The sequence below is a fragment of the Streptomyces sp. NPDC059816 genome, assembly GCF_042732055.1.
Classification (GTDB): domain Bacteria; phylum Actinomycetota; class Actinomycetes; order Streptomycetales; family Streptomycetaceae; genus Streptomyces.
In genome coordinates, this window is sequence record NZ_JBHWIQ010000001.1 from 498,848 (window position 1) to 546,644 (window position 47,797).

The 47,797-nt window shown below is 70.5% G+C and carries 42 protein-coding genes, 2 pseudogenes and 1 riboswitch (1 of these 45 only partly in view); of the genes and pseudogenes, 21 read left to right on the forward strand and 23 right to left on the reverse strand.

Features of this window, described 5'->3' with window-relative positions:
* Positions 1 to 83: the 5' portion of an ABC transporter permease gene (locus ACFV88_RS02390; protein WP_385485063.1), read on the reverse strand. 817 nt of this gene lie to the left of the window's left edge; the window shows 83 of its 900 coding nt (coding positions 1–83); it begins with the start codon at positions 81 to 83; its stop codon lies off the left edge, out of view.
* Positions 73 to 1,077, reverse strand: coding sequence for an ABC transporter ATP-binding protein (locus tag ACFV88_RS02395; protein WP_385485065.1), 1,005 nt, complete (start codon positions 1,075 to 1,077; stop codon positions 73 to 75). Before ACFV88_RS02395 ends, ACFV88_RS02390 begins: the two co-directional genes overlap by 11 nt.
* Positions 1,078 to 1,400: 323 nt before the next feature.
* Between ACFV88_RS02395 and ACFV88_RS02400 the strand changes: the two genes are divergently transcribed.
* Positions 1,401 to 3,212 carry an SDR family oxidoreductase gene (locus ACFV88_RS02400; RefSeq protein ID WP_385485067.1) on the forward strand — a complete coding sequence of 604 codons (1,812 nt, stop codon included), beginning with the start codon at positions 1,401 to 1,403 and terminating at the stop codon, positions 3,210 to 3,212.
* 566 nt (positions 3,213 to 3,778) lie between these two features.
* On the forward strand, positions 3,779 to 4,327 hold the full coding sequence (locus ACFV88_RS02405) for an RNA 2'-phosphotransferase (RefSeq protein ID WP_385485069.1): 549 nt from the start codon (positions 3,779 to 3,781) through the stop codon (positions 4,325 to 4,327).
* 104 nt (positions 4,328 to 4,431) lie between these two features.
* Here ACFV88_RS02405 and ACFV88_RS02410 read toward each other — a convergent pair whose 3' ends face one another.
* From ACFV88_RS02410 to ACFV88_RS02425, 4 genes and pseudogenes are all read right to left on the reverse strand, one after another.
* Complete coding sequence (locus ACFV88_RS02410) at positions 4,432 to 5,760, reverse strand: serine hydrolase domain-containing protein (protein WP_385485071.1); 1,329 nt, start codon at positions 5,758 to 5,760, stop codon at positions 4,432 to 4,434.
* A 439-nt stretch (positions 5,761 to 6,199) separates the two neighbouring features.
* Positions 6,200 to 6,892 (reverse strand): annotated as a pseudogene (locus ACFV88_RS02415) (LLM class flavin-dependent oxidoreductase); the annotation flags it as partial.
* A 172-nt stretch (positions 6,893 to 7,064) separates the two neighbouring features.
* Positions 7,065 to 7,634: a peptide deformylase gene (locus ACFV88_RS02420; protein ID WP_385485073.1), complete on the reverse strand. Its 570-nt coding sequence runs from the start codon at positions 7,632 to 7,634 to the stop codon at positions 7,065 to 7,067.
* A complete protein-coding gene (locus ACFV88_RS02425; RefSeq protein WP_385485075.1) occupies positions 7,631 to 8,602 on the reverse strand; it encodes a multiprotein-bridging factor 1 family protein in 972 nt (323 codons plus the stop codon). Before ACFV88_RS02425 ends, ACFV88_RS02420 begins: the two co-directional genes overlap by 4 nt.
* A gap of 143 nt (positions 8,603 to 8,745) precedes the next feature.
* Here ACFV88_RS02425 and ACFV88_RS02430 point away from each other — a divergent pair, with 143 nt between their 5' ends.
* From ACFV88_RS02430 to ACFV88_RS02445, 4 genes are read left to right on the forward strand one after another with little or no spacing between them, the layout of a single operon-like run.
* The gene (locus ACFV88_RS02430; RefSeq protein ID WP_385485077.1) at positions 8,746 to 9,900 is read left to right on the forward strand and encodes a glycosyltransferase family 1 protein; all 1,155 of its coding nucleotides are present in this window, start codon (positions 8,746 to 8,748) and stop codon (positions 9,898 to 9,900) included.
* Positions 9,897 to 10,601, forward strand: a complete 705-nt coding sequence (locus ACFV88_RS02435) for a hypothetical protein (protein ID WP_385485079.1) — start codon at positions 9,897 to 9,899, stop codon at positions 10,599 to 10,601. Before ACFV88_RS02430 ends, ACFV88_RS02435 begins: the two co-directional genes overlap by 4 nt.
* Complete coding sequence (locus tag ACFV88_RS02440; RefSeq protein WP_385485081.1) at positions 10,598 to 11,833, forward strand: hypothetical protein; 1,236 nt, start codon at positions 10,598 to 10,600, stop codon at positions 11,831 to 11,833. Before ACFV88_RS02435 ends, ACFV88_RS02440 begins: the two co-directional genes overlap by 4 nt.
* Positions 11,830 to 12,726: a hypothetical protein gene (locus ACFV88_RS02445; protein ID WP_385485083.1), complete on the forward strand. Its 897-nt coding sequence runs from the start codon at positions 11,830 to 11,832 to the stop codon at positions 12,724 to 12,726. Before ACFV88_RS02440 ends, ACFV88_RS02445 begins: the two co-directional genes overlap by 4 nt.
* Here ACFV88_RS02445 and ACFV88_RS02450 read toward each other — a convergent pair.
* Positions 12,684 to 13,184 (reverse strand): AAA family ATPase, encoded by a 501-nt coding sequence (locus tag ACFV88_RS02450; protein ID WP_385485084.1) that lies wholly within the window; start codon positions 13,182 to 13,184, stop codon positions 12,684 to 12,686. The two genes, ACFV88_RS02445 and ACFV88_RS02450, sit on opposite strands and share 43 nt — an antisense overlap.
* A 100-nt stretch (positions 13,185 to 13,284) precedes the next feature.
* Here ACFV88_RS02450 and ACFV88_RS02455 point away from each other — a divergent pair, with 100 nt between their 5' ends.
* The 3 genes from ACFV88_RS02455 to ACFV88_RS02465 all read left to right on the forward strand — a co-directional run bounded on the left by ACFV88_RS02455 (position 13,285) and on the right by ACFV88_RS02465 (position 15,782).
* Positions 13,285 to 14,202 (forward strand): FkbM family methyltransferase, encoded by a 918-nt coding sequence (locus tag ACFV88_RS02455; protein WP_385485086.1) that lies wholly within the window; start codon positions 13,285 to 13,287, stop codon positions 14,200 to 14,202.
* 90 nt (positions 14,203 to 14,292) lie between these two features.
* On the forward strand, positions 14,293 to 14,772 hold the full coding sequence (locus tag ACFV88_RS02460) for an NUDIX domain-containing protein (RefSeq protein WP_385485088.1): 480 nt from the start codon (positions 14,293 to 14,295) through the stop codon (positions 14,770 to 14,772).
* A gap of 107 nt (positions 14,773 to 14,879) precedes the next feature.
* Complete coding sequence (locus ACFV88_RS02465; RefSeq protein ID WP_385485090.1) at positions 14,880 to 15,782, forward strand: LLM class flavin-dependent oxidoreductase; 903 nt, start codon at positions 14,880 to 14,882, stop codon at positions 15,780 to 15,782.
* 63 nt (positions 15,783 to 15,845) lie between these two features.
* Here ACFV88_RS02465 and ACFV88_RS02470 read toward each other — a convergent pair whose 3' ends face one another.
* Entirely contained in the window at positions 15,846 to 16,259 is a 414-nt protein-coding gene (locus tag ACFV88_RS02470; protein ID WP_385485092.1) for a hypothetical protein, read from the reverse strand.
* 165 nt (positions 16,260 to 16,424) lie between these two features.
* On the opposite strand from ACFV88_RS02470, the gene ACFV88_RS02475 reads away from it, so the two are divergent.
* Positions 16,425 to 17,450: a hypothetical protein gene (locus tag ACFV88_RS02475; RefSeq protein ID WP_385485094.1), complete on the forward strand. Its 1,026-nt coding sequence runs from the start codon at positions 16,425 to 16,427 to the stop codon at positions 17,448 to 17,450.
* Between the two features lie 45 nt (positions 17,451 to 17,495).
* On the opposite strand, the gene ACFV88_RS02480 is transcribed toward ACFV88_RS02475, so the two are convergent.
* Positions 17,496 to 17,741 carry an LLM class flavin-dependent oxidoreductase gene (locus ACFV88_RS02480; protein WP_385485096.1) on the reverse strand — a complete coding sequence of 82 codons (246 nt, stop codon included), beginning with the start codon at positions 17,739 to 17,741 and terminating at the stop codon, positions 17,496 to 17,498.
* 255 nt (positions 17,742 to 17,996) lie between these two features.
* On the opposite strand from ACFV88_RS02480, the gene ACFV88_RS02485 reads away from it, so the two are divergent.
* A complete protein-coding gene (locus ACFV88_RS02485) occupies positions 17,997 to 18,893 on the forward strand; it encodes a Cof-type HAD-IIB family hydrolase (RefSeq protein WP_385485098.1) in 897 nt (298 codons plus the stop codon).
* A gap of 29 nt (positions 18,894 to 18,922) precedes the next feature.
* Here ACFV88_RS02485 and ACFV88_RS02490 read toward each other — a convergent pair whose 3' ends face one another.
* The 6 genes from ACFV88_RS02490 to hisC form a co-directional block, all read right to left on the reverse strand.
* A complete protein-coding gene (locus ACFV88_RS02490) occupies positions 18,923 to 20,002 on the reverse strand; it encodes a peptidoglycan DD-metalloendopeptidase family protein (protein ID WP_385485100.1) in 1,080 nt (359 codons plus the stop codon).
* A 139-nt stretch (positions 20,003 to 20,141) separates the two neighbouring features.
* Positions 20,142 to 21,818, reverse strand: coding sequence for a GAF domain-containing sensor histidine kinase (locus ACFV88_RS02495; protein WP_385485102.1), 1,677 nt, complete (start codon positions 21,816 to 21,818; stop codon positions 20,142 to 20,144).
* Positions 21,819 to 21,935: 117 nt separating this feature from the next.
* Positions 21,936 to 25,637, reverse strand: a complete 3,702-nt coding sequence (gene cydD / locus ACFV88_RS02500; RefSeq protein WP_385485104.1) for a thiol reductant ABC exporter subunit CydD — start codon at positions 25,635 to 25,637, stop codon at positions 21,936 to 21,938.
* Positions 25,638 to 25,730: 93 nt separating this feature from the next.
* Entirely contained in the window at positions 25,731 to 26,735 is a 1,005-nt protein-coding gene (gene cydB, locus ACFV88_RS02505) for a cytochrome d ubiquinol oxidase subunit II (protein ID WP_385485106.1), read from the reverse strand.
* Between the two features lie 28 nt (positions 26,736 to 26,763).
* Positions 26,764 to 28,272, reverse strand: coding sequence for a cytochrome ubiquinol oxidase subunit I (locus tag ACFV88_RS02510; protein WP_385485108.1), 1,509 nt, complete (start codon positions 28,270 to 28,272; stop codon positions 26,764 to 26,766).
* 281 nt (positions 28,273 to 28,553) lie between these two features.
* On the reverse strand, positions 28,554 to 29,633 hold the full coding sequence (hisC, locus tag ACFV88_RS02515; protein ID WP_385485110.1) for a histidinol-phosphate transaminase: 1,080 nt from the start codon (positions 29,631 to 29,633) through the stop codon (positions 28,554 to 28,556).
* A gap of 411 nt (positions 29,634 to 30,044) precedes the next feature.
* Here hisC and ACFV88_RS02520 point away from each other — a divergent pair, with 411 nt between their 5' ends.
* The 3 genes from ACFV88_RS02520 (at position 30,045) to ACFV88_RS02530 (ending at position 33,679) form a co-directional block, all read left to right on the forward strand.
* Positions 30,045 to 31,166 carry a LacI family DNA-binding transcriptional regulator gene (locus ACFV88_RS02520; RefSeq protein WP_385485112.1) on the forward strand — a complete coding sequence of 374 codons (1,122 nt, stop codon included), beginning with the start codon at positions 30,045 to 30,047 and terminating at the stop codon, positions 31,164 to 31,166.
* A 182-nt stretch (positions 31,167 to 31,348) separates the two neighbouring features.
* Entirely contained in the window at positions 31,349 to 32,662 is a 1,314-nt protein-coding gene (locus ACFV88_RS02525; RefSeq protein WP_385485197.1) for a metallophosphoesterase, read from the forward strand.
* Between the two features lie 180 nt (positions 32,663 to 32,842).
* Entirely contained in the window at positions 32,843 to 33,679 is an 837-nt protein-coding gene (locus tag ACFV88_RS02530) for a hypothetical protein (protein WP_385485114.1), read from the forward strand.
* A gap of 82 nt (positions 33,680 to 33,761) precedes the next feature.
* Here the strand turns inward: ACFV88_RS02530 and thiC are convergent, their stop codons facing one another.
* Entirely contained in the window at positions 33,762 to 35,618 is a 1,857-nt protein-coding gene (gene thiC / locus ACFV88_RS02535) for a phosphomethylpyrimidine synthase ThiC (RefSeq protein ID WP_385485116.1), read from the reverse strand.
* A riboswitch (TPP riboswitch) is annotated at positions 35,611 to 35,777 on the reverse strand. It overlaps the preceding gene by 8 nt.
* 71 nt (positions 35,778 to 35,848) lie before the next feature.
* On the opposite strand from thiC, the gene ACFV88_RS02540 reads away from it, so the two are divergent.
* Positions 35,849 to 37,327, forward strand: coding sequence for a YibE/F family protein (locus tag ACFV88_RS02540; RefSeq protein WP_385485118.1), 1,479 nt, complete (start codon positions 35,849 to 35,851; stop codon positions 37,325 to 37,327).
* 75 nt (positions 37,328 to 37,402) lie between these two features.
* On the opposite strand, the gene ACFV88_RS02545 is transcribed toward ACFV88_RS02540, so the two are convergent.
* The 4 genes from ACFV88_RS02545 to ACFV88_RS02560 form a co-directional block, all read right to left on the reverse strand.
* Positions 37,403 to 37,840 (reverse strand): SsgA family sporulation/cell division regulator, encoded by a 438-nt coding sequence (locus ACFV88_RS02545; protein WP_385485120.1) that lies wholly within the window; start codon positions 37,838 to 37,840, stop codon positions 37,403 to 37,405.
* Between the two features lie 99 nt (positions 37,841 to 37,939).
* Complete coding sequence (locus tag ACFV88_RS02550) at positions 37,940 to 38,704, reverse strand: IclR family transcriptional regulator (RefSeq protein WP_385485122.1); 765 nt, start codon at positions 38,702 to 38,704, stop codon at positions 37,940 to 37,942.
* Between the two features lie 126 nt (positions 38,705 to 38,830).
* Positions 38,831 to 39,043: a DUF5326 family protein gene (locus ACFV88_RS02555; RefSeq protein ID WP_385485124.1), complete on the reverse strand. Its 213-nt coding sequence runs from the start codon at positions 39,041 to 39,043 to the stop codon at positions 38,831 to 38,833.
* A 262-nt stretch (positions 39,044 to 39,305) separates the two neighbouring features.
* A complete protein-coding gene (locus ACFV88_RS02560) occupies positions 39,306 to 39,623 on the reverse strand; it encodes a cupin domain-containing protein (RefSeq protein ID WP_385485126.1) in 318 nt (105 codons plus the stop codon).
* A 132-nt stretch (positions 39,624 to 39,755) separates the two neighbouring features.
* Here ACFV88_RS02560 and ACFV88_RS02565 point away from each other — a divergent pair, with 132 nt between their 5' ends.
* The 3 genes from ACFV88_RS02565 to ACFV88_RS02575 all read left to right on the forward strand — a co-directional run bounded on the left by ACFV88_RS02565 (position 39,756) and on the right by ACFV88_RS02575 (position 42,118).
* Positions 39,756 to 40,133: a phage holin family protein gene (locus tag ACFV88_RS02565; protein ID WP_385485127.1), complete on the forward strand. Its 378-nt coding sequence runs from the start codon at positions 39,756 to 39,758 to the stop codon at positions 40,131 to 40,133.
* A 211-nt stretch (positions 40,134 to 40,344) separates the two neighbouring features.
* Positions 40,345 to 41,517: a cystathionine gamma-lyase gene (locus ACFV88_RS02570; protein ID WP_385485129.1), complete on the forward strand. Its 1,173-nt coding sequence runs from the start codon at positions 40,345 to 40,347 to the stop codon at positions 41,515 to 41,517.
* Positions 41,518 to 41,635: 118 nt separating this feature from the next.
* A complete protein-coding gene (locus ACFV88_RS02575) occupies positions 41,636 to 42,118 on the forward strand; it encodes an NUDIX domain-containing protein (RefSeq protein ID WP_385485131.1) in 483 nt (160 codons plus the stop codon).
* A 31-nt stretch (positions 42,119 to 42,149) separates the two neighbouring features.
* Here ACFV88_RS02575 and ACFV88_RS02580 read toward each other — a convergent pair whose 3' ends face one another.
* A complete protein-coding gene (locus ACFV88_RS02580) occupies positions 42,150 to 43,652 on the reverse strand; it encodes a globin domain-containing protein (protein ID WP_385485132.1) in 1,503 nt (500 codons plus the stop codon).
* Between the two features lie 485 nt (positions 43,653 to 44,137).
* Between ACFV88_RS02580 and ACFV88_RS02585 the strand changes: the two genes are divergently transcribed.
* From ACFV88_RS02585 to ACFV88_RS02595, 3 genes are read left to right on the forward strand one after another with little or no spacing between them, the layout of a single operon-like run.
* Positions 44,138 to 44,674, forward strand: a complete 537-nt coding sequence (locus ACFV88_RS02585; RefSeq protein WP_385485134.1) for a DUF2269 domain-containing protein — start codon at positions 44,138 to 44,140, stop codon at positions 44,672 to 44,674.
* Positions 44,675 to 44,679: 5 nt separating this feature from the next.
* On the forward strand, positions 44,680 to 45,555 hold the full coding sequence (locus ACFV88_RS02590) for a GNAT family N-acetyltransferase (RefSeq protein WP_385485136.1): 876 nt from the start codon (positions 44,680 to 44,682) through the stop codon (positions 45,553 to 45,555).
* A 28-nt stretch (positions 45,556 to 45,583) separates the two neighbouring features.
* Positions 45,584 to 46,036 carry a GNAT family N-acetyltransferase gene (locus ACFV88_RS02595; RefSeq protein WP_385485138.1) on the forward strand — a complete coding sequence of 151 codons (453 nt, stop codon included), beginning with the start codon at positions 45,584 to 45,586 and terminating at the stop codon, positions 46,034 to 46,036.
* 104 nt (positions 46,037 to 46,140) lie between these two features.
* On the opposite strand, the gene ACFV88_RS02600 is transcribed toward ACFV88_RS02595, so the two are convergent.
* Entirely contained in the window at positions 46,141 to 47,529 is a 1,389-nt protein-coding gene (locus tag ACFV88_RS02600; RefSeq protein ID WP_385485140.1) for a serine hydrolase domain-containing protein, read from the reverse strand.
* 121 nt (positions 47,530 to 47,650) lie between these two features.
* Positions 47,651 to 47,797: pseudogene (locus ACFV88_RS02605) on the reverse strand (ABC transporter permease); the annotation flags it as partial.

The following is a 47,797-nucleotide window of genomic DNA, read 5'->3' on the forward strand; positions in this document are numbered from 1 at the left end:
CCGAGCCGGGGCCCGTCGTAGTTGCGGTACCCGATGTTGTGGATCTGGGTCTGGGCACCGGCTGTGGACTGTTCAGTCGCCATGGCGGACCGTCTCCTTCCGCTCCTGGCCGGTGGGGGTGACCGGATCTGCGCTGTCGGTGCCGGGCTCGTCCTGGAAGACCTCGGCGATGTGGTGCCGGCGCTGCTCCATGCGGATCAGGCCGATGCCGAGGTCGGCGACCACGTCACGGACGAGGTCGTAGGTGCCCTCGCCCTCGGCGGTGAGGAGCACGATGCGTCCGGCGCCCGGAAGTCCGCCGCCCGTGTCAGTGGTGACGCCCCGGGCGGACAGTGCCCCGCGCAGTGCCCCGGTGCCGTCCGGGTGCTCGTCGGTGTCGGTGACCTCGATGGCGAGGGTCGCGGTGTGCTGGGTGAAGTCGGTGGTGGAACTGGACCGGAGCAGCTTGCCGCCGTCCACCACGACGACGTGGTCGCAGGTGCGTTCCAACTCGCCGAGGAGGTGGGAGGTGACGAGCACCGAGATGCCGAAGTCGGTGTGGACGCGGCGGATGAGGCCGAGCATCTCGTCCCGACCCACCGGGTCGAGGCCGTTCGTCGGCTCGTCGAGGAACACCAGCTGCGGGTCGTGCACCAGGGCCTGGGCCAGCTTGACCCGCTGTTTCATGCCCGTGGAGTACCCGCCGATGGGGCGGTAGCGCTCCTCGTACAGACCGACGTGGCGCAGGGTGTCCGCGGTGCGCTCGCGCGCGGCAGTGGGCGGCAGGCCGGACATCCGCGCCATGTGGACGACGAACTCGGTGGCCGAGACGTCGGGCGGCAGGCAGTCGTGTTCCGGCATGTAGCCCACGCGCTCGCGGATGGCGGGGCCCTCGGTGGCGACGTCGAGCCCGAGCACGGCGGCCCGTCCCTCGGTGGCGGGGGACAGGCCCAGCAGGATTTTGATGAGCGTGGACTTGCCGGCCCCGTTGGCACCGACGAGCCCGGTCACCCCGGGGCCGATGTCCATGGAGAGCCGGTCGAGAGCGGTCACCCGCGGGAACCGCTTGCTCAGGCTTTCGGTCGCGATCACAGTCACGATTCGAAGGTAGTGGCGCGGACCACAGTGGTCGTCAGACCACGGTGCCGACCTCATCTCAGACTCCAGTATTACGGCCCCGTAAGGGTCCCCCTCAAGTGCCAGACCTCCCCGCCGTCCGGGGGGCTACGCCGGAGTACGGGACGAACGGGTTATCCACAGGCGGACGGAAGGGCCCTTGACGTGATCGCCGGGCGGGGGTCACATTCGGAAGCGTCACGTTCCGAACACGAAGTGCGCCTTTGGGTGACGGACGGTGACGCGACGACGGCGGTCCCGTCCGTGCGACGGCGAACCGAGGGCGAAGGGCGAGGGGACGAGCGATGGGTCTGCGGGGAGCGCGCGAGCGTCGGGTGACGACCGGGGGCGTGGAGTTGTGCGTGGCGGAGCTGGGCGATCCCGCCCGGCCCACGGTCGTGTTGGTGCACGGGTACCCCGACTCCAAGGAGGTGTGGTCCGAGGTGGCCGCACGGCTCGCGGACCGCCACGGTTGCCACGTGGTCCTCTACGACGTGCGGGGGCACGGCGGTTCGACGGCGCCACGGCCGCTGCGCGGCGGATTCACGCTGGAGAAGCTGACCGACGACTTCCTCGCCGTCGTGGACGCCGTCAGCCCGGGCAGCCCAGTGCACCTGGTGGGGCACGACTGGGGCTCGGTGCAGTCCTGGGAGTTCGTCACGGCCGTCCGCGCCGAAGGACGGATCGCGTCCTTCACCTCGGTGTCCGGCCCGTCCCTCGACCACCTCGGTCACTGGCTGAAGCGCCGGGCCGCCCGCCCCACCCCCCGGCGGCTCGCCCAGCTGCTCGGGCAGGCCGCCAAGTCCTGGTACGTGACCGCGCTGCGCGTCCCGGGGCTTCCGGAACGGGTGTGGCACGGCCCCGTCGGCAGACGGTGGCCGGCGTTCCTCGCACGCGCCGAGAAGGTGCCGCCCGGCGACTACCCGACCCCTTCCGCCCCCTCGGACGGAGCCCACGGCGCCTGGCTCTACCGGGACAACGTCCGCTCCCGGACCCGGTCCCCACGGGCCGACGCCCACGCGCACGCGCCCGTGCAACTCGTCGTTCCCCTGCGGGACGCGTACCTGTCGCCCAGTCTCTACGACGACCTGGAACAGTGGGTGCCCGACCTGACCCGCCGCACGGTCGACACCGGCCACTGGGCGCCGCGGACCCGCCCTGACCTGCTGGCGACCTGGATCGCGGACTTCGTGACCCTGCACGAGAAGGGTCCTGCCACCAGCGGGGTCGCCACCACCGAGAACCCCCGACCCGTGCCACGCACGGGTGCCAACCGCTACCACGACCGGTTCGCCGGGCACCTGGTCCTCGTCACGGGGGCGGGCAGCGGCATCGGACGGGCCACCGCCCTGGCGTTCGCCGGGGCGGGGGCACGGGTCATCGCCGTCGACCGCGACGCCGAAGCGGCGGTCCGCACCGCGCGGACGGCCCGCGAGGTCGGTGCGCAGGACGCCTGGAGCGAAACCGTCGACGTCGCCGACCGATCGGCCATGGAGGGGCTCGCCGTGAAGGTGGCCGCCGAGCACGGTGTGCTGGACGTGCTGGTCAACAACGCGGGGGTCGGCCTGTCGGGCCGCTTCCTCGACACCACCCCCGAGGAGTGGCGGCGCGTCCTCGACGTGAACCTGTGGGGCGTCATCCACGGCTGTCGACTCTTCGGGGCACAGATGGCCGACCGCGGGCAGGGCGGCCACATCGTCAACATCGCCTCGGCCGCGGCGTACCTGCCGTCCCGGTCCCTGCCCGCGTACAGCACGACCAAGGCCGCGGTGCTGATGCTCAGCGAATGCCTGCGGGCGGAGCTGGCAGGCGGGGGCATCGGGGTCTCGGCCGTCTGCCCCGGCGTCATCCGCACCAACATCACCGGCACGACCCGGTTCGCCGGTGCGGGACCGGAGGAGCAGCGGCAACGCCAGGCGCAGGCCACCCGGATGTACCGGCTGCGCAACTACCCACCGGAGAAGGTCGCCGACGCGGTGCTGCGCGCGGTGGTCCACAACCGTGCCGTGGTCCCGGTGACACCCGAGGCCCGAGCGGCCCGACTGCTGTCCCGCCTCGCCCCGGGCGTCCTGCGCACCGCCGCCCGCATCGGTTCCAGACCCTCACCCCACCGCTGACAACACTCCCTACATAGGCCCTGATTGCACCACGGCCTACCCAAATGCCGCCATACACACTCTGATTGTCACCCTCACCGTTCAGAGCGCCACGACACAAGCGCAGTTCACACCCGCACAGCAGCCACCCACCACCCTCTCCGGCAACACACCGGAACGCCTCCCCATGGCCAACTCCACGCGGCCGAACCCTCGGCCCCGAACCGCGAACTCAGCAACCCGACCTACAGGTTGCCATCCCAGCCATGCCGCACGCCCGGCACGCCACAGACCATCAGTCGTCTGCAAAGGAAACTCCATCACCCCTACCAGCAGGGCGCCATGCAATGCACTCGCAAGCAGAGCACCCCACACCGCCATCTGAACCACACTTCCACAAGCGATATTTAGAGCACTCCTCGCCAAGCACGCTAAAAACATGGAGACTTACCCAAATGACCATGAAACTCAAGGAAGTTATCCACAGAATCACCAAATCACCTGTGGATAACCACACTTGACTGTGGATCAAACCTCCGGACCCAAATTCATGTGCGGAAATCCGCGGCCCCGGGCACGCTGTGGCGATGGATGACAGACGCACCGTGAAGGTGTCGAAGTACCTCTCGAAGCATCTGCGGCACCGCCCCGAACGCCTCGGGCTGACCCTCGATCCCGGTGGGTGGGTCGAGGTAGACACCCTTCTCGCCGCCACCGCGGCACACGGCTTCCCGATCGACCGCGCCGAACTCGACCACGTCGTCGCCGTCAACGACAAGCGCCGGTTCTCCGTGGAGGGCGACCGCATCCGGGCGAACCAGGGCCACACCGTGACCGTGGACCTCGGGCTCGTCCCCGAAACCCCGCCCGCGTACCTCTACCACGGCACGGTCGCCGCGCACCTGCCGGCGATCCGCGTCGAGGGGCTCCGCCCGATGGCCCGGCACGACGTACACCTCTCCCCCGACCGGGAGACCGCGACCCGGGTCGGCGCCCGACGCGGACGCCCCGTAGTGCTCACCGTCCGAGCGGGCGACCTCCACCGCACCGGCCACGAGTTCCGCGTCAGCGCCAACGGGGTGTGGCTGACGCGCTCCGTCCCCCCGGCGTACCTGAACTTCCCCGAACCCCGGTGACCACCACCGTCCGCCACCCGGTGGGCCCCACCACCTGCTCCGTTCCAGCGCCACGGGCGGCCCGGTGCGTACCGGACCACCCGCCCCCTTGCCCCGGGGAGTGATCAGCGCCGGGCGATCCCGGGCGCCACGTCCTCGTACACGGGACCCGCATCGGCACCGACCTCAGCGCCGGCGCGCTCGGACGCCGCACCCGGTGCACCGGCGGCCCCCGCGCCCGTCCCCGCCGGACAGAACGTCGCCTCCAGCGTGCCCGCCATCGTCGTCAGCACGGTCCCGTTGTTGGACGTGTTGGCGAGCGCGCTGACGCTCCGCTTCCCGTCCCGCGACGTGAACGCGTAGGTGTAGTAGCCCTGCACGGTGCCGGTGTGCCCGTAGACGGAGACCCCGCACGACAGGTCACGGCGGCGCAGCCCGAGCCCGTAGAACTGGGTGCCCGCCGCATTGGTGGGTGCCCACCGCTGCATCTCGGCCAGTTCGTCGGCCGGGACCAGCCGTCCGCCCAACAGCGCCGAGAAGAAGCGGTTGAGGTCACCCGGGTTGGAGATCACCGCGCCCGCGGCCTGCGCCCAGGAGGCGGTCTGGCGGGTCGAGTCCACCAGCGGGGCACCGGCCTGGTCCTGCGTCAGGTACCCGCGCGCGTGTCGCCTGGGGATCGCCGTCTCGGGGTGCACGTACGTGGTGTTCTTCAGCCCGAGCGGCGCGATGATCCGGGTCCGGTACGCCTGCCCGATCGAGGTCCCGGTGGCCTTCTCCGCCAGCATCCCGGCAACGACGAAGTTGGTGTTCGAGTACGAGTACGCGGCGCCCGGCACGGCGGACGGGGGTCGGGTGAGCGACAGGTCGATGAGTTCCTGGTTCGTGTAGACGCGGTTGCGCACCGCCTCGAACCCGGGGACGGTCTGCTGGAACATGTCGTTGGTGTAGTCCCACAGCCCGGTGCGGTGGCTGAGGACGTGGCGCACGGTGATGCCGTCGTTCGGCAGCAGACCGGGGAGGTAGTGGTTGACGGAGGTGTCGAGGTCCAGCTTCCCCTCGGCGACCAACTGCATGACGACCACGGTCGTGAAGGTCTTCGACACGCTGCCGACGCGGAAACGGTCGGCGGTGCTCAGGTTGCGCGGGGCCTCCCGGTCCGCGAGCCCTTCGGTGACGCGGTACGTGGTGCCGTCGTCGTCGATCCGCGCCATCGCCCCCGGCGCACCCTGGGACAACGCCTTCTGGAGCACCGCGCGCAGCGCCGCGGTGTCCGGGGCGACGGCGGCCGTCGCCCCGGCGGCCCGCCCGTCGGGGTGCTGTGCGGCCGGGCTGCTCACGGCGACGTCCTGCCCGCCCGCGCCGTCCGGCGTCGCGTGCGCGGGCACTCCCGCGCCCAGCGTCAACAGTGCCGATCCCAGCGCGACGGCGCCCGCGGTCCTGCGTCGATGCGTCATGTTTCCCCGCTTCCTGTCCCGTTCCTGCTCCTGCGTGTACCTGCGGAGAGCCGGTGCGCAGCGTGATCATCGGCGCCCCGGTCCCCGGGGGCCATGCTGCTGTACGGGCCACGGTGCGAGGCCGGAACACAAGCCGGCGCGTGGCGTGATGTACACCGCTGAAGGAACGTCACCTCACCGCGAGGACCCCGCCGGTCGGCCGTAGCCGCATGGCCCGTACCCGCCCGGAGCCCCTCCCAGTGCGCCCCCACGAGCGGCGCGAATGCTGCGGAAGACGGCCGGAACACGCCCCTGACGACACGCCGCAGCACCTCCTACGGCGGGATGATCACCCCGCCGTTCGGAGGGTTCGACTTCAAGACTCGGCTTCAGGCTCCGGCTTCAGGGCCGAGGGCCAGGGGCCAAGGGCCGGCCGGGGACGGACTCCGATCGCGCCCGGTCAGCGGGAGCGGAGCTGGTCCGGGGCCTCGACGGCGATCCGCTCGAACACGGCGGGGTCAGCGGCGAACTCGGTGTCCGGAATCGGCCAGTGGATCACGATCTCGGTGATCCCGAGGTCCAGGTGACGTCCCGCGAAGTCCACGAACGCGTCCACCGAGTCCAACGGGGTCGACCGGTCGGGGGTGAACCCGGTGAGCAGCACCTTGTCCATCTCGCGGCTGTCCCGGCCGAGGTCCGTGCACGCCTTCCCCAGCCGTTCGATCTGCTCCGCGATGGCAGCACGGGAGTCGGCGGGCGTGCCCGTCTCGAAGATCTTCGGGTCTCCCGTGGTCACCCACGCCTGACCGTGCCGGGCCGCGAGCTCCATGCCCCGCGGGCCGGTGGCGGCCACGGCGAACGGCAGCCGGGGTCGTTGGACGCACCCGGGGATGTTGCGGGCCTCCTGAGCCGAGTAGTGCGTGCCCTCATGGCTGACGGAGGGGGTGGTGAGCAGCCGGTCGAGGAGCGGCACGAACTCGGCGAACCGGTCGGCCCGCTCCCTGGGCGTCCACGGCTCCTGACCCAACACGACGGCGTCGAAGCCGTTGCCGCCGGCTCCGACGCCCAGCGTGATCCGTCCCCCGGAGATGTCGTCCAGGGACATGAGGTCCTTGGCCAGGGGGACCGGGTGCCGGAAGTTCGGCGAGGTCAAGCCTTGCTCATACCCTCGCTCCCATGCCCCGCTGCGGACCTTCCGGCGACCTCCTCGGCTACGCCGTTGGCCGCTCCGGCGATCTCCACATGGGCGGCGAACAGATCTTCCACCCCGGCGGCAAGATCGCCCCGCCCTCACCCTCCCCAAGCTCAGGGCCCCGGCTCAGTTGCTACTGCTCGTATGCCCATGCTCGGCCGGTCTGGCGGTACTCCTCGACGGGGATGGGGGCGATACCCGTCCGCATCCGTGCGGTGTAGAGCAGGCCGTCGAGGTGGTCGATCTCGTGATGGACCAGCCTGGCGAGCCCGCGTTCGTAGGTGGTGGTCACCAGCTGGCCCTCCAGCGTCGTGGTCTCCACGGTGATCCACAGGGGCCGGGGGACCAGGCCGCGGACGTCGAAGAACGACAGGCAGCCCTCATACTGCTCGTCCCCGTCGCTGGAGCGGCCGGTGATGCAGGGGTTCAGTAGGACGATCGCGGGACTGCCGGGGTCGGGAGGCTGGACCACGGCGGCGGCCCGGGCGACCCCGATCTGCGGAGCAGCGATGCCCATGCCCTTGGCAAACGAGTGGACCTGCCCGATCCGCTCCATCGCGGAGAACAACTGCTCGATAACGCGCTCGGCTGCCTCACACTCGGCCGACAGGTCGAAGGCGCGGGCAGGCTCGGCGAGGACGGGCGCGCCGTCCTGAACGACACCGAGGCCGCGCATCTGCTCGCTGGGCCGCACCTGGATCACCTGAACTCCCCTCGGTCCGCTTGACGTTCGGGTCGCGCCCGGAACCGCCATTCCAGACGGTACCGGGTGTGGAGTGCGGGTTTGGACGTGCTCCAGGAGAAGACGCGCGTCCCACCCTCGTCGTGCTGGACCGGGGCCGTCCGCAGCGGCGCCGCCTCGGCGGTCATGGAGGTCTCGGTGCCCCACACGACGGGGTCGAGGTCGGCAGGAAAGGCGAGTTCGACCGTCAGGTGCTCGGTGGGCAGGCGGACGGCACGCTGGAACCAGCGGCCCCACTTCTCGTCGCCCACCGAGTAGGCGTACTCGATCCACACCGACTCGCCCGGGTAGAGGGGGAAGCGGCCCTGTTCGTTGTCGAACAGCAGCCACACCTCCTTGAAGGCGTCGCGGTCGTGCTTGGCCTGCCAGCGCATCGCCTCACCGCGACAGGTCGCGGTCAGGGCGAGTTCGTCCCAGGTCAGCGGGTGCTCGCGGTAGTGGGCGTTGGACCGTTCCGGCTCGCCCGGGTAGCGGTCGACGCTGATGCGGATCAGGTAGCGGGTGATCGGCTCACTGCCGGTGTTCCGCAGCAGCCGGCGCATCGTGAGCCGGTAGAGGCGGCCGTCGTAGTCCAGACGGGCCGCATCGTGCTCGACGACGATCGCCGAGCCGGTCGCGTACGGCTGCTCGGCCCTGCGGGAGGCCGACACGGCCGCCGCTGGTGCCGAAGGGGCCTTGGCCGTCTCGTAGTCCAGCCAGCGCTTCCAGATGGCCTTGCCCGCGTTCAGGGCCTCCTCCGCACGGCGGGCGAAATCCTCCGTCGGTTTGTGACGGCCCGACTCGACATGGCTCACGTACGACGGGTCGAAGCCCATTCTTCTGGCTAACTCCCGCTTGGCCAGACCCCGCACCTCACGCCAGTAGGCGACCTCCGCCGCGAACGCTTCGGCGGCCTGCTCGACCGTCAGGGCGTCATCCCGCGCGTCCATCAAAGCCCCCGCCCCGGCCGTCGGATGAGATGAATGAACCGTGAGTGATCTCGATTCACCATTCTGTCACGGTCTCGTTCGCCAGTTTCCTGCCTTCACCGGCCCAGGTCGACCACGGGCCCAAACGAGGAGGGTCCCCAGCAATGCGCGTGCTGTATCTGCTCAACGTCTCCAACTCCAGCCAACTGTCCGCCGACTCCGGCTTCGTTTTCGCCGACATGCTCGCCCCGGCCCTGACCGATGCCGGAACCGAGGTGACCATGGCCTCCCCGGTCCCGACCGGTGACGCCCGCGTGCACTTCGCGCCCACCATCTCGCCGTCCACCAAGTACCGGGCCCGCTTCGACCCGGGCATGGACGCCCTGGTCACCCTGATCCGCGACCGGCGGCCCGAGGTGGTGGTGGCCAACCAGGTCGAGGCCACCCCCGCGATCCGGGCCGCGCTCCTGGAAACCGGAGTGGACGCGCTGATCGCCGGCTACTGCCACTACCTGCCGTTCTCCTTCACCGACACCGGTGCCCTGGAGCTGGACCCCGCGATGAACGACCGGGGTCTGGGTCGCAGCGTGCTGCTGACCTTCGCCGCCGGCCTCGCGGCCTGCGACCGCGTCCTGGTCCATTCCTCCACCGCCGCCTCCTGGACCGCCGCGGCAGCCGCCCGCACCGGCGTCGATCTCGGCAACAAGCTGCACATCGTCCCCGCCCCCAGGGACACCCGGCTGGTGCGCGACCCGGTCGACATCACCCCGCCCGAAGGCAGGGCCACGGGCCTCTACAACCACCGCCTGTACAGGCACTACGGCACCGCCCGCTTCGCCAGGCTCGCCCGCCGCCTCGTCGCCGACGCCCCGGTGCGGCTCACGGTGATGGACCTGCTCGGCACCCGCAGCCCCGAGCGCGTCCGCCTCGACCCCAGCCCCGAACGACACTTGGAGGAGTTGGCGACCACGGACGGCGTCACCATCGCCTCCGACCGCGGTGACCGCATCCGCTACCGCAACCTGCTGGCCGACGTCCACTTCGGCATCGCCCCTTTCCGTCCCGGCTGCCCCTGGTCCATGTCGGTGATCGACTGCCAGGCGATGGGCCTGCCCGTGATCGGCCCCCGCATCGGCTGGCTGGCCGAGCACATCGACCACGAGCTGCTGTTCGACACCGATGAGCAGGCCGTCCAGATCGCCGAGCGCCTCGCCACGGACGCCGAGTTCTCCCTGGTGCACGCCAAGCGCGCGTACGCCTCCACCGCGGACCTCACGCCCGCCGTGGTGGCCGCCCGTTACCTGAAGGCGATCAAGTGACCGGCTTCGACGCCGTCCAGCTCTCCTACGACGAACCGCTGGCCGGTTCCCTGCACAACCGCCTCGCCCGGGTGCTGGGCGGCACCGTCAAGCGCCTTCACGGAGTCCGTGGGATGCGACGCGCCTACCGGCTCACCGCCGAGATGGTCGACTCCGAGACGTTCTTTCTCGCTGACGGCGACTTCGCCATCGACCCCGAGTTCCCCACCGCCACGGTAGAGCCGCTTTCCGACGGGGTGGCGATGCGGGTCTGGGAGGCGGTCAATCCGGTCAACGGCCTGACCTACGGCTACGGCGGGCTCAAGCTGATCCGCCGTTCGGCGCTGAGGGAGATGGGCCAGGCCGTCGACGTGCTGGCCGCGCTACCCGGTCGGGTCGAGTTCTGCCGCCAGCCCGCCGGGATCACGCGGTTCAACCAGAGTCCGTTCCACGCTTGGAAGGCGGGCTTCCGCGAGTGCGCGATGCTCGCGCGCGGCAGCGAGTACGGCATGACCGATGCCTCCGCCCAGGAACGCATCGCCGCATGGACGACCAGCCGCGACGGCGAATTCGCCGCCTACGCGGCGGCCGGCGCCCGCGACGGACTCGGCTTCGCCAACGCCGCAGCCCGCGACCCCCAACGCTTCGAGGCGCTCAATGACCCGCCCTGGCTCCACCGGAACTTCACCACGTTGTACGGCGAGCAGGCGGTCACTGGATGAACACCGCCCGCGAGCCGCTGGTGCTGATCGAGCCGTACGCGCACCGGATCGGCGGACACCACCAGCGCACTCTGGCGGCGCTCGCCGCCGCGCGACCGGACAGCCTCGTCATCGCCCCGGGCGGCCTGAGCGAGAACCTGGGCCCGCTGGTGCGGGCCGGTACCCGGGTCGCCGTCGGTCCTGCCGGGCCCGCGGCAAAGATTCTTCTGGCCGCCGCGCGGGCGGCAGCACGGGTCTCCGCAGTCGGCCAGCGGGTCTTCGCCTCTCCGCGCTGGCCACAGGTGGTCCGCAGGGCCCCGCACCAGGTCACCATTCTCGCCCGGTGCATGACCGAGGCCGCCTGTCTTCGCACCGCACGCCGTCTCACCCGGCAGGCGTCGGCAGTGGTGATCCTCAGTGCGAGCGAGGCACTGCACGGCGTGGCCGCCCTGCTCGGTGGCACCCCGCACCTGCGGTTCATCCACGAGGTGGTCACCACCGAAGACCGTCCCATCTGGTGGCTGGGCCAACTCGCCCGCTGGGGCGAGAAGCAGGTGATCGCGCTGTACCCGACCACCGCCGTCCGCGACCAGGCCGCGGCGGCCTTCCCTCACCTTCCTGGCCAGGTGCGGGCGTTCGCGGTCGATGACGGCCGTCCGCTGACCGACGCCGAGCGGGACGGAGCCCGCACCGCCTTCACCATCCCCGCCGGCGCGAAAGCAGTGTGCGTGGTCGGCGGCTGGTGGCCGTACAAGGACATCCCCACCATCGACGCCGCCCTCGGCCGCCTCACCACCCCACTGCACGTCCTGGTGTGCGGCACCCCACTGGACGACGCCGTCCTGACACGTTGGCAGCAGCTCCCCAACGTCCGGCTCCACACCGTGGCCGGTCCGGTCGACGACCAGGTCCTGCGGCTCGTCTACGCCGCCGCCGACGCGGCCCTCGTCGCCCGCAAGCCCGGCGTGGGCAAGGAATCAGGACTGGTCATGGACGCCGCACGCCTCGCCGTTCCGTTGATCGTCTCCGCACACGACCCCGAGCTGACCGCCCGGCTCACCGGGGAGCCGTGGGCCCGGCTCTTCCCTCCGGGCGATCCGAACACCCTCGCCATGATGTTGGACCAGCTCGCGACCGACGCGCCCACCCGCCCGGAACCTTCGGCGCGCGGAGTCCTGGCCATGCACTCGGCGGCCGAGCAGGCCGCCTTCCTCACCGACACCTACACCCGTCTGGCCAAGAAGTGCCGATGAAGACGCCCGTCTCTCCGGCCCTGGTAGCGGTGGTCGGCCCGGTCGAACCGGCCCTGCTAGCCGCCTGGACCGCCCTTTACCGCCGACTCGGCGTCGAGCGGTTCCACCTTGCCTTCCACTTCCCCGACCACGTCCACGACGCCTGGCAGAACCAGCTTCTCGCGGTCAGTCGCGACCTCGGCATCGTCCCCGTCCGGATCAGCACCGGGCCGTGGCACGAGCACACCAACACCCAGCTCCGTGACTCGTTGCGCGAGCAGGCGGGGACCGGCTGGCACCTGATCGCCGACTCCGACGAGTTCCAGGCCCATCCCGCCCCGCTCGCCGAGATGATCGCCGAGGCCAAGGCTGTCAAGCAGCAGGTGATCGGCGGGCTGATGCTCGACCGAGCCACGAACGACGGCCGCTTGGCCCTGTGGCGCCCCGAAACCGGACTGGACCGCGCCTTCCCGCTCGACGGACACCTCACCCACCGGCTTCTCAAGGGCGACCCCCGCAAGATCGGCCTCGCCCACTCCTCGGTGACCGTGGCGTCCGGAAACCACCAGGCTCCGGGCCACAAGCCCGCCCCGGACAGGCTCACGTGCGTGCACCACTTCAAGTGGCGCTCGGGCGTCCTGGACGATCTGCGCCGACGGGTCGACCGGTTCACCTCCAGGGAGTGGGCTGAGCACACCCCGGCCGTCCGCAGCAAGGCGTCCCGCTTGTTGCAGCACATCGACCGTCACCACGGTCGCATCGACGTCGCCGATCCCCGTCTGGCCTTCCGCCACGTCACCCTCGATCGCCTGCCGGACGGTTGGGCCGCCGAAGCCGCCAAGATCGCCACCACCTGGCGCCCGCACACGCCTCAGAGCCAGTCCGGCTCCACGATCTCCTCGCCCTCGCCATGAGGTGCCTCGAAGCGGGCGAAGAAGTCCTCCAGGGCCTCCGGCGTCACGACGAGCGCGTTGGCGTCCTCCCGGTCGTTGCGCTCTGCCAGCCTGCGTAGCAGCTCGTCCCGTTCCACCGGGAAGTACAGCAGCCGCCACCGCGCGCCAGCTGACTCCACCAGCTCCTTCATCGCGTCACGGTCCTTGCGCGGCCACAGCCCGTGGTCCCACACCACGTCCCGGCCCTCGGCGACCAGCTCGGCAAGCCGCTCGTGCAGCTCGCCGACGACCGGGGCCTCCTTCTCGAAGTAGGTGTTCTCCGGGTAGGCCACGCCGTACCGACCGTGCCGCTCGAAGACCACTTCGTCCACCGACAGCCGCACAGCACCCTCGGGCTCCAGCTTCCGCTGGGCATAGGTGGTCTTCCCCGAACCGGTGAGCCCCACCAACAAGAACACCACCGGAGTGCGCTCGGCCACTGCCAACTCCCCTCAACACCACCAGCGTTCCTTGGCCAGTCTGCCACCGCCGACCAGCCCAAGGCCCCATTCCTCAGCACCACCACCCGAAGGAGCCGCCGTGTCCGTCTCCGCAATCGCCCGCACGCTGCGGGCCTACGTCCGCTACGCCCCCGGCACCGTGGGCAAGGCCCGGCTCGTCGGCAGCTTCCTGGACGAACACCTGCGCACCCGCCCCGTCCGCACCACCGTCAGACTGCGATCCGGCGACATGGTCACCGTCACCACCAGCGACGTCATCCAGCGCTACCAGTACCTGTTCGGCGAGTGGGAGCCGAGCCTGAGCGCCTTCCTGCGCGACCGGCTCCGCCCTGGGGACACCTTCATCGACGTCGGAGCCCACCGCGGCCCCTTCAGCCTTCTGGCCTCCCACGCCGTCGGCCCCCACGGCCGAGTCGTCGCTATCGAGCCCTCCCCGCAGTTCCACGACGACCTGACTGCCGCCGCCACCGCCAACCAACGCGCCAACATCCGGGCCGTCCGTTCCGCCGCCTCCGACACCCACGGCATTCTGACCCTGTACCTGGAGGACCCCGCCAACCTCGGTCACACCACCGTCGTCCGGCCCCGCCACGTCCACACTGCCTTCGACGTGCCGACCGCGCCCCTGGCCGATCTGGTCAGCAGAGCCGAGCTCGCCACCACCCGGATCATCAAGATCGACGTTGAAGGTGCCGAGGCAGCAGCCATCCGAGGGCTGCTGCCCGCGCTCTCGCAGCTGCGCGACGACGCGGAACTCGTCATGGAAGTCACCCCCAGGCTGCTGGCCAGGCAGGGCGAGAGCGCCACCGACATCATCGACACCCTGCGCGGGCACGGCTTCCACGCGTACACGCTCACCAACGACTACGACCCGGCCAGCTACCCGCGGGCCATGCACCGACCGCAACCGCCCATTCGATGCGTCACGGTCCCCGAGGAGATGACCGACCTGGTGTTCTCGCGCATTGATGCGGACCACCTCGCATCTGGGCGCTGAACAGCGCCCGCACGCGTCGAAGGCGGTCGTTGGCCCCAGACGCCCGCAAGTCCCCGAAGTCTTCGAGCGCATCTACGAGAAGTGGACACGGTGATCAGCAACAGCGTGATGAACAGTCGCAATGCGGTCTGCGTGATCGTCCACGACAAGGACACCGACACGGTCGCATCCCTGCTCTATGGGGCCCGCAACTGGTCCCCGCAACCGGTCTGGACCCTCCCCGGCGGCAAGGCCGAACCCGGCGAACCCCTCGACGAAGCCGCCGCCCGCGAGCTCAAGGAGGAGACCGGCCTGCTCGTCGACCCGGCCGACCTCATACTCGTCCACGTTGTCCACGTCGAGCAGGGCTGGGACCAAGCAGGGCAGTTCGTGCTCTTCGCCTTCACCACCGACACATGGACCGGCGAACTGACCAACGCCGAACCGGACAAACACCTGGCAGTCCAGTGGCTCGCGGCCGAACGCCTCCCCGAGCCCGCGTTCCCGACCGCCGCACAAGCCCTTGCTGCGTACAGGGACGGCGGCCCGTCCTTTTCCCGCTACGGATGGCCGACCGCCACCGCAAAGTGAGCGGGCTCCCAGGGCGGTCTGCCCGACACATGGCACCATGCCTGATCAGTAGGGACTCGCCTTCGTCGGGCCACGGCCAAGGCCGCGCTCGACGTAGGCTCACCGGCATGAGCCTGCGCCTGAGCACCGTGATTCTTCCTGTCGACCGCTGGCACGAGGGAGGTCGCGCGAAGTGGCAGCGCGCCGAGGAGCTCGGCTTCCACACCGCGTACACATACGACCACCTCTCCTGGCGGACCTTCCGCGACGGCCCCTGGTTTGGCGCCATCCCCACCCTCACCGCCGCCGCCACGGCCACGGATCGCCTGCGCCTCGGCACCCTCGTCACGTCGCCTAATTTCAGGCACCCAGTGACGCTCGCCAAGGAGCTGATGTCGCTCGACGACATCTCCGGCGGTCGGGTTACCCTCGGCATCGGTGCCGGCGGCAACGGTTTCGACGCCACCGCGCTCGGCCAGGAGGCGTGGACGCCGAAGGACCGGGCGGACCGGTTCGGGGAGTTCCTGCCGCTGCTGGACCGGCTACTCACCGAGCGGGAGGTGGACGCCGAGGGCACCTGGTACTCGGCATCGGAGTACCGCAACGTCCCCGGGTGCGTACAGCGGCCCCGGCTGCCGTTCGCGGTGGCGGCGACCGGTCCGCGCGGGATGCGGCTGGCCGCACAGTACGGGCAGGCGTGGGTGACGACCGGCGACCCGAAGCTGTACGACGAGGGCACCCCCGAGCAGTCGGTGAAGGCGCTGCGGGGCCAGGTGGAGAAGCTCGGCAAGGCGTGCGCGGAGTTCGGACGGGACACGACCAACCTCAACAAGGTCCTGCTCCACGGCTTCACCCCGGACCGGAACCGCCCGCTGGAGTCGGTGGATGCCTTCGTCGACTTTGCCGGCCGCCACCGCGACCTCGGCTTCACCGAGATCGTGATCCACTGGCCGATTGCGGACTCCGACTTCGCCACGAACGATGCCGTCTTTGAAAGAATCTCCACGGAGGCGGTTAGGCAGCTGGGATGACGTACTTTTTTAAGCGATTCACCAGCTCTTCTGGGTAAGTATGTGGCGGATCACACCAACATCTCAGCGATTATCCCGAAGAACGCGCGCCTTGGCTTCGGAAAATTCCTGATCGGTCAAGTGGCCGGCGACGTGAAGTGATGCCAGCTTGGCGATTTCATCAGAGATGCCACCTGCGACTTCACCGACTTTCGATTGTTCATCAACCTGAACCTGTGGCTGCGCTCTACGGAAGCGCTGAAGGAATTTATTCACCACTTCTTTGATGCGGTCATCTGCTCCGGTTGTCTGCACGAGAAACTGAACCGTAGCGACAGTTAGACCCGCAGCACCCAATGCATCGCGTGTCTCCTGTGGTGGCCGGTAGTCAACCTCACATTGCCCCTCTTCTCTGAGCATCTGCGCGAGAACTCTGGCAAGAGCCGGCGGCCCCTGATACGTGATCCGGGTGGTTCGCGATGCGTTTCTGTCGTTCATAGCTAAATCCTCCTCAGGTTGCCTTCAATTAGTCAAGAGTCCACTCGAAACCCCGTGAACCTCGATGGGCCCCGACTAAGGTTCAAGTTGACCGTCGCCAGAAGGGGCAGCGATGTCAGTGGTCCCCCGTAACGTGGCCCTAGGCAACGTCGAGAGGCTACGAACATGCAGGCGAGCTCCTACCGCAGTCAACTGGAGCGCAAGAACAAGGCCCGTGCTGACGCGGACAAGAAGGTCGGCGAGTACCGCCGCAAAGAGGCCGACAAGCGTGCCGCTGCCACGAAGTCGCGGGCCGCAGCAGCGAGAACTAGGAGCGCCAGCACGGCCAAGAGTAAGCTCCGTGAAGCCAGCAGACATGATAGCCAGGCTGACGCCGCTGCCCACCAGGTTGCTTCATGGAGCGCCAGATCGGCAAAGCTCGGCAAGGAGGTAGCTGCCCTGCAGGCGAGACTGGCGAAGGCGGAGGACGCAGAGAGAAAAGCAGCCGCGCACCGTTCAGAGGCCGCACACAGAGCAATTGACAGTCGCCTGGGTACGACAGAACAACAAGTGGAAACCGTGCTCAAGGAGCTGAGGGCACCGAAGCCGGAGAAACTGCGGGTACTGATGTTGGGTGCCGCGCCAGCGGGGGACCTCCGCGTCAACCGTGAACAGGCAGAGATCCGGAGCGGCGTGGAGAGAGCGCTGCACCGCGACCTCGTAGAGCTGGACGTGCACCCGGCCGCAACGACGGAGCATCTCCTTGATGGGCTGACCAAGTTCCGACCCCACGTGGTGCACTTCTCGGGGCACAGTGAAGCGGACCTGCTCGTGTTCGAGGAGGATCGCGACGAACTACACGGAGGGGTAGAGGTGTCCGCCGAAGCCTTCGCCATGGCCATCGCGGCTCCCGATGAACCGCCCGTGCTTGTCGTTCTGAACTCGTGTCACTCCGCTGCCCACATCAAGCGTCTGACCGAGTTGGTGCCTTTCGCAATCGGGATGGCAGATGAAATCCCCGACAAGGAGGCGCTCAAGTACGCCGCTTGCTTCTACGCCGCCGTTGCCAACGGCCAGTCGATCCAAGCCGCCCACGAATTTGGGCGAGTAGCTATCGAGGTCGCCGGCCTGCCAAGCAGCGATCTGCCGACTCTGGAAAGCGCTCCTGGGTTCGACCCAAGAGCCGCGTTCCTTGTCAAGCCACCTCAGTAGCTACAGGACGGTCCCTTGCGTGCCGAAAGACGGCATTGCCGCAGGTCACACCCCGAAAGGTGAGAAAGGCTTGACTGAGGTCACGAGGGTGCCCAGGCGCAGCCGGGTGGTCGCGGTGGCGGCGGCGGTCAGCGTCGGGACGGTGCCGAACCACGGCCCGTCCCGGAAGGTCCGCCACGACAGGTGGTCGTAGGTGTACGCGGTGTGGAAGCCGAGCTCCTCGGCCCGCCGCCAGGTCTGCTGCCCCTCGCTCCACCGGTGGACGGGAAGGATCACCGTACTCAGTCGCATGGCCTCGACCCTACGTCCCACGAGGTCCGCCGAGGCACGAAGCCCACCGGCGCCCGGCGCGGCCCGTCCAGCAGCGCACAGACCGCGCAGCGCACCGACCCCAGCACACCCGGGCGCCCGACACCGCCCGCGGTCCGCCCGCGGTCCGACCCCACGAGCCCACCACGCCCCACAGCCCCCGCGACCCCAGTACACACGGGCGCCGGCGTCGATAATCACTCACATGTGCGGACCCTCACACACACGTGCTGGCATATGCGCGAGAATGACGGGGTGACGTCAGCATCCCCGCGGCCGTGGACGACCGCCACCTCCGCCCTCCCGCCCCGGCTGATCGCGACGGACCTGGACGGAACCCTGCTGCGGGACGACAAGTCCGTCTCCCCCCGCACGGTCGCCGCCCTCGCCGCCGCCGAGGAGGCGGGCATCGAGGTCTTCTTCGTGACCGGACGCCCGGCCCGCTGGATGGACGTCGTGAGTGCCCATCTACACGGCCACGGCATCGCCATCTGCGGCAACGGCGCCGCCGTCGTGGACCTGCACGGGGGAGCGGTCAACCCCCGTTTCCTCAAGGTCCGCGAGCTGGCCGCCGACACCGCCCTCCAGGTGGTGCGCACCCTGCGGGAGGCGGCCCCCGACACGGCCTTCGCCATCGAGCGCACCGGCGGCCTGCACCACGAGCCGGCCTACCCGCCGCTCTCGTTCGACATCGGGGAGAGCGTCGCCCCGGCCGAGAAGCTGCTCACTGCGGGGTCGACCGTCGCCGCCGGGCCGGTGCTCAAGCTGCTCGCCCACCACCCGGACCTCGCGCCCGATGCGTTCCTCGGCCTCGCCCGCGCCGTCGTGGGGGAGCGGGCCAACGTCACCCGGTCGAGCCCCACCGCCCTGCTGGAGATCAGCGGCCCCGGCGTCTCCAAGGCCAGCACCCTGGAACTGTGCTGTACCGAGCGCGGCATCTCCCCCGCCGAGGTCATGGCCTTCGGCGACATGCCCAACGACGTCGAGATGCTCAACTGGGCGGGCACCTCGTACGCCATGGGCAACGCCCACCCCGACGTCCTGGCCGCCGCCTCGGGACGGACCACCGGCAACAACGAGGACGGCGTCGCCCTCGTCATCGAACGCCTCCTCACCGCGCGCCGAACGGACTGATCACAGCCGCCGCCCGCCGCCCGGTCGGCTCACAGCTCGACGCCCCGCCGGGCGAGCCAGGGCACCGGATCGACTCCGGAACCGAGCTGCGGGGTCAGCCGCACCTCGAAGTGCAGATGCGGACCCGTCGAGTTCCCCGTCGTCCCCGACAGGCCGATCCACTGGCCCGCCCGTACCTGCTCGCCCTGCTCGACCGCCGCCGAGGACAGGTGCGCGTACTGCGTGTAGTAACCGCCCGGGTGCGCCACCACGACGGCGATGCCGAACGCGCCCCCGCAGGACACGGCCGCCACCCGGCCCTCGCCGACCGCCCGCACCGGCGTCCCCTCCGGCACCGCGAAGTCCTGTCCGGTGTGCCGGCTGGCCCAACGCTGCCCCGTCCCGCCGAACCCCGCAGACAGCTCGTACCCCGTGAGCGGGGCGACCCAGGTACGGGTCGTCGGGGGCCCGTCCGGGGACAGCCGGACCGCTCCCGGGCACCGTCCCGCGGCCACTGACCGCTCGGCCTCGCTCCGCAGCCGCCACTGCGCCTCTTCGAGCTTGCGCTCGATGCCCCGCCTCAGTTCGGCGAGCCGTTCGTTGCGGCTCGCCAGCGCCCGCCACGCCCGGGACGCCGCCGCCTCGTCCCGAACGAGCCGTCGCTCCGCCGTGCGGCTCTCGCCGATCTGCTGGCGCACCGCCAGTTCCGCCTGCCGCACCGCCCGCTGCCCCTGCAACACCTCCTCCGGGCGGTCGGTGAGCAGCATCCGTGCGGTGTAGGGGACCTCGCCGCCGGTCCGGTACTGGGCCCTGGCGATCCGGCCCAGATCCCCGTGCAGCTCCTCGATGGCCCGCCGCTCCCGGGCGAGCCGCTGTTCCAGCTGCTCCGCCTTCTGCCGCTGCGCTGCGGCCTCTCGCTGTCCGGCCTCGTGGGAGCGGGCCGCCTCGGCCGCCTCCTCGTAGAGCCGCGCGACCTCGGCGCCGGCCCCCCGCCCGGACTCACCGAGGCCGTCGGGGAGTCCGGGCGGGTACGTGTCGTCGTACGCACTGACGTGGGGGACGGCGAGGCCGAGCAGCACGCACATCACGGCCGGGACGAAGAAGGGGCGGCGTCGGGAGGAGAAGGGCATGTGACGGATCGTTACGCGACTCGGCGGCGCCGGCGCGCACTGATCGTACGCACGGGGGACGAGGTGGTCCGTACGGATCAGCCGGATACCGCCGAACAGGGCGACCGCACCGAACGGGGCCGCCCCGGGCACTCCCCCGTCAGTGCGGCGCCTGCCAGACCACGCCGGTGCCCCCGCCGTCCTCACCGATGCCGGGTCCGTACCAACTGTCGCCGCCCAGGGACTCGGCGCGACGCTTGAGGTTCCGCAGACCGCTGCGCCGACCGCCCTGGGGGATGCCAACCCCGTCGTCCGCCACCGTGAGCCGGACCCCGGCCACTCCGTCGGGAAGGGTCACCGTGGAATCGACGACCACGTCGATCCGGGCGGCCTCCGCGTGCCGGAACGCGTTCGACAGGGCCTCCCGCAGCGCCGCGATGAGGTTCTTGCCGGTCAGCTCGCCCACCATGGTGTCCACGGGTCCGACGAACCGGTGCGAGGGCTTGAAGCCGAGGGGGACCGCCGCGGTGTTGATCTCCCGCAGGACCCGGGTGCGCAGTCCGGAGGGCGCCTCGGCCGGCCCCTGCTGAAGGGCGAAGATCGCCGTGCGGATCTCCTGGATCGTCACGTCGAGTTCGTCGACGGCCTTGCCCACGCCCTGCTGGACCGCCGGGTTTCCGGACTTGCGCTGGGCGCTCTCCAGCATCATCCCGGTCGCGAACAGCCGTTGGATCACCAGGTCGTGGAGGTCCCGGGCGATCCGGTCGCGGTCCTCGAAGACCGCGAGGCGTTCCCGGTCGCGTTGGGCCTCGGCCATCTTCAGCGCCAGGGCGGCCTGGGCCGCGAACTGGCCGGCGAGGGTGCGTTCCGCCTCGGTGAAGGTTCGGGCGCCCCGTTCCCGCAGGGTGACCAGCGTGCCGAGGACCCGTCCTTCGCTCTGGAGGGGCAGCAGCATCGCCGGTCCGTAGCCGCGGACGAGTTCGCTGAGCACCCGGGGGTCGGTGGCCGCGTCCTCCAGGAAGACGGTCTCGCCCGCGAGCAGCAGCGCGGCGATCTGACTCTCCGGCGGGATGACCACTCCGAGGGCCCCGTGCCGTCCCTCCGGGGCCACGGCGACGATCTCCAGCCCGCCCTCCTCGGCGGGCAGCAGGACGATCCCCGCGGCCGAGTCGGACAGTTGGCGGGCCTGCTCGGCGACGACCTGGAGCGCGTCATCGGCGTCGCCGCCCGACAGCAGGGCGGTGGTGACCGCGACGGAGCCGTCGATCCAGCGCTCCCGCTGACGGGCGGCCCCGTAGAGCCGGGCGTTGCCGATGGCGATGCCCGCCTCCGTCGCGAGCACCCGGACGATGCTGAGGTCGTCGTCGTCGAACTCGGCGCCGCCCCGCTTCTCCGTCAGGTAGAGGTTGCCGAAGATCTCGCCCTGCACCCGGATGGGCACGCCGAGGAAGCTGCGCATCGGCGGGTGGTGCGGCGGGAACCCGCAGGAGCGCGGGTCGGCGGCGAGGTCCGCCAGCCGCACCGGCTCGGGGTGGTGGATCAGGGCGCCCAGCAGCCCGCGGTGGCCGTCCGGCAGCCGCCCGATGCGGTCCGCGGTCGCCTCGTCGATCCCGTGGAAGACGAAGTCGGAGAGCCCGTCGCCGTCCTCGGCGACCACGCCGATCGCCGCGTACCGCGCCTGCGCCAGCTCGGCGGCCGTCTCGCAGATCCGGTCGAGCGTCGAGTGCAGCTCCAGCCCGGTACCGACCGACCGCATCGCGTCCAGCAACTGCGGCACCCGGGCCGCCAGCTCGCCGGACATCCGCAACGACCCGCCACCGTCCTGCTTCCCAGCCATGCCCAAAGCCTAATAACCCCCTGTACCCCCCGAAACCCGACCCCCTCCGTGGCGCCCGGGTGGGCGTACGGTCACCGCAACGATCCCACCCGGGCAGTGCCGCCCGGCCGCACGGGCTCAGACCCTCGCGGCCAGCAGGTCCACCGCGCGCTCGCGTTCCCTCATCCGGGCCAACGGTCCTTCCGCGTCGACCAGTTCCCGGAAGGGGCCCCGCTGGACGACCCGGCCGGCGTCCAGCACGACCACCTCGTCCACCGCGTCCAACCCGGCCAGCCGATGGGTGATCAGCAGGGTCGTGCTCCCCGCGGTGGCCGCCAGGAGGTCCGAGGTCAGTGCGTCGGCCGTCGCCAGGTCGAGGTGCTCGGCGGGCTCGTCCAGCACCAGTACCGGGAAGTCCGCGAGCAGCGCCCGGGCGAGGACGAGCCGCTGCCGCTGGCCGCCGGACAGCCGCGCGCCGTGCTCACCCACGAGGGTGTCCAGACCGTTCGGCAGCGAGTCGACCCAGTCGAGCATGCGCACCCGGCCCAGTACCTCCCGCAGCCGGGCCTCTCCCGCCCCGCGGCGGGCCAGCAACAGGTTCTCCCGTACCGAGCTGTCGAAGAGGTGCGCGTCCTGCGCGCAGAGCCCCACGAACCGTCGCACGGTGTCCCCGTCCAGCGCACCGGCGTCCACCCCGCCGAGGGTGTACGTCCCCACCCCCGGCACCGGGTCCAGGAACCGTGCGAGCACCTGCGCGAGGGTCGTCTTCCCCGAGCCGGAGACCCCGACGACGGCGACCCGGCGTCCTTCGGTGAGCACCAGGTCGACCCCGTCGAGCGCATCGTCCGACTGGCCCTCGTACCGGGCGCGGACCCCGTCCAGCCGCAGGGGGAAGGGGGAGTCGGGTGCGGCCTCCGGCACGGCGGGTTCCCGTACCGGCACCGGAGCGTCCAGCACCTCATGGACCCGCTCGGCGCTCTTGCGCACCCGCTGGCGGTACTGGACGGCCAGCGGCAGGCCCATGACCGCCTCGAAGGCGGCCAGCGGAGTGAGCACCACCACGGCGGTGGCGACCCCGCTCAGGCGTCCGTCGGCGACGCCCTGCACGGCGACCCACGCGGTCGCGGTGACGGTGACCCCGGTGATCAGTGTGGTCAGTCCGTCTCCGAGCGCGGTCGCCTTCGCCGCGCGGGAGGCGATCCGGGTCAGTACCGAGTCGGCCTGCTTCGCCCGGTCGGTGCGGTCGCCCAGGGCGCCCGCGACGGTCAGTTCGGCGGTTCCGGTGAGCAGATCGGCGACCCGGGTGGCGAGCGCACCGCGCGCCGGGGCGAGTCGTCGTTCGGCCCGCCTGGCGACGGCGCCCGACAGCAGGGGCACTCCCGCCCCCGCGGCGAGCAGCCCCACCGCGAGCACGGCGCCCGCCTCGGGCAGCATCCAGGCGGTGAAGCCGACGGCCCCCAGCGACACGACGAGGGCGGCGGCGGCCGGGAGCAGCCAGCGCAACCAGTAGTCCTGGAGTGCGTCCACGTCCGCGACGAGCCGGGAGAGCAGGTCACCGCGGCGGGTCTTGCGCAACCCTGCCGGTGCCAGCCGTTCCAGGCGCCGGTAGACCGCCACCCGGGTGTCGGCCAGCATCCGCAACACCGCTTCGTGCGAGACGAGCCGTTCGGCGTAGCGGAAGCAGGCCCGTCCGATGCCGAAGGTGCGGGTCGCGGTGACGGCGGTCATCAGGTAGAGCACGGGCGGTTGTTCGGAGGCGCGGGAGATCAGGTACCCGGACGTCGCCATCAGTCCGACGGCACTGCCCAGGGCGAGGCTCCCGAAGAGCAGCGCGAGGGCGAGCCGTCCCCGTCGCGGCCCGGCCATGTCCCGTACCCGGGCGAGCACGGCCCTCGTACCCGACGCGCCGGCGGTCTTCCCGTGGCCGGCCCCGCGTTCCCGGGCGTCGACGCGTCCCGTGTCCCCGGGCACCGCACCGCCCTGCGCCGGGACCAGCGGCTCCTGACGGTCCCGCGCCGGCTGGAACAGTTCGTCGCCGAAGGCGGTCCCGCCGTCGGTGAGATCGGCGAGCAGGTCCACTCCGGTGGGACGTTGCCGGGCCCCGTGGTCGGCGGCGATGCCCGCGCCGGTGGACGAGGTGTCCTGGCCGTCCGCAGCCGACTGCGCAAGGTGTGCGGGGGCGTCCTGCTCGGGCAGCGGAAGGGTCACTACGCGGTCCGCGACGGCGAGCAGGGCGGGGCGGTGCACCACCAGCAGGACGGTGCGGCCCACCGACAGGCGTCGTACCGCGTCGACGATCCCGGCTTCGGTCTCCCCGTCCAGCGCGGCCGTCGGCTCGTCGAGGAGTAGTACGGGGCGGTCGGCGAGGAACGCCCGGGCCAGGGCGAGTCGTTGTCGCTGGCCGGCGGAGAGTCCTGCTCCGTCCTCGCCCAGCGGGGTGTCCACCCCTGCGGGCAGCGCGTCCACGAACTCCAGGGCCCCGGCGTCCCGCAGGGCGGCGCGTAGCGCGGTGTCGTCCGCTTCGGGGCGGGCGAGGCGCACGTTCTCGGCGAGGGAGCCGGCGAACAGGTGGGGGCGCTGCGGCACCCAGGCGACCTGTCGGTGCCAGGAGTCCCGGTCGACGCCGGCGAGGTCGGCGCCCCCGACGAGCACCCGACCGTCCCGGGGCCGTACGAAACCGAGCGCAGCGGCGACCAGCGTCGACTTCCCGGCGCCGCTGGGCCCGACCAGGGCCACCGTCTCGCCGGGCGCCACGGCGAAGGACACCCGGGACACCGCGTCCACCGATCGCTCCGGATGGCGCACGGTCACCGCGTCGAAGCGGAGTTCCAGCCCTTCGGACGCGACGGGGACCGCACCGGTTCCGGCCGCGCGCACCTCGGTCTCCAGGACCTCGAAGACCTCTTCGGCGGCGGCCAGCCCTTCCGCGGCGGCGTGGTACTGGGCTCCCACCTGGCGAACCGGCAGATACGCCTCGGGCGCCAGGATCAGGATGACCAGACCGGTGTAGAGGTCGAGACCGCCGTGCACCAGACGCATGCCGATGGTGACGGCGACCAGGGCGACGGACAGGGTCGCCAGCAGTTCCAGGGCGAACGAGGACAGGAACGCGATCCTTAGGGTCCGCATGGTGGCCAGGCGGTAGTCGCCCGTGATCGTGCGGATCGACTCGGCCTGGGCCTTGGCCCGGCCGAACACCTTGAGGGTGGGCAGCCCGGCGACGACGTCGAGGAAGTGCCCGGACAGCCGGGAGAGCATCCGCCACTGGCGGTCCATGCGCGCCTGGGTCGCCCAGCCGATGAGGATCATGAAGATCGGGATGAGCGGCAGGGTGCCCGCGATGATGGCGGCCGAGACCCAGTCCTCGGTGACGATCCGGACCAGCACCGCGACCGGAACGACGACCGCGAGACCCAACTGCGGCAGATAGCGGGAGAAGTAGTCGTCCAGGGCGTCGATGCCCCGGGTGGCGAGGGCGACCAGCGAGCCCGTGCGCTGTCCGCTCAGCCAGCCCGGCCCCAGGGCGCCCGCCCGCTCCAACAGACGCCCGCGCAGTTCCGACTTCACCGCTGCACTGGCCCGGTGGGCGGCGAGTTCGGTGAGCCAGGAGACGACGGACCTGCCCGCGGTCACGGCCAGCAACAGGAGCAGCGGAGTGGAGAGTTCCCCCACGGACAGCCCGTGTTGGAAGGCACCGACCACGGCCTCCGCGATCAGCATGGCCTGAGCGATGACCAGCCCCGCCCCGATCAGGCCCAGGACCACCACAGCAACGAGGAAGCCTCGAGTGGCGCGGGTGTATCGGAGCAGTCGCGGGTCGATCGGTTTCACGTGAAACACACCCTCGGGGGTCGGTTCAGGGGTGTTTCACGTGAAACACACCCGGGGAAGCGCGGTGGGGCGGGACTCGGGTGCGGGTCCCGCCCCGGGACATCAGTGCACGGGGTCCGCGATGTGCTGCGTACCGATCCGCTTGCGGAACACCCAGTACGTCCAGCCCTGGTAGAGGAGCACCACCGGGGTCGCGATCCCCGCACACCAGGTCATGATCTTGAGGGTGTAGGGCGTCGACGAGGCATTGGTGACCGTGAGGTTCCAGGCCGGGTCGAGCGAGGACGGCATGACGTTCGGGAAGAGCGTCAGGAAGAGCATCGACACGGCGGCGATGATCGTGATGCCGGAGAAGGCGAACGACCATCCCTCCCGTCCGGCCAGGTTGGCGCCGAGGGCGGCGACCAGCGCGGCGACGGCCACGATCATGGCGACCAGACTGCCGCCGTCACCCTTGTCGAGCTGGGTCCAGATCAGGAACCCCAGGGCGAGCACCGCCGTCAACAGACCGACCTGGGTGGCCAGCTTGCGCGCCCGGACCCGGATGTCGCCCACGGTCTTCAGCGCGACGAACACGGCTCCGTGGAAGGTGAAGAGGGTCAGGGTGACCAGGCCCCCCAGCAGCGCGTAGCCGTTGAGCAGGTCGAGGACGTTGCCCACGTACTCCTTGTTCTGGTCGATCTTCACGCCCCGCACGATGTTGGCGAAGGCGACTCCCCAGAGGAACGCGGGGAGCAGGGAGCACCAGAAGATCGCGTTCTCCCAGTTGCGCTGCCAGTTCTCCTCGGGTCGCTTGGCGCGGTACTCGAAGGCGACTCCCCGCACGATCAGACACACGAGGATCAGCAGCAGGGGGAGGTAGAACCCGGAGAAGAGGGTGGCGTACCACTCGGGGAAGGCGGCGAAGGTGGCACCGCCCGCACTGAGCAGCCACACCTCGTTGCCGTCCCAGACCGGGCCGATCGTATTGATCAGGACCCGCTTCTCGGGTCGGTTGCGGGCGAGCAGCTTGGTCAGGACACCGACACCGAAGTCGAAGCCCTCCAGGAAGAAGTAGCCGATCCACAGGACCGCGATGAGGACGAACCAGACATCGTGGAGTTGCACGATTCAGCTCCTTTCCGTGAGTAGGCCGTCAGTAGGAGAAGGCCATCGGCCGGTCGGGGTCGCGGTCATTGCCGCCGATCTTGGTCGGCGGATTGAGGTCGGCCTCGGTCAGTTCGGGCGGGCCGGCCTTGATGTACTTGGCGAGCAGCTTGACCTCGATGACGGCGAGGACGGCGTACAGCAGGGTGAAGACGACCATCGAGGTGATCACCTCGCCCTGGCTGACACCGGGGGAGACCGCGTCGCGGGTCTGGAGCACGCCGTACACCACCCAGGGCTGACGGCCCATCTCGGTGAAGATCCAGCCCCAGGAGTTGGCGATCAGCGGGAAGGCCAGGGTCCAGGCGGCCAACAGCCAGTACCCACGGGCCCACTTCGCATGGAGCGCCTTGTTCCGGAAGAGCACGAGATTCGGCATCTCGTCCTCGCCGACCCTCATGTGCGGGGGCAGCAGGAACTTCTTCCGGGTCAGCCACAGTCCGAGCAGGCCGATGCCGAAGGAGGCCATGCCGAAGCCGATCATCCAGCGGAACGACCAGAAGGCGACGGGGATGTTGGGCCGGTAGTCGCCGGGTCCGTACTTCTGCTGCTCGGCGGCGTTGACGTCGTTGATGCCGGGCACGAAGTGGTCGAAGTCGTCCTCGGCGAGGAAGGACAGTATCCCGGGGATCTCGATGGCGACGGTGTTGTGGCCCTTGTCCACGTCCCCGTAGGCGAAGAGGGAGAAGGGTGCCGCCTTCTGGCCGTCCCAGAGGGCTTCGGCCGCGGCCATCTTCATCGGCTGCTGGTCGAACATCACCTTGGCGAGCCGGTCACCGCTCAGCGCGGTGAGCATTCCGGCGATGGCGACCGTGACCAGCCCGAGCCGCAGCGAGACCTTCATCACGGGGATGTGCTTCTTGCGGACCAGGTGGATCGCCGACACGCCGACCATGAACGCGCCACCGGTGAGGAAGGCCGCCGTCAGGGTGTGGGCGACCTGGGTGAGGGTGGTGTTCTGGCTCAGGACCGCCCAGAAGTCGGTGAGCTCGGCCCGCCCGGCGACCTCGTTGATCCGGTAGCCGACCGGGTGCTGCATCCAGGAGTTCGCAGCGAGGATGAAGTAGGCGGACAGGATGGTGCCGATCGCCACCATCCAGATGGTCGCGAGGTGCAGCTTCTTCGGCAGTTTGTCCCAGCCGAAGATCCACAGCCCGATGAACGTCGACTCGAAGAAGAAGGCGATGAGCGCCTCGAACGCGAGTGGCGCCCCGAAGATGTCACCGACGAAGCGGGAGTAGTCAGACCAGTTCATCCCGAACTGGAACTCCTGCACGATGCCGGTCACGACACCCATGGCAATGTTGATCAGGAAGAGCTTGCCCCAGAACTTGGTCGCCCGGAGGTACTTCTCCTTCCCCGTACGCACCCACGCCGTCTGCAGTCCGGCGGTCAGGGCCGCCAGGGAGATCGTCAGAGGGACGAACAGAAAGTGGTAGACGGTTGTGATGCCGAACTGCCATCGCGACAGGGTTTCCGGCGCTAGAGCGAGGTCCACGTCTCCTTCTCCTTACGTGCCGTGTTCACAGCGGCAGTTTTGCCCCTTTGATCTCCGGCATAACGGGACCATTCAGGCGCGCTTGTGAACGCGTTCACATTCACAAGCATTATGTCCTACACATCTCCGCCCCTTGCACCCGGGGGCCCCCTTACGGGAGGGAATGACCACCAGGTACCCCATTGAACCCAGGGGCAGACAGCAGAAGACCCCCGGAACCGAAGGTCTCGGTGCCCGGGGGCCTTCCATGCCAGGAGCCCCGTACGGCTACATGGCGGTGATCACAGCTCCTTGCGGAACGCCTCGGCGGCATGCAGGAAGAGGTCGTTCGCCTCGGTCTCACCGATGGAGACCCGCACGCCCTCCCCCGCGAACGGCCGGACGACCACCCCTGCGCGCTCACATGCCGCGGCGAAGTCACCCGTACGGTCTCCGAGCCGCAACCAGACGAAGTTCGCCTGGGACTCCGGCACCGTCCACCCCTGCTCGCCCAACGCGGCCTGCACCCGGGTCCGCTCGGCCACCAGCGAACCCACCCGGCCCAGCAACTCGTCCTCCGCGCGCAGGGAGGCCACCGCGGCGTCCTGCGCGAGCTGACTCACCCCGAAGGGGACCGCCGTCTTGCGCAGGGCCGCGGCGACCGGCTCGTGGGCCACCGCGAACCCGACCCGCAGGCCCGCCAGTCCGTACGCCTTGGAGAAGGTCCGCAGCACGCACACATTGGGGCGGTCCCGGTAGAGCTGGACGCCGTCCGGCACCTGAGGGTCGCGGATGAACTCCCGGTACGCCTCGTCCAGCACCACCAGCACGTCGTCGGGCACCCGGTCGAGGAAACGCTCCAGCTCGGCCCGCCGCACCACCGTCCCCGTGGGGTTGTTGGGGTTGCAGACGAAGATCAGCCGGGTCCGCTCGGTGATCGCCGCGGCCATCGCGTCCAAGTCGTGCACCTCCCCCGAGGTCAGCGGCACCCGCACCGAGGTCGCCCCGCTGATCTGCGTGATGATCGGGTACGCCTCGAAGGACCGCCAGGCGTAGATCACCTCGTCGCCCGGCCCCGCCGTCGCCTGGAGCAGCTGCTGGGCGACCCCGACCGAACCGGTGCCGGTCGCCAGGTGGCCCACCGGGACGCCGAACCGGTCGGCCAGCTCGGCCATGAGCTCCGTACACGCCATGTCCGGGTACCGGTTGAACGTTCCGGCCGCCGCGACCACCCGCTCCATCACGCCCGGGAGCGGGGGGTACGGGTTCTCGTTCGACGACAGCTTGTAGGCCACCGGGCCGCCGGCCGCCGCGGGCTTGCCGGGCGTGTAGGCGGGGACCCCCGCCAGCTCGGCCCGAAGCCTGGGACTCTGCACGCTCACCACGCAACTCCTCGCGACTCGACCAGCACCGTAATGCTTCACACCCTAAGAGGATTCCCGCCCCAGACAACCCCCGAGGAACCCGACGGTGGGGGAGTCACCCGCCGTCGAACCGGGGACGCCCCCGCTCCTCCACCCCGATCAGCACCGGGACGGCGCGCGCTGGAAAAGCTCGCGCCCCTGGCTTGCGCCGTGGCGCGCATCCCTCGTCAAGGTGAGTTGAGACCTCTTCGAGACATGACTCCCCGCCGAGGCCCAGCCCCCTCCACGGTCCTGGATTCCCTGGCTGATCCCTCAACATCCTTGCGTTTAAACCCTTTTAGCCCCTCATTGCCATGCAGAAACGTGCCTGTCAACGGGTGGATCCCCGTCCGCCCCACCCCACCGTCTGAGCCCTACTATCGGCACGCCATGACAGCAGCAGGGAAGCACCAGGTGAGCCGGGCGGACACCCCCCGCCGAGGCGGCCGGCCGGGCCGAGCGGGCATCAGAGACGTGGCCGCCGCCGCCGGTGTCTCCATCACGACCGTCTCGGACGCGCTCAACGGCAAGGGGCGGTTACCGGACGCGACCCGGCGCCACGTACGCGAAGTCGCCGACCGTCTCGGCTACCGCCCCTCGGCCGCCGCCCGAACCCTCCGTACCGGCAAGTCCGGCCTCATCGGACTGACCGTGACCACCTACGGGGATGAACCTTTCACCTTCACGGAGTTCGCCTACTTCGCCGAGATGGCGAGAGCCGCCACCTCCGCCGCACTGGCCAGGGGGTACGCCCTCGTCATCCTTCCGGCGACCTCCCGCCGCAGTCCCGTCGACGTGTGGTCGAACGTCGCGCTCGACGGAACCGTGGTGATCGATCCCTCCGACAAGGACCCGGTCGTCACCGAACTGGTCCGCCAGGGCCTGCCCGTCGTCTCGGACGGCCGACCTGCCGGTTCGCTCCCGGTCACCGCCTGGGTGGACAACGACCACGAGGCCGCCGTGCTCGGCATCCTCGACCACCTGGCGGAAGCCGGCGCGCGCCGGATCGGGCTCCTCACCGGCACCACCACCGACACCTACACCCACCTGTCGACGACGGCGTACCTGCACTGGTGCGAGCGCGTGGGGCAGGACCCCGTCTACGAGGCGTACCCGGCGCACGACCCCTGCGCGGGTGCCGTGGCCGCCGACCGCCTCCTGGCCCGACCCGACCGTCCCGACGCGGTCTACGGCCTCTTCGACCCCAACGGGACGGACCTGCTGGCCGCCGCCCGCAGGTACGGACTGCGCGTACCGGACGACCTGCTCCTCGTCTGCTGTAGCGAATCGACCGTCTACGCGACCACGGAACCGCCGATCACCACGCTCTCGCTCAAACCGCGGCGGATCGGCACGGCCGTCGTGCAACTCCTGATCGACGCGATCGAGGGAGTCGAGTCCGACCATCCGATGGAGCAGGTCATACCCACGGAACTGATCGTCCGCACCTCCTCCGAACGGCGTCATCCGCGCACCACCGTCAGCCCTCCCCGCTCGCCGCGCACCGGCTAGCCGAGGGCGAACGGACATCCGGTCGCCGCCCAATTCGGGAGAAATGCGCGGTGAACCGGGCCGCTGTTCCGATTCACCACCCCTGGGTCATCACACAGCGCGATCCGCATTCCTATGATGGGCGGACGACACCGCGGGCCGCTGCGACCAGGCAGTCCGATCCGGTGCAGTTGCGGCGCGAGGTGGTGGAGGGGTCGATGACTCAGGGGGCAGGTCAGGGACCCGTCGTGCGAACGCCGACGGTACGTGACTTCCGGGTGCCGGCCTATGTGCACGAGGCCGGTCCCGTCCATCCCGACCGGCCCGATCCACGGCCCGATCCACGGGTCGGTCCGCATCCGGGCAGCGTCGGTCCGCACCCGGGCACCACGGCGGACCCGGGCGCCGCTGGGGCGCGCCCACCGCAGCCCACGGCACCTCCGGACGGCGCGCCGTACCAGGCGGCGAGCGCCCCCGCCCAGCCCGAACCCGGTGAGCACCCGGCGCCCGGTGAACGGCACGCGCCGGTCGCCGCGTACCCCGCCGCGCCCGGCCGCACCCCGCCCTACGAGGGCGGCGAGGAGCCCGAGGGCTACACCCCGACCCAGCGCGACCTCCCGGTGATCAAGCGGGGCGATGCCCTCCCGACACCGGACGGGTCCCCCGCCCCGGCCCCCGCGCCCCCCACCCCGGACGGGCCCGGCCCGCTGTACGTGGTGGGCGACGTGCACGGCTACCTGGACGAACTGGTCGCCGCGCTGCACGAGCAGGGCCTGATCGACACCGAAGGCAACTGGTCCGCGGGCACCACCCGGCTCTGGTTCCTCGGCGACTTCACCGACCGCGGCCCCGACGGCATCGGCGTGATCGACCTGGTCATGAAGCTGTCCGCCGAGGCCGCCGCCGCCGGGGGCTACTGCAAGGCCCTCATGGGCAACCACGAACTGCTCCTCATCGGCGCCCGCCGCTTCGCCGACACACCGGTCAACTCCGGTGCGGGCACCGCCACCTTCCAAGCGGCCTGGCTGCTCAACGGCGGCCAGAAGGCCGACATGGACCGCCTCCAGGACCACCACCTCCAGTGGATGTCCCGGCTCGACGCCATGGTGGAGGAGGACGGCCACCTGCTCCTGCACTCGGACACCACCGCCTACCTCGACTACGGCGACTCCATCGAGGCCGTGAACGACACGGTGCGGGAAACCCTGACGCGCAACGACGCCGACGAGTGCTGGGACCTGTTCCGGAAGTTCACCAAGCGCTTCGCCTTCCGCGACGAAGGCGGACCGCAAGCCGCCCGGGAACTCCTCTCCGCCTACGGCGGCTCCCGCGTCGTGCACGGCCACAGCCCCATCCCCTACCTGCTCGGGGAGGTCGGCTCCGAGGACGACGACGACAGCCGCGGCCCGGTGGTGCACGGACCGCACGTCTACGCCGACGGACTCGCGATCGCCATGGACGGCGGCGTGACCATGGCGGGAAAGCTGCTGGTCCAGCAACTCCCCCTGCACGACTGAACGTTCCGCGGGCGATCGCGGAAACGGAGGATCTTGCGGCACCGGGGCACCATTTTCGGAAATCCCCTGTCACCGTGCGCCGTGCCGGCCCTACCATGGCCCATCCGTAGCAGGCTCCCCTCCGTTTCTGCCCGACGGCTCTCAACCATGTGAGCCGCACTCCCTACGGAGCATCGGGGGATGCAGATGAACAGCGTTCCGCGGCAGTTGTCGAGCGAGGACCGCACCGAGTACGAGCGGATCCTCGACGAGGCGCTGCGCACCACCGCGCACCATCCCGAACTGGGGCCCGTCAGCCACCGGTTGAACACCGAACAGCTGCGCAGCAGGGCCCTCGAAGCCCGGGCCCTGATCACTGCCGCGGCCACCACCGAGTACGACGCCTACGTCACGGTCCGCACCGAGGCACGTGCCACCGCCCCGCGCACCACGGGCGACGGCGCACCTGAGCCCACGGGCGCCGGCGTCCTGGCCGTCCTCGCGGTGCTCGCCCCGGTGCTCGCCGGGTCCGCCGCAGTGATCTTCCTGCTCGTCGGCTACGCCCTACGGGCGCTCAGCCCCGGGCTGGCGATCGGCCGGACCCTGCTCGCCACGGGCTGGGTCTTCGGCGCGATCACCGCCGCCGCGATCCTCGTCGCCGCGGCCGGACTGCTGTTCGCCGCACTGCGCAACAACGCGACGGCGCTGCGGGCCGCCCCGCGGCGCGAGATCGACGAACGGGTCGAACTGGCCCGCGCGGCGTGGCGCGACGCCCTGGTGGAGCACGGCATCGTGCCCTTCCTCCGCAACGCCCTGGCGAACGCCCCAAAACCCGACGCCGGGGCTGCCGGGACCGGCGGGACGTACGGCCCGGCAACCCCGGCGGGTGCCGGCACCTCCGGTCGGATGCCGCACCTCGGCTACCACCGGCCGGGGTTCAGCAGCCCCGACCGGGGCGCGACGGGGCCGCGCCCCAGCTATTCGAGCCCGGACTTCAGCAGCCCGGACTTCGGCGGGCCCGAACACCCGCCGGAATAGCCCGGCGCACGCGGGGACGCGTCCGGCGGGTCCGCGCGGATCGCCCGCGCAGACCCACCGCACGTCGGCCCGGCCTCGCCCGCTACGCCAACGGGAGGTAGACCCGGTTGCCCGAGGCCGCGAACTCCTTGGACTTCTGGAGCATCCCCTCGGCGACCTCCTGAGCTGAGGCGTTCTCGGCGGCGTCGCCGCCGAACCGCTCGTTGATGCTCTGGCTGATCTTCATCGAGCAGAACTTAGGCCCGCACATGGAACAGAAGTGCGCCGTCTTCGCGGGTTCCGCGGGCAGGGTCTCGTCATGGAAGGACCGTGCCGTGTCGGGGTCGAGGGCCAGGTTGAACTGGTCCTCCCAGCGGAACTCGAAGCGGGCGTCGGAGAGCGCGTCGTCCCACTCCTGGGCACCGGGATGCCCCTTGGCCAGGTCCGCGGCATGGGCGGCGATCTTGTACGTGATGACCCCGGTCTTCACGTCGTCACGGTTGGGCAGGCCCAGGTGCTCCTTGGGCGTGACGTAACAGAGCATCGCGGTGCCCCACCAGGCGATCATGGCGGCGCCGATCCCGGAGGTGATGTGGTCGTAGGCGGGCGCGATGTCGGTGGTCAGGGGGCCCAGGGTGTAGAACGGGGCCTCCTCGCAGATCTCCTGCTGGAGGTCGATGTTCTCCTTGATCTTGTGCATCGGCACGTGTCCGGGGCCCTCGATCATGGTCTGGACGTCGAATCCCTTGGCGATCCGGTTCAGTTCACCGAGGGTGCGCAACTCCGCGAACTGCGCCTCGTCGTTGGCGTCCGCGATGGAACCGGGGCGCAGCCCGTCGCCCAGGGAGTACGTGACGTCGTAGGCGGCGAGGATCTCGCACAGTTCCTCGAAGTTCTCGTACAGGAAGGACTCCTTGTGGTGCGCCAGGCACCACGCGGCCATGATCGACCCGCCACGCGACACGATGCCGGTCTTGCGGCGCGCCGTGAGCGGTACGTACGGCAGCCGGACGCCCGCGTGGACGGTCATGTAGTCCACGCCCTGCTCGGCCTGCTCGATGACCGTGTCCTTGTAGATCTCCCAGGTCAGTTCCTCCGCCCGGCCGTCCACCTTCTCCAACGCCTGGTAGAGCGGCACCGTTCCGATCGGCACGGGGGAGTTGCGCAGCACCCACTCCCGGGTGGTGTGGATGTTGCGGCCGGTGGACAGGTCCATGACGGTGTCGGCGCCCCAGCGGGTGGCCCAGGTCATCTTGTCCACCTCCTCCTCGATGGAGGAGGTGACGGCGGAGTTGCCGATGTTGGCGTTGACCTTCACCAGGAACCGCTTGCCGATGATCATCGGCTCGATCTCCGGGTGGTTCACGTTCGCGGGCAGCACCGCCCGGCCGGCGGCGATCTCGGCCCGTACGACCTCGGGTTCGACGTTCTCGCGGAGCGCCACGAACTCCATCTCGGGCGTGACCTCGCCGCGGCGCGCGTAGGCGAGCTGGGTGACGTGCTTCCCGTCGCGGCCCCGTCGGGGCTGGCGGGGGCGCCCCGGGAACACCGCGTCGAGGTTGCGCAGCCCCCCGCGCGGCGAGGTGTGCTTGAGCCCGTCGTCCTCGGGGCGGACCGGGCGTCCCGCGTACTCCTCGGTGTCGCCGCGCGCAACGATCCAGTTCTCCCGCAGCGGCGCCAAGCCGCGGCGGACGTCGGTGTCGGCGTGCGGATCGGTGTACGGGCCGGAGGTGTCGTACAGGGTGACCGACCCGCCGTTGGTGAGGTGGACCTGACGGACCGGCACGCGCAGGTCGGGGCGGGGGCCCTCGACGTACGCCTTGTGCCAGCCGGCGGTCGGCCCGGGGTCCGCCGGCTCGCCGGTCTCCCCGGTGGGGACCCGCGCGTCGTCCGTGGACCCGGAGGGATCGGTGGGGTCGGTCGCGGTCACGGCAGGCGTGCGTGCGTCCTTGATGGTCATGAGACCTACTCCCTACGCCGGCATTACCCGGTAACAGGTTCAGCGGTCGACGCAGCGGTTCTCCGCCGGAGCACCCGTCCGCGTGAAGCGACGAGCAGGTCCGGGTACGGAGGTCAGCGCCCTCTCAGCCCGGTGCTCCGAGCTCCCGCGTGTGCAAAGGTGCCCCCACGCTAGCGTCATGTCTGGCGTGCTGAACAGTGGGCCCCGCCCGTTCTTGCGATGATCGGGCGGTGACCACCACGCCGCAGCCTCCCGTCCCGCCCGCCGGACAGCCCTGGTCGCCGTCCCCCGCGACGGCCCCGGAGTCGACCGCCCACGGCCACGGCCACGGTCCGGACGGCCACGGCAGCCAGGGGGGAGGCGGGGGAGGCCACGGGGGCCACGGGGGCCACGGGGGCCACGGGGGCCACGGGCATTCTCACTCCCACGGTCCGGCTGCGCCCGTCTCGGCGAGGTTGCGCCGGATCATCGCCGCCGTGCTCATCCCCTTCGCCACGGCCGTCGTCGTGGGGCTGGTCGTCCTGTGGCCGGGCGGCGCCCCCACCCACGAGCGCACGGGCGTCGGCTTCGACCGGCAGACCGAGCAGGCGACGGTCACCCGGGTCGACCGGGTCGACTGCAAGTCCGTCAACGCGGGCGCCGTCCCGCCGACCGGGGACACCTCGACCGCTGAGGGAAGTCAGGCGCAGCAGCGGTCGACCGGCGACTGCGGCAAGGCCACCGTCGAGGTCACCACGGGTCCGCACCAGGGACGGACGTTCACCGAGATCGTGCAGCCCGATGCCTCGCGGAAGCTGGAGCAGGGGCAGAAGGTGATCGTCGCCTACGCCCCCGACGCGCCGCGGGACCTCCAGTACTCGGTCGCGGACACCAACCGTCGCCTTCCGATGGTGTTGTTGGCCGGACTATTCGCGCTCGCCGTGGTCCTCGTCGGCCGGCTGCGCGGGCTGATGGCCCTGGTGGCCCTCGCGGTGAGCTTCCTGATCCTGACGTTCTTCATCTTGCCCGCGATCCTCCAGGGCTCAAATCCGCTGGTCGTCGCGGTGGTCGGGGCGAGCGCGATCATGCTGATCGCCTTGTACATGTGCCACGGGCTGTCCGCCCGCACCTCGGTGGCCGTGCTCGGCACGCTGGTGTCACTGCTGCTGATCGGGGTGTTGGGTTCCCTGTTCATCGGCTGGGCCTCGCTCACCGGGGACACCGACGACAACACCGGGCTGATCCACGGGCTGTACCCGGGGATCGACATGAGCGGTCTGTTGCTGGCCGGGGTGATCATCGGCTCGCTCGGCGTGCTGGACGACGTGACCGTCACCCAGACCTCGGCGGTCTGGGAGTTGCACCAGGCCGATCCGACGATGAGTCGCCGCGCGCTGTACCGCGCGGGCATCCGCATCGGGCGGGACCACATCGCCTCGGTGGTCAACACCCTGGTCCTGGCCTATGCGGGTGCGGCGCTGCCGTTGCTGCTGCTGTTCTCGATCGCGCAGAGTTCCGTGGGCACGGTGGCCAACAGCGAGTTGGTCGCCGAGGAGATCGTCCGGACGCTGGTCGGGTCGATCGGCCTGGTGGCGTCCGTACCGGTCACGACGGCGTTGGCCACGCTGGTGGTGGCCGCGGACCGCCCGGGAACGGGCGCCGCTCCCGCGCGTACCGTCCCGTCGCCCGGGGGCCGGGGCCGCCGTCGCAAGGCGCGTACGGGCGGCTGAACCGTCCGGGACGGGTGCGGGTGCTCACCGGGGGACACCCCCGGGGGATGGTTCGGCCGCCACGTTGACGGGACGTCAACCCGCGCTCTGTTCCTCCGCCAGGATGCGGTCGAGCGCCTGGTCCAACAGGGAGTCGAATCCGGCCATCGCCCGTTCCTGGCCCAGTGGAACGATCTTGTCCGTGCGGTCGAGGAAGGCGATCAGCGGCGCCACCCCCGCGCGGAAGACGGCCTGTTCGACACCCACCTGAAGCGTGATCAACACATCGCTGAGGATCTCCGGATCGTCCGGGGCGATGTGCACGTCCCCGTCCCCGCAGGGCTCGGCGACCCCGTCGACCAGCAGCTCTCGGCCGAACGTCCAGCTCACGGGCGCATCGCCGGGGAGGTGGAAGGTCAGCCGCACGGCATAGGGATCGGCACTGTCGTAACGCAACTCCACGGGAATGCGGAAGGTGAGTTCCTCGGACACGAGAAAGCTCATCATGACTTCTGCCTGTACCGACTCGCGCATTGGCTACCCCGTCGTGTGGCGTCGACTGGCCAGGAATCAGCCCCCTGACACTCATGGCATCTTGCTTAAAGTACACGACAGATCACAAGGAGTGAGTTTTCAGATGCTGATAGAGAAGCCGAGTGTCCCTAGTAGCTTTCCGACCTCGCGCTCCAACCGCGCCAACGTCGGCAGCAGTCGGTCCTCCTGGTGCGCGGGCAGCGAGAAGCCGATGGCCATGGCCGTGCTGCCGGCCATGAGGGGCATCGCCGCGCAGACCGTCCCGAGCGCGTACTCCTGGTGCTCCAGCACCGGCTGCATGCGGTCGACGGCCGCGAGCCGCCGCAGGAAGGTCTCCTCGTCCCGCACGGAGTACGGGGTCACGTACCGGACGGGGTGCCGGTGCAGGTGGTCGCGGCGGGCCTTCTCACCGAGCTGCGACAGCAGGCACTGACCCAGCGCGTGGGCGTGCCCGGTCTCGCGGAAGTCCACCCACTCCTCGATCGCGGGATGCGCGGGACTGTCGGCCACCGCGGCGAGTTCGATCTCGCCATCGCGGTACACCCCGAAGTACACGGGCACCCCGAGGACGTCACGGCAGTGCGCGAGCGCGTCATGCATCCTGCCCCGACGGTTCTGCTGGGCCGCGGCGCCGGCCAGCCTCTCGGCCGCCTCCGCCAGCAGGTACACCCCCCGCTCACGACGCACGTAGCCCTCGTGGACCAGGGTGCGCAGCAGGTGGTACGCGGTGGGGAGCGCCACCCGCGACTCGCGCGCCAGCTGCTTGGCGGGCGCGCCCCCGCGGTGCGAGGCGGCGGCCTCCAGCAGTCGCAGCGCGCGCTGCACGGAGCCGATCAGGGTCGGAGCGGGATCATCCGGGGCCAAGGCTCACTCCCGTGGCGAGTGGGTGTCCGCTTCGACTCTAGTCGTCCGATACGGACTATTTCCATACCCCGGACAATCTTCCCTCGGGAGGGGGACCCGGCCCCGTCCCCCCACCGCTCTGACGTGCTACCAGTCACCCCGTGACGAGGACGACGTCGTGAACTTCCGCACCACGTAGACGAGGCCGGCGACCAGCACCACGAACACGAGCACCTTGAAGAGCAGCTCCACCAGGAAGGAGAGCACCCCGACGATCAGTCCGCCGAACACGAACAGCGCGATGACCGGCACCGCGACCCACTTCACCCACCACGGCAAGCCCGAGAAGATCTCCCGCACGGTTCCTTCCTTCCGCTCCGCGCCCTCGTCGTCCGACGTCGGCGCACCCTTCGCGTACCCGGCCCGACCCCGCCCCGCGACGACGCGGTCCCGTTGCCGGGCCGTGGGGCGCGAGTGGTGCGAGTCTTCGATCCGTGCCTTCGATGCTAGGGCGCCGCGCGGTCGGGCGGGCGCCCGCGGCCCCTTGTCCTCCCCTGACCGCACCCTGAGGGAACCCCGAGGCCGGAACTCGGCCTTCCGGCGGGGAACCGGACGGGCCTCCTCAGCCCTCCGGAGGAGAGAACACCACGAGCACCCGCAGGTCCTCGGTGATGTGGTGGAACTTGTGCGCGACCCCGGCCGGGACGTACACGACGCTGCCCCGGGCCACCGTCGTCGTCTCCATGCCCACGGTGATCGACGCGCGTCCGCTCACCACGAAGTACACCTCGTCCTGGCCGTGCGGCTGCTGCGGATCGGATGCCCCCGCGTCCAGCGCGTAGAGGCCGACCGACATGTTCCGCTCCCGCAGGAACTGTAGGTACGCGCCGTCGTTGGCGGCCCGCTCGATCTCCAGCTCGTCCAGCCGGAATGCCTTCATCAGCCCTTGCCCATCTCCGTCAGCACCCATCCGTGCACGTGTTCCCCGGCCCTCGGGGTCCATGGTGGTCCCGGTGGACGGACACCGTCCGCCCGGGTCACCCGGTTGGACGCATCTGCCACGATCAGACACATGATGAATTTCCTAGTCAAGACGCTCGCGAACGCCGGCGCCCTGGCCGTGGCGATCTGGCTGCTCGACAAGATCACCCTCACCGGGGACGGCACGGGTGCCAAGGCGCTCACCCTGGTCGTCGTCGCGCTGATCTTCGGCGTGGTCAACATCGTCGTCAAGCCGGTCGTCAATATCCTCACCATCCCGTTGTTCATCCTGACGCTGGGCCTGATCACCCTCGTCGTGAACGCCCTGATGCTGCTGCTGACCTCGTGGGTCGCCGACAAGCTCGACGTCGGCTTCCACGTCGAGGGCTTCTGGACCGCGGTCCTCGGCGCCCTGATCATCTCCGTCGTCTCCTGGGCGCTGAACGTCGCGCTGCCCGACGGCGACTGATCCGCACGGTGCCGGGTCCGCACCGGGTCGCCCCCCGTCCGGGCGACCCCGCCCCAGCCGCCGCTCCGGCCGTGACCGACCCTGGTGACGGAGACCCCGCCGGGTCCGCAGCACGCGCCCGGCGGGCATCCGGGCGGCGGGCACCGGCCCGCCCGCCCCGGCACGGGCGGTGCCCCGCGGGGACCGCCCGGGAAGGCGGAGGGTCAAGGCGATGACGGCGGACGGTACGCAGAGCGGTCCGGCGGGGAGCCCGGTGCCGGGTCCTGTCGGGGACGGTACCCGGGCGGTACGGGCCGGGCTGCCCGAACCCGTGAAGCACGAGCCCGCGCTGCCCGGCCCGGTGTTCGCCGCGCACTTCCACCTCCCCGGGGAGGCAACGGGGCCCTACCGGTACGCGCGGGACGAGAACCCCACCTGGACGCTGTTGGAACGGGCCGTCGGTGAGCTGGAGGCCCCGGACGGGCCCCGGACGGTCGAGACGCTGGTCTTCGCCTCCGGGATGGCGGCGATCTCAGCCGTGCTCTTCTCCCAGCTCCGCGCGGGTGACGCCGTCGTCCTCCCCGCCGACGGCTACCAGGTCCTCCCCCTGGTCGGGGAACAGCTCACCGCGTACGGGATCGAGGTCCGTACCGCGCCCACCGCCGGGGACGCCCAACTCGACGTCCTGGACGGAGCCCGGCTGCTCTGGATCGAGACCCCGTCCAACCCCGGGCTCGACGTCTGCGACCTACGCCGCCTCATCGACGCCGCCCGTGCGCGGGGCACCCTGGTCGCCGTCGACAACACGCTGGCGACCCCCCTGGGGCAACGCCCGCTGGAGCTCGGGGCCGACTTCTCGGTGGCCAGCGCCACCAAGCAGCTCACCGGGCACGGCGACCTGCTCCTCGGGTACGTCAGCTGCCGCGACGCCGGGGCCGCCGCGGCCGTACGACGCTGGCGCAAGATCGTCGGCGCCATTCCGGGCCCCATGGAGGCATGGCTCGCGCACCGCTCCCTGGCCACGCTCCAGGTCCGCGTCGACCGCCAGAACGCCAATGCGCTCGCCGTCGCCGAAGCGCTGCGCGAGCGGTCGGACGTGTCCGGGCTGCGCTATCCGGGGCTCCCCGACGACCCCGCGCACCCCGTCGCCGTGCGCCAGATGCAGCGTTTCGGCTGCGTGGTGTCCTTCACCCTGCCGTCCCGGGCCCGTGCCGAACGGTTCCTGGACGCACTGACCCTGGTCGATGACGCCACGAGCTTCGGCGGGGTCCGCTCCACCGCGGAACGTCGCCGTCGTTGGGGTGGCGATCCCGTACCGGAGGGGTTCATCCGACTCTCGGCCGGCATCGAGGACGTGGACGACCTGGTCCGGGACGTTCTCCAGGCACTCGACCGGGCGGTCTGAACCGGGGCGGACGGGCGGGCGGCCCGAAGGGCCGGAGCGGAGCGGAGTCGAGCGGTTTCCGGCCCGCCTGTCCAAAGGGCGATGTTTCACGTGGAACCAACCGGGCCACATTTCTCCCATGACGGTCCGTCCCGTGGTCAAACGCACCGCCCGCGCCATCCTCCTGGACGGCGACGAACTGATCCTCATCAAGCGGACCAAGCCCGGCGTCGATCCGTACTGGGTCACCCCGGGCGGTGGCGTGGAGGCCGACGACGCCACGGTCATCGAAGCCCTGCACCGCGAGGTGTACGAGGAACTCGGCGCGAAGATCACCGATGTCGTGCCCTGTTTCGTGGACACCGTCGAACACATAGGCGAGGACGGCGGCGCGACGGGGGTGAAGGTCCAGCACTTCTTCGTCTGCCGGATGGCCTCCATGAACGTGTCCCTGCGCCATGGCCCGGAAGTCGACGCGCCCAGTGGCGAGTACGAGATCGTCCGGGTGCCGTTCACCCGGGTCGGCATCGCCTCGGTCCATCTGGTGCCGCTGTCCCTCCGCCACTACCTCGACGGGAACATCGAAGGCGTACGCGCCATGCACGCACCCGATCTGGGCTGAGGGTGCCCCTCCGCACCCCGCCGCCGCCCGATCAGGTGCCGGCCGCCACCAGTCCCTCCACGTAGTCGTGACGGATGCGGTTGACGGACACTCCGCTGGACCGGAGCGCCTGCACCCCGCTGCGGATCATCCCCGGCGGCCCGGACAGATAGGCGTCGTACTCGTACCAGGGCCCGAACTCCCGTACCGCGTCCGGCAGCTGCACCCGTGCCTGTGCGTCGATCACCGGCCGGACCGAGAGCCAGGGATGGGCCTGCTGGAGCCGGAGCATCGTGTCGATGTCGTACAGGTCGTGATCGGTGCGGGCACCGTAGAACACCTCGACCGACCGGCGGTCCCCGTGCTCGGCGACGTCCTCCACCAAGGCCTTGATCGGGGCGATCCCGGTCCCGCCGCCGAGGCAGAGCAGACCGCTGCTCGTGGTGTGGTCGACCGTCATCGACCCCGAGGCCGGACCGAGCCGCAGCACGTCCCCGGGACGGGCGTGACGCACCAGCGCCTGGGAGACCCAACCGGCCGGAACGGCCTTCACATGGAAGGAGAGGAGCCCGTCCGACCGGGGCGCGGAGGCGAACGAGTAGTGGCGCCAGACCCGCGGCCACCACGGTGTCTCCAGGCTCGCGTACTGCCCCGCCAGGAAGGCGTACGGCTGGTCGGGACGGACGGTGAGCACCGCGATGTCGGGGGTCCGCAGTTCGTGCGAGACCACCTCCGCGTGCCAGGCGGCGGGCGCGCGGACCTCGTCCTCGGCCGCCGCATCGATCATGACCTGCGAGATCGTCGTGTAGGTCCTGACCCAGGCCGCCTCGCACTCCGCGTCCCACGAGCCCGTCGCATAGCGGGAGAGTGCGCCCAACAACGCCTCGCCCACCGCAGGATAGTGCTCGGCCCGCGTCCCGTACTTGCGGTGGCCGCGCCCGAGGTTCTTCAGGTACTCCCCCAGGACCACGGGGTCGTCGATGTGGTCCGCGGCGAACAGCAGTGCCTTGAGCAGCCTGTCCCGCTGGAGGTCCATCGCCGCGGGGAACAGCGAGCGCAGATCCGGATGCCGAACGAACAACAGCGCGTAGAAGTACGAGGTGACCTTGTCGCCGATGGGTTCGATCTCCTCCAGGGTGCGGCGTACGCGCAGGGCGTCGGGGGACGGTGTCGATCCGTCAGACCCCCTCGCCCTGCCGGGACGGACCCCGGAGTTCGCGTGGCCGACGACGGCCACCTGACCGTTTCCGCCCCGCTGCTGATGCGCGTCTTCCACCGTCGGCAGTATTCGCACGTCCTCGGGGGTGCTCGGGCCCTCCGGTGCGAGCGCTTGCGGAGCCGACACCGGTCCCGCGCTCGCCGCTCGGCCCACCGGACGGACCACGGCGGTGCGCGGACGCTCCGCCGAGAGGTTCGCCGTGGGGTTCGCCGAGGGGTTCGCCTCCCCAGCCACAGGCTCCGGAGCGGTCCCGGCGGTGAACCAACCGCCGTTCTCCTCTGCCTCGTCGGCGGTTTCGGTGGTGCCCTTGGCCGACGTGGTGGTCGGAGCGTCCATTCTCTGCCTCGCCTCAAGCATCTTTCGGTCGATCCGCTTGCTTCCCTGATCGGAAGCCGCTGATTCCCCCGCATTGCGCCCATCGGTCCATGCAGCGCCCATTGAACCGCGAATCCCTTCTAGCGGGGACAAGATGGACAAAGATGTGACATTGCCCGCAGTCGTTACAAAGTAGCTTCCCATCAGAGTCCCCGGTCCGGGGCACAAAGCGCGAAGTGCGATACGCCGATCTCCCCATCCAGCTACGCTGCCCCGTCACACGGTTCTCATGGCCCAACGCGCTGCGATCTGACGATCACTTACCGGAGCCGACCCTACCCATGAGGGATACGCACAAGCACTCGACCCACCCGGCACTCCACCCCTCAGCGCGGCGGTGAACCACTCAACGCCCCTACGGGGTCCCGCCCTACGCCGAGCCGCGTAGCCGAAGCTACTCCCCCCGTCAGACGACGGCCGCCCGACATCCCGGCACGGTGTTTCACGTGAAACTAAGCCGTCGGGCCCGCCGGGCCACCCTCGTGACACACCTCGCCTTCTCCGCTGGCTGGCTGGGGCTCTCCCTAGCGCTCCTGGCGCTGGCCGTCACCGCAGCGACCACCCGTCAACCGGAAACCGTGGCGACCTCCTACCGGTCCATGAGGGTCTTCACGGACTGGCTGATCCTGCCGCTCTCCCTCACCACCCTCGCCACCGGTCTGGTGCTCTCGCTGGGCACTCCCTGGGGGCTGCTGCGCCACCGCTGGGTCGTCACCAAGTTCTGCCTCACGTTGGCCGCCACCACCGCGTCGATCTTCGCCTTCCGCCCCGAGGTCAGCGCCGCCGCAGCCCGGGTGACGTCAGGTCAGCCGGTCGAGAGCACGATCGACCTCGTCCTTCCGCCAGCCGTCTCGCTCACCACATACGTCTTCATCACGGCCGTCTCGGTCCTCAAACCCTGGGGACTCACCCGTCGTGGCCGAAACATCCGGGCGAGTGCTGGCAAAGCGGTGGACGCCAAGGGGGTCCGTCAGACAGCCTGACCAGCGTGTCGACACCTTCACTCTCCCTCTCCGCACTCCCCATCCGCCGGCTCACCCCGCGGGACACCATGCTCTGCGCCGACCTGTCCCACGACCGTGGTTGGCCACGGGAAGAGCACAAGTGGGGCCTCCTCCTCGCCGCGGGCACCGCGTACGGCATGGACGCACCCGACGGCAACGGGCTCCTCAGCGCCTGCGTGGTGACGTCGTACGGCCCTCCCGGAAACCCCGACCTCCAGGCGGTCGGCATGGTCCTGGTCGCCGCCCGCTACGCCCGCCGGGGGGTCGGGCGACACCTGATGCGACACGTCCTCGCGGAGGCCGGCTCGACGCCCCTCACCCTGCACGCGACCGCGAACGGCCGCCCCCTGTACGAAGAGTTGGGGTTCAAGACGGTCGGTGGCGTGGAATCCCTCCAGGGCACCTTCACCCCCGGGGGCCCACAACCGCGCATCGCCACCCGCCCGGCCACCGCCGAGGACCTGCCCACGATCCTGCATCTGGACGGTGCGGTCTTCGGCTCCGACCGCACGCACGTGATCACCCGACTGCCGGCCTTCGCGGACCGGCTCCGGGTGGCCGAGGAGCGCGGCCGGATCATCGGCTACGGCGGAATCTGGCCGAACACCGGTGCCGAGATGGTCGGCCCGCTGATCGCCCGTGACACCGAGACGGCCGTGGCACTCATCGCCTCACTCGCCGCGGGGGCCACCCGACCGGTGCGCGTCGACGTCGACGCCCGCCACGAGGGCGTACTGTCCTGGCTCCGGGACCGCGGCCTCAGCCCGTCCTTCCACAATGACGTGATGACCTACGGAACCACGGACCTGCCGGGCGACTGGACCCGCCGGTTCGCCCCGCTGACGGTGGCCGCGGGCTGACGTCACCGCGGGACCTAGGGTGTTCGGCATGGAAGACCTCGACATACGACCGGCGACGGACGAAGACATCCAGGCCATCGTGGACATGCTCGCCGACGATCCACTCGGCACCCGACGGGAGTCGCCGGACGACCTCGCCCCCTACCGCGCGGCCTTCCGGCGGCTCGCCGACGACCCCCACCAACACCTCGTCGTCGCCGTCCGACAGGACCGGGTCGTCGGCACGCTGCAACTCACCGTCATCCCCGGACTGTCGCGCAGGGGTGCCGTCCGGTCGGTCATCGAGGGCGTCCGGGTCCACGCCGACGAGCGCGGTAGCGGTCTGGGCAGCCGGCTCATCGAGTGGGCCGTGGAGGAATCCCGACGCCAGAGCTGTCAGTTGGTGCAGCTCACGTCCGACGCCACCCGCACCGATGCCCACCGCTTCTACGAGCGCCTGGGGTTCACGCCGTCCCACATCGGGTTCAAGCTGGCGCTCTGAGCACCGGTACCGGTCCGGAACGGAAATGCCGACGGCAGCCGCACCCTCACCCGCCCGGCGGGCCGGACGTCCGCGCGTCCCGGCCCGCCCCGCGGTGTCGCGCACTACTGGATGCCGCCCCGCCACCCCTCGGGGTGCACTCCACCGGGAACGGGCGCGCCCTGCTCGTACGGCTCCCGGGTGAAGACGAACGAACCCAGGTCGAGATGGCTCACCGAACCGTCCGGACGGCGCCCGACCCGCAGCGTCTCCCCCGCGTAGTACCCCTCAAGACCCAGCCAGGTGCCGTCCGGGCAGGCCCGGAACCGGGAGCCCCGTCCCCAGGCGTTCAGCGGCCCCAGGACCACCCCACCGTCCCCGGTGAGCTGGAGCGCGTGCGGGGCGGCGCCCCAGTACCAGGGCCCGGTGAGGTCCAGGGCCGCCCGGTCCACCTCGGGCAACGGTCGCCACGGCCCCGGGATGCGGGGCTCGCCCTCCGCCACGATGCGCACCAGATCGGCAGCGACCCCCACCACCGGGGGGCCCGAGGTGCAGTTGGCCAGCACCACGGCCGTCACGTCGTCCTCGGCGCTGAAGAACAGCGCGGCCAGGAACCCGGGCAGCGAACCCGAGTGACCCACCAGCGTGCGCCCACCCACCCGCAGCACCTGGGTCCCGAGTCCGTACGAGATCCCCGACGCCAGGTCCGCGGTGGCCGGGGGAGCGGCCGGAGTACCCATCTCCCGTACCGACCGGGCGCTCAGCACCCGCTCGTCACCCCGGGCGAGGAAGACGCCGAACCGGATCAGGTCCGCCGTCGTCGACCACAGCTGCCCCGCCGGGGCCATCAGCCCCAGTTCCTCCACGGGTTCGGGCAGCAGCACATCGGCCCACGGGTGCACGGCCCACGCGTCGGCGTGCGGGGCCTGCGGCCGGGCGCCCGTCCGACGTAGACCCAGCGGCTCCAGCACCTCCCGGCGCAGCACCTCCTCCCACGGGGCGTCCCGCAGCTTCTCCACGACGGCGCCCAGCAGGGTGTACCCGGGGTTCGAGTAGTGGTGGACCCTCCCCTTCGGATGGCGGAACGGTCGCTCGCCCAGGACGTCCGCCAGCTCCGGGCGCAACGATCCGGGGGTCCGCTCCCACCAGGGTTCCGGGGTCTCCGCGGCGAGCCCGCCGGTGTGCGCCAGCAGTTCGGCGAGCGTGACCTCGCCGGCCGCGGTCCCCGGAAGGTGCTTCTCCAGGGGGTCACCGAGGTCCAGCAGCCCTTCGTCCCTCAACCGCAGCACCAGCACCGCGGTGAACGTCTTGGTGATCGACCCGATCCGGTACTGGGTGTCCAGGGCGGACCAGGATCCGCCCGCCGAGGTCCGCGCCCCGCTCCAGACGGTCTCCCCGCCCCGCCCGACCGCGGCGACCACCGAGGGGGCCCGTCCTTCGGACTGGGCCACGGCGAGTCGGTGCAGCAACGCGCGGCGGGTGGCGGGGAGGAGTTCTTCAGTGGAAGTTGTCATTGCCCCAGTCCATCTACAACACCGGGCCTAGTCGAGCTCATTTCCCCGAGCCGCCCGTGGCGATCTGTGCGGGGGTGTTCGGCGGGGTCGTTCGGGGGTGTTCGGGGGTGTTCGGTGGGGGTTACTTGGGGTCGTTGTTGTACTTGGCGGTGGCCCAGAGGTAGCCGAGGGTCGTGAGGGCGAGGGACCAGGCGAGGGTGAGCCATCCGTTGTGGCCGATTTCGGTGCCGAGGAGGAGTCCGCGGAGGGTTTCGATGGCGGGGGTGAA

Coding starts and splice junctions, on each gene's coding strand:
- ACFV88_RS02445 (WP_385485083.1), top strand. CDS start 11,830: ATGAAGACGCCCGTCTCTCCGGCCCTGGTAGCGGTGGTCGGCCCGGTC.
- ACFV88_RS02440 (WP_385485081.1), top strand. CDS start 10,598: ATGAACACCGCCCGCGAGCCGCTGGTGCTGATCGAGCCGTACGCGCAC.
- ACFV88_RS02465 (WP_385485090.1), top strand. CDS start 14,880: ATGAGCCTGCGCCTGAGCACCGTGATTCTTCCTGTCGACCGCTGGCAC.
- ACFV88_RS02575 (WP_385485131.1), top strand. CDS start 41,636: ATGACGGTCCGTCCCGTGGTCAAACGCACCGCCCGCGCCATCCTCCTG.
- ACFV88_RS02495 (WP_385485102.1), bottom strand. CDS start 21,818: ATGGCTGGGAAGCAGGACGGTGGCGGGTCGTTGCGGATGTCCGGCGAG.
- ACFV88_RS02430 (WP_385485077.1), top strand. CDS start 8,746: ATGCGCGTGCTGTATCTGCTCAACGTCTCCAACTCCAGCCAACTGTCC.
- ACFV88_RS02600 (WP_385485140.1), bottom strand. CDS start 47,529: ATGACAACTTCCACTGAAGAACTCCTCCCCGCCACCCGCCGCGCGTTG.
- thiC (WP_385485116.1), bottom strand. CDS start 35,618: ATGACCATCAAGGACGCACGCACGCCTGCCGTGACCGCGACCGACCCC.
- ACFV88_RS02490 (WP_385485100.1), bottom strand. CDS start 20,002: ATGCCCTTCTCCTCCCGACGCCGCCCCTTCTTCGTCCCGGCCGTGATG.
- ACFV88_RS02410 (WP_385485071.1), bottom strand. CDS start 5,760: ATGACGCATCGACGCAGGACCGCGGGCGCCGTCGCGCTGGGATCGGCA.
- ACFV88_RS02405 (WP_385485069.1), top strand. CDS start 3,779: ATGGATGACAGACGCACCGTGAAGGTGTCGAAGTACCTCTCGAAGCAT.
- ACFV88_RS02520 (WP_385485112.1), top strand. CDS start 30,045: ATGACAGCAGCAGGGAAGCACCAGGTGAGCCGGGCGGACACCCCCCGC.
- ACFV88_RS02560 (WP_385485126.1), bottom strand. CDS start 39,623: ATGAAGGCATTCCGGCTGGACGAGCTGGAGATCGAGCGGGCCGCCAAC.
- ACFV88_RS02530 (WP_385485114.1), top strand. CDS start 32,843: ATGCAGATGAACAGCGTTCCGCGGCAGTTGTCGAGCGAGGACCGCACC.
- ACFV88_RS02470 (WP_385485092.1), bottom strand. CDS start 16,259: ATGAACGACAGAAACGCATCGCGAACCACCCGGATCACGTATCAGGGG.
- ACFV88_RS02485 (WP_385485098.1), top strand. CDS start 17,997: ATGCGCGAGAATGACGGGGTGACGTCAGCATCCCCGCGGCCGTGGACG.
- ACFV88_RS02595 (WP_385485138.1), top strand. CDS start 45,584: ATGGAAGACCTCGACATACGACCGGCGACGGACGAAGACATCCAGGCC.
- ACFV88_RS02570 (WP_385485129.1), top strand. CDS start 40,345: ATGACGGCGGACGGTACGCAGAGCGGTCCGGCGGGGAGCCCGGTGCCG.
- ACFV88_RS02425 (WP_385485075.1), bottom strand. CDS start 8,602: ATGGACGCGCGGGATGACGCCCTGACGGTCGAGCAGGCCGCCGAAGCG.
- ACFV88_RS02400 (WP_385485067.1), top strand. CDS start 1,401: ATGGGTCTGCGGGGAGCGCGCGAGCGTCGGGTGACGACCGGGGGCGTG.
- ACFV88_RS02545 (WP_385485120.1), bottom strand. CDS start 37,840: ATGCGCGAGTCGGTACAGGCAGAAGTCATGATGAGCTTTCTCGTGTCC.
- ACFV88_RS02580 (WP_385485132.1), bottom strand. CDS start 43,652: ATGGACGCTCCGACCACCACGTCGGCCAAGGGCACCACCGAAACCGCC.
- ACFV88_RS02480 (WP_385485096.1), bottom strand. CDS start 17,741: ATGCGACTGAGTACGGTGATCCTTCCCGTCCACCGGTGGAGCGAGGGG.
- ACFV88_RS02475 (WP_385485094.1), top strand. CDS start 16,425: ATGCAGGCGAGCTCCTACCGCAGTCAACTGGAGCGCAAGAACAAGGCC.
- ACFV88_RS02565 (WP_385485127.1), top strand. CDS start 39,756: ATGATGAATTTCCTAGTCAAGACGCTCGCGAACGCCGGCGCCCTGGCC.